The organism is Microbispora rosea (assembly GCF_044460045.1).
Classification (GTDB): Bacteria; Actinomycetota; Actinomycetes; order Streptosporangiales; family Streptosporangiaceae; genus Microbispora; species Microbispora rosea.
This window is the reverse complement of sequence record NZ_JBITJO010000001.1, coordinates 129,301-185,681: the sequence shown is the minus strand read 5'-3', so window position 1 is coordinate 185,681 and position 56,381 is coordinate 129,301. Positions and strand designations below refer to the sequence as shown.

52 protein-coding genes and 1 riboswitch (1 of these 53 running past the window's edge) are annotated in these 56,381 nt (G+C 71.0%); of the genes, 31 read left to right on the top strand and 21 right to left on the bottom strand.

Annotated elements, in window-relative coordinates; genetic code table 11:
- Positions 1 to 1,515: the 3' portion of a lysine--tRNA ligase gene (gene lysS / locus ACIBK1_RS00850; RefSeq protein ID WP_030507971.1), read on the top strand. 171 nt of this gene lie to the left of the window's left edge; the window shows 1,515 of its 1,686 coding nt (coding positions 172-1,686); the start codon falls outside the window, past its left edge; it ends in the stop codon at positions 1,513 to 1,515.
- 81 nt (positions 1,516 to 1,596) lie between these two features.
- Here lysS and ACIBK1_RS00845 read toward each other — a convergent pair whose 3' ends face one another.
- Positions 1,597 to 2,520 (bottom strand): NADP-dependent oxidoreductase, encoded by a 924-nt coding sequence (locus ACIBK1_RS00845; RefSeq protein WP_396731318.1) that lies wholly within the window; start codon positions 2,518 to 2,520, stop codon positions 1,597 to 1,599.
- A 323-nt stretch (positions 2,521 to 2,843) separates the two neighbouring features.
- Here ACIBK1_RS00845 and ACIBK1_RS00840 point away from each other — a divergent pair, with 323 nt between their 5' ends.
- Positions 2,844 to 3,092, top strand: coding sequence for a helix-turn-helix domain-containing protein (locus ACIBK1_RS00840; protein WP_030507973.1), 249 nt, complete (start codon positions 2,844 to 2,846; stop codon positions 3,090 to 3,092).
- 50 nt (positions 3,093 to 3,142) lie between these two features.
- On the opposite strand, the gene ACIBK1_RS00835 is transcribed toward ACIBK1_RS00840, so the two are convergent.
- On the bottom strand, positions 3,143 to 4,186 hold the full coding sequence (locus ACIBK1_RS00835) for a C40 family peptidase (RefSeq protein WP_030507974.1): 1,044 nt from the start codon (positions 4,184 to 4,186) through the stop codon (positions 3,143 to 3,145).
- Between the two features lie 66 nt (positions 4,187 to 4,252).
- A riboswitch (cyclic di-AMP (ydaO/yuaA leader) is annotated at positions 4,253 to 4,405 on the bottom strand.
- A gap of 392 nt (positions 4,406 to 4,797) precedes the next feature.
- On the opposite strand from ACIBK1_RS00835, the gene ACIBK1_RS00830 reads away from it, so the two are divergent.
- The 5 genes from ACIBK1_RS00830 to ACIBK1_RS00810 all read left to right on the top strand — a co-directional run bounded on the left by ACIBK1_RS00830 (position 4,798) and on the right by ACIBK1_RS00810 (position 12,840).
- Positions 4,798 to 5,349: an amino-acid N-acetyltransferase gene (locus tag ACIBK1_RS00830; protein ID WP_051761700.1), complete on the top strand. Its 552-nt coding sequence runs from the start codon at positions 4,798 to 4,800 to the stop codon at positions 5,347 to 5,349.
- A gap of 146 nt (positions 5,350 to 5,495) precedes the next feature.
- A complete protein-coding gene (locus ACIBK1_RS00825) occupies positions 5,496 to 6,911 on the top strand; it encodes an RDD family protein (RefSeq protein ID WP_396731314.1) in 1,416 nt (471 codons plus the stop codon).
- 1,294 nt (positions 6,912 to 8,205) lie between these two features.
- Positions 8,206 to 8,550, top strand: coding sequence for a histone-like nucleoid-structuring protein Lsr2 (locus ACIBK1_RS00820; RefSeq protein WP_030507977.1), 345 nt, complete (start codon positions 8,206 to 8,208; stop codon positions 8,548 to 8,550).
- Between the two features lie 477 nt (positions 8,551 to 9,027).
- Complete coding sequence (locus ACIBK1_RS00815; RefSeq protein ID WP_396731311.1) at positions 9,028 to 11,532, top strand: ATP-dependent Clp protease ATP-binding subunit; 2,505 nt, start codon at positions 9,028 to 9,030, stop codon at positions 11,530 to 11,532.
- Positions 11,533 to 11,904: 372 nt separating this feature from the next.
- On the top strand, positions 11,905 to 12,840 hold the full coding sequence (locus tag ACIBK1_RS00810; RefSeq protein ID WP_030512300.1) for a TIM barrel protein: 936 nt from the start codon (positions 11,905 to 11,907) through the stop codon (positions 12,838 to 12,840).
- A gap of 55 nt (positions 12,841 to 12,895) precedes the next feature.
- Here ACIBK1_RS00810 and ACIBK1_RS00805 read toward each other — a convergent pair whose 3' ends face one another.
- Positions 12,896 to 13,762 (bottom strand): HhH-GPD family protein, encoded by an 867-nt coding sequence (locus ACIBK1_RS00805; protein ID WP_030512301.1) that lies wholly within the window; start codon positions 13,760 to 13,762, stop codon positions 12,896 to 12,898.
- 139 nt (positions 13,763 to 13,901) lie between these two features.
- Between ACIBK1_RS00805 and ACIBK1_RS00800 the strand changes: the two genes are divergently transcribed.
- Both ACIBK1_RS00800 and ACIBK1_RS00795 read left to right on the top strand, forming a co-directional pair.
- Complete coding sequence (locus ACIBK1_RS00800) at positions 13,902 to 14,600, top strand: hypothetical protein (protein ID WP_030512302.1); 699 nt, start codon at positions 13,902 to 13,904, stop codon at positions 14,598 to 14,600.
- Between the two features lie 246 nt (positions 14,601 to 14,846).
- Positions 14,847 to 15,515, top strand: coding sequence for a Type 1 glutamine amidotransferase-like domain-containing protein (locus ACIBK1_RS00795; RefSeq protein WP_030512303.1), 669 nt, complete (start codon positions 14,847 to 14,849; stop codon positions 15,513 to 15,515).
- 103 nt (positions 15,516 to 15,618) lie between these two features.
- On the opposite strand, the gene disA is transcribed toward ACIBK1_RS00795, so the two are convergent.
- The 6 genes from disA to ACIBK1_RS00765 all read right to left on the bottom strand — a co-directional run bounded on the left by disA (position 15,619) and on the right by ACIBK1_RS00765 (position 20,954).
- On the bottom strand, positions 15,619 to 16,707 hold the full coding sequence (gene disA / locus ACIBK1_RS00790; protein ID WP_231514192.1) for a DNA integrity scanning diadenylate cyclase DisA: 1,089 nt from the start codon (positions 16,705 to 16,707) through the stop codon (positions 15,619 to 15,621).
- A gap of 195 nt (positions 16,708 to 16,902) precedes the next feature.
- Positions 16,903 to 18,339 (bottom strand): DNA repair protein RadA, encoded by a 1,437-nt coding sequence (radA, locus tag ACIBK1_RS00785; RefSeq protein WP_396731306.1) that lies wholly within the window; start codon positions 18,337 to 18,339, stop codon positions 16,903 to 16,905.
- Between the two features lie 61 nt (positions 18,340 to 18,400).
- Positions 18,401 to 19,426 carry a metalloregulator ArsR/SmtB family transcription factor gene (locus ACIBK1_RS00780; RefSeq protein ID WP_396731303.1) on the bottom strand — a complete coding sequence of 342 codons (1,026 nt, stop codon included), beginning with the start codon at positions 19,424 to 19,426 and terminating at the stop codon, positions 18,401 to 18,403.
- A gap of 73 nt (positions 19,427 to 19,499) precedes the next feature.
- Complete coding sequence (gene trxA, locus ACIBK1_RS00775) at positions 19,500 to 19,814, bottom strand: thioredoxin (RefSeq protein WP_030512307.1); 315 nt, start codon at positions 19,812 to 19,814, stop codon at positions 19,500 to 19,502.
- Complete coding sequence (locus tag ACIBK1_RS00770; protein ID WP_030512308.1) at positions 19,811 to 20,188, bottom strand: MerR family transcriptional regulator; 378 nt, start codon at positions 20,186 to 20,188, stop codon at positions 19,811 to 19,813. Before ACIBK1_RS00770 ends, trxA begins: the two co-directional genes overlap by 4 nt.
- A 67-nt stretch (positions 20,189 to 20,255) precedes the next feature.
- Complete coding sequence (locus ACIBK1_RS00765) at positions 20,256 to 20,954, bottom strand: class I SAM-dependent methyltransferase (RefSeq protein ID WP_030512309.1); 699 nt, start codon at positions 20,952 to 20,954, stop codon at positions 20,256 to 20,258.
- Positions 20,955 to 21,117: 163 nt separating this feature from the next.
- Between ACIBK1_RS00765 and ACIBK1_RS00760 the strand changes: the two genes are divergently transcribed.
- The 7 genes from ACIBK1_RS00760 (at position 21,118) to ACIBK1_RS00730 (ending at position 28,710) form a co-directional block, all read left to right on the top strand.
- Positions 21,118 to 21,933 (top strand): sugar phosphate isomerase/epimerase family protein, encoded by an 816-nt coding sequence (locus ACIBK1_RS00760; RefSeq protein ID WP_036409336.1) that lies wholly within the window; start codon positions 21,118 to 21,120, stop codon positions 21,931 to 21,933.
- Positions 21,930 to 22,700, top strand: coding sequence for a class I SAM-dependent methyltransferase (locus ACIBK1_RS00755; protein ID WP_030512311.1), 771 nt, complete (start codon positions 21,930 to 21,932; stop codon positions 22,698 to 22,700). Before ACIBK1_RS00760 ends, ACIBK1_RS00755 begins: the two co-directional genes overlap by 4 nt.
- Positions 22,701 to 22,718: 18 nt before the next feature.
- Positions 22,719 to 23,336: a TetR/AcrR family transcriptional regulator gene (locus ACIBK1_RS00750; RefSeq protein WP_030512312.1), complete on the top strand. Its 618-nt coding sequence runs from the start codon at positions 22,719 to 22,721 to the stop codon at positions 23,334 to 23,336.
- A gap of 226 nt (positions 23,337 to 23,562) precedes the next feature.
- Positions 23,563 to 25,665, top strand: coding sequence for a (Fe-S)-binding protein (locus ACIBK1_RS00745; protein WP_396731298.1), 2,103 nt, complete (start codon positions 23,563 to 23,565; stop codon positions 25,663 to 25,665).
- Positions 25,666 to 25,824: 159 nt separating this feature from the next.
- Entirely contained in the window at positions 25,825 to 26,709 is an 885-nt protein-coding gene (locus ACIBK1_RS00740) for a hypothetical protein (RefSeq protein ID WP_363526583.1), read from the top strand.
- Positions 26,706 to 27,785 carry a glycosyltransferase gene (locus ACIBK1_RS00735; RefSeq protein WP_030512315.1) on the top strand — a complete coding sequence of 360 codons (1,080 nt, stop codon included), beginning with the start codon at positions 26,706 to 26,708 and terminating at the stop codon, positions 27,783 to 27,785. Before ACIBK1_RS00740 ends, ACIBK1_RS00735 begins: the two co-directional genes overlap by 4 nt.
- A gap of 223 nt (positions 27,786 to 28,008) precedes the next feature.
- Complete coding sequence (locus ACIBK1_RS00730) at positions 28,009 to 28,710, top strand: hypothetical protein (protein WP_396731295.1); 702 nt, start codon at positions 28,009 to 28,011, stop codon at positions 28,708 to 28,710.
- Between the two features lie 99 nt (positions 28,711 to 28,809).
- Here the strand turns inward: ACIBK1_RS00730 and ACIBK1_RS00725 are convergent, their stop codons facing one another.
- Entirely contained in the window at positions 28,810 to 31,344 is a 2,535-nt protein-coding gene (locus ACIBK1_RS00725) for an ATP-binding protein (RefSeq protein WP_030512317.1), read from the bottom strand.
- Positions 31,345 to 31,409: 65 nt separating this feature from the next.
- Here ACIBK1_RS00725 and ACIBK1_RS00720 point away from each other — a divergent pair, with 65 nt between their 5' ends.
- Both ACIBK1_RS00720 and ACIBK1_RS00715 read left to right on the top strand, forming a co-directional pair.
- Positions 31,410 to 32,507, top strand: coding sequence for a hypothetical protein (locus ACIBK1_RS00720; RefSeq protein WP_396731292.1), 1,098 nt, complete (start codon positions 31,410 to 31,412; stop codon positions 32,505 to 32,507).
- A 145-nt stretch (positions 32,508 to 32,652) separates the two neighbouring features.
- Positions 32,653 to 33,192, top strand: coding sequence for an RICIN domain-containing protein (locus tag ACIBK1_RS00715; protein WP_396731290.1), 540 nt, complete (start codon positions 32,653 to 32,655; stop codon positions 33,190 to 33,192).
- Positions 33,193 to 33,335: 143 nt separating this feature from the next.
- Here the strand turns inward: ACIBK1_RS00715 and ACIBK1_RS00710 are convergent, their stop codons facing one another.
- Both ACIBK1_RS00710 and ACIBK1_RS00705 read right to left on the bottom strand, forming a co-directional pair.
- Positions 33,336 to 33,719: an STAS domain-containing protein gene (locus tag ACIBK1_RS00710; RefSeq protein WP_083744886.1), complete on the bottom strand. Its 384-nt coding sequence runs from the start codon at positions 33,717 to 33,719 to the stop codon at positions 33,336 to 33,338.
- Positions 33,720 to 33,828: 109 nt separating this feature from the next.
- On the bottom strand, positions 33,829 to 34,905 hold the full coding sequence (locus ACIBK1_RS00705) for a PP2C family protein-serine/threonine phosphatase (protein WP_396731285.1): 1,077 nt from the start codon (positions 34,903 to 34,905) through the stop codon (positions 33,829 to 33,831).
- 106 nt (positions 34,906 to 35,011) lie between these two features.
- Here ACIBK1_RS00705 and ACIBK1_RS00700 point away from each other — a divergent pair, with 106 nt between their 5' ends.
- A complete protein-coding gene (locus tag ACIBK1_RS00700) occupies positions 35,012 to 35,293 on the top strand; it encodes a metal-sensitive transcriptional regulator (RefSeq protein ID WP_030512322.1) in 282 nt (93 codons plus the stop codon).
- Positions 35,294 to 35,506: 213 nt separating this feature from the next.
- On the opposite strand, the gene ACIBK1_RS00695 is transcribed toward ACIBK1_RS00700, so the two are convergent.
- Positions 35,507 to 35,668: a hypothetical protein gene (locus ACIBK1_RS00695; protein ID WP_167538777.1), complete on the bottom strand. Its 162-nt coding sequence runs from the start codon at positions 35,666 to 35,668 to the stop codon at positions 35,507 to 35,509.
- A 174-nt stretch (positions 35,669 to 35,842) separates the two neighbouring features.
- Positions 35,843 to 37,291, bottom strand: a complete 1,449-nt coding sequence (locus ACIBK1_RS00690) for a hypothetical protein (RefSeq protein WP_197042971.1) — start codon at positions 37,289 to 37,291, stop codon at positions 35,843 to 35,845.
- 339 nt (positions 37,292 to 37,630) lie between these two features.
- Between ACIBK1_RS00690 and ACIBK1_RS00685 the strand changes: the two genes are divergently transcribed.
- Together ACIBK1_RS00685 and ACIBK1_RS00680 are read left to right on the top strand one after the other, a co-directional pair.
- Positions 37,631 to 38,875 carry a mannosyltransferase family protein gene (locus ACIBK1_RS00685; RefSeq protein ID WP_357314748.1) on the top strand — a complete coding sequence of 415 codons (1,245 nt, stop codon included), beginning with the start codon at positions 37,631 to 37,633 and terminating at the stop codon, positions 38,873 to 38,875.
- Positions 38,876 to 38,961: 86 nt separating this feature from the next.
- Positions 38,962 to 39,879, top strand: a complete 918-nt coding sequence (locus ACIBK1_RS00680; protein WP_396731280.1) for an endonuclease/exonuclease/phosphatase family protein — start codon at positions 38,962 to 38,964, stop codon at positions 39,877 to 39,879.
- Here ACIBK1_RS00680 and ACIBK1_RS00675 read toward each other — a convergent pair.
- Positions 39,785 to 40,315 (bottom strand): gamma carbonic anhydrase family protein, encoded by a 531-nt coding sequence (locus ACIBK1_RS00675; RefSeq protein WP_396731277.1) that lies wholly within the window; start codon positions 40,313 to 40,315, stop codon positions 39,785 to 39,787. The genes ACIBK1_RS00680 and ACIBK1_RS00675 overlap by 95 nt on opposite strands.
- A 152-nt stretch (positions 40,316 to 40,467) precedes the next feature.
- Here ACIBK1_RS00675 and ACIBK1_RS00670 point away from each other — a divergent pair, with 152 nt between their 5' ends.
- Positions 40,468 to 41,589: a hypothetical protein gene (locus tag ACIBK1_RS00670; protein ID WP_396731274.1), complete on the top strand. Its 1,122-nt coding sequence runs from the start codon at positions 40,468 to 40,470 to the stop codon at positions 41,587 to 41,589.
- 191 nt (positions 41,590 to 41,780) lie between these two features.
- On the opposite strand, the gene ACIBK1_RS00665 is transcribed toward ACIBK1_RS00670, so the two are convergent.
- Complete coding sequence (locus tag ACIBK1_RS00665) at positions 41,781 to 42,932, bottom strand: RNA-guided endonuclease InsQ/TnpB family protein (protein ID WP_396731271.1); 1,152 nt, start codon at positions 42,930 to 42,932, stop codon at positions 41,781 to 41,783.
- A gap of 54 nt (positions 42,933 to 42,986) precedes the next feature.
- On the opposite strand from ACIBK1_RS00665, the gene ACIBK1_RS00660 reads away from it, so the two are divergent.
- On the top strand, positions 42,987 to 43,163 hold the full coding sequence (locus ACIBK1_RS00660) for a type II toxin-antitoxin system prevent-host-death family antitoxin (RefSeq protein ID WP_081904072.1): 177 nt from the start codon (positions 42,987 to 42,989) through the stop codon (positions 43,161 to 43,163).
- Between the two features lie 136 nt (positions 43,164 to 43,299).
- Here ACIBK1_RS00660 and ACIBK1_RS00655 read toward each other — a convergent pair whose 3' ends face one another.
- A complete protein-coding gene (locus ACIBK1_RS00655; RefSeq protein WP_030512525.1) occupies positions 43,300 to 43,512 on the bottom strand; it encodes a hypothetical protein in 213 nt (70 codons plus the stop codon).
- Positions 43,513 to 43,627: 115 nt separating this feature from the next.
- On the bottom strand, positions 43,628 to 44,383 hold the full coding sequence (locus ACIBK1_RS00650) for a GntR family transcriptional regulator (RefSeq protein WP_030512526.1): 756 nt from the start codon (positions 44,381 to 44,383) through the stop codon (positions 43,628 to 43,630).
- A gap of 262 nt (positions 44,384 to 44,645) precedes the next feature.
- On the opposite strand from ACIBK1_RS00650, the gene kynU reads away from it, so the two are divergent.
- Entirely contained in the window at positions 44,646 to 45,884 is a 1,239-nt protein-coding gene (kynU, locus tag ACIBK1_RS00645; RefSeq protein ID WP_363526611.1) for a kynureninase, read from the top strand.
- Between the two features lie 6 nt (positions 45,885 to 45,890).
- Here kynU and ACIBK1_RS00640 read toward each other — a convergent pair whose 3' ends face one another.
- Positions 45,891 to 46,310, bottom strand: coding sequence for a ClpX C4-type zinc finger protein (locus ACIBK1_RS00640; RefSeq protein WP_159454903.1), 420 nt, complete (start codon positions 46,308 to 46,310; stop codon positions 45,891 to 45,893).
- A gap of 70 nt (positions 46,311 to 46,380) precedes the next feature.
- On the opposite strand from ACIBK1_RS00640, the gene ACIBK1_RS00635 reads away from it, so the two are divergent.
- Positions 46,381 to 46,809, top strand: a complete 429-nt coding sequence (locus ACIBK1_RS00635; protein WP_396733098.1) for a TIGR03668 family PPOX class F420-dependent oxidoreductase — start codon at positions 46,381 to 46,383, stop codon at positions 46,807 to 46,809.
- 28 nt (positions 46,810 to 46,837) lie between these two features.
- Here the strand turns inward: ACIBK1_RS00635 and ACIBK1_RS00630 are convergent, their stop codons facing one another.
- Positions 46,838 to 47,632: an isocitrate lyase/phosphoenolpyruvate mutase family protein gene (locus tag ACIBK1_RS00630; protein ID WP_396731266.1), complete on the bottom strand. Its 795-nt coding sequence runs from the start codon at positions 47,630 to 47,632 to the stop codon at positions 46,838 to 46,840.
- Positions 47,633 to 47,793: 161 nt separating this feature from the next.
- Here ACIBK1_RS00630 and ACIBK1_RS00625 point away from each other — a divergent pair, with 161 nt between their 5' ends.
- Entirely contained in the window at positions 47,794 to 48,441 is a 648-nt protein-coding gene (locus tag ACIBK1_RS00625; protein WP_357315158.1) for a mycothiol-dependent nitroreductase Rv2466c family protein, read from the top strand.
- 10 nt (positions 48,442 to 48,451) lie between these two features.
- Here the strand turns inward: ACIBK1_RS00625 and ACIBK1_RS00620 are convergent, their stop codons facing one another.
- Entirely contained in the window at positions 48,452 to 49,390 is a 939-nt protein-coding gene (locus tag ACIBK1_RS00620) for a LysR family transcriptional regulator (protein WP_030512532.1), read from the bottom strand.
- Positions 49,391 to 49,489: 99 nt separating this feature from the next.
- Here ACIBK1_RS00620 and ACIBK1_RS00615 point away from each other — a divergent pair, with 99 nt between their 5' ends.
- The 5 genes from ACIBK1_RS00615 to ACIBK1_RS00595 all read left to right on the top strand — a co-directional run.
- Positions 49,490 to 51,568 (top strand): FAD/NAD(P)-binding protein, encoded by a 2,079-nt coding sequence (locus ACIBK1_RS00615; RefSeq protein ID WP_051762906.1) that lies wholly within the window; start codon positions 49,490 to 49,492, stop codon positions 51,566 to 51,568.
- Positions 51,565 to 52,956 carry a 3-carboxy-cis,cis-muconate cycloisomerase gene (pcaB, locus tag ACIBK1_RS00610; protein ID WP_396731262.1) on the top strand — a complete coding sequence of 464 codons (1,392 nt, stop codon included), beginning with the start codon at positions 51,565 to 51,567 and terminating at the stop codon, positions 52,954 to 52,956. Before ACIBK1_RS00615 ends, pcaB begins: the two co-directional genes overlap by 4 nt.
- A 9-nt stretch (positions 52,957 to 52,965) precedes the next feature.
- Positions 52,966 to 54,045 carry a nitronate monooxygenase gene (locus tag ACIBK1_RS00605; protein WP_396731259.1) on the top strand — a complete coding sequence of 360 codons (1,080 nt, stop codon included), beginning with the start codon at positions 52,966 to 52,968 and terminating at the stop codon, positions 54,043 to 54,045.
- A gap of 240 nt (positions 54,046 to 54,285) precedes the next feature.
- Positions 54,286 to 55,470: an ROK family transcriptional regulator gene (locus ACIBK1_RS00600; protein ID WP_030512536.1), complete on the top strand. Its 1,185-nt coding sequence runs from the start codon at positions 54,286 to 54,288 to the stop codon at positions 55,468 to 55,470.
- A 236-nt stretch (positions 55,471 to 55,706) separates the two neighbouring features.
- A partial coding sequence (locus tag ACIBK1_RS00595) for a discoidin domain-containing protein (protein ID WP_396731256.1) occupies positions 55,707 to 56,381 on the top strand: 675 nt, incomplete at its 3' end.

Sequence of the window (56,381 nt, the reverse complement as noted above, 5' to 3'; positions counted from 1 at the left end):
CGGCGCGGCTACGAGTGCGTGCACATCATCTCGTGGGACGACTTCGACCGCTTCCGCAAGGTCCCGGTGGGTATCGACCCCGCCTGGAACGAGCACATCGGCAAGCCGCTGACCGCCGTCCCGGCCCCGCCCGGCAGCGAATACCCCAACTGGGCCGAGCACTTCAAGGCGCCGATGATCGCCGCGCTGGCGGAGCTGGGCGTGGAGTTCCACGGCATCAGCCAGACGGAGATGTACACCTCCGGGGCATACCGGGAGCAGGTGCTGCTCGCCATGCGCGAGCGGCGGCGGATCGACGCGATCCTCGACCAGTACCGCACCAAGAAGGCCAAGACCAAGCAGGTCGCGGACGCCGACGAGGCCGCCGCCCTCGAAGGCTCGGGGGCCGCGAGCGAGGACGACGGCTCCGGAGTGGGGGGCTACTACCCCTACAAGCCCTACTGCTCGGTCTGCGACCGTGACCTGACCACGGTCACGTCGTACGACGACGAGACCACGGCGCTGTCGTACACCTGCGTCTGCGGCCACGGCGAGACGGTCCTGCTGTCCGAGCACACCCGCGGCAAGCTGGTGTGGAAGGTCGACTGGCCGATGCGCTGGGCCTACGAGGGCGTGGTCTTCGAACCGTCGGGGGTGGACCACAGCTCGCCGGGCTCGTCGTTCGTCGTCGGCGGTCAGATCGTCCGCGAGGTCTTCGGCGCCTCGCAGCCGATCGGGCCGATGTACGCCTTCGTCGGCATCAGCGGCATGGCCAAGATGAGCAGCTCCAAGGGCGGCGTGCCGACCCCGGCCGACGCTCTGTCGATCATGGAGCCCGCGCTGCTGCGCTGGCTGTACGCCCGCCGCCGTCCCAACCAGTCGTTCAAGGTCTCCTTCGACCAGGAGATCCAGCGGATGTACGACGAGTGGGACACGCTGACGAAGAAGGTGCAGGACGGCACGGCGCTGCCGGCCGACCAGGCCGCCTACCGCCGGGCGTCGAGCACGGCCGCCCGGGTCCTGCCGGAGACGCCGCGGCGACTGCCCTACCGGACGCTCGCCTCGGTCGTGGACATCACCACCGGGCACGACGAGCAGACGCTGCGCATCCTGCGCGCGTTCGACCCGGAGATCGCCGGGCTGGACGAGCTGCGGCCGCGGCTCGACCGCGCCCAGCACTGGGTGAACACCTACGTGCCGGCGGAGGAGCGCACGCAGGTGCGCGAGACGCCCGACAAGGAACTGCTCGACACGCTCGGCGAGCAGGACCGCGAGTCGCTGCGCCTGCTGGCGGAGGGACTCGACGCGCACTGGTCGCTCGACGGGCTGACCACGCTCGTGTACGGCGTGCCGAAGATGCAGGCCGGGCTCGACATGGACGCAAAGGCGGCCACGCCCGAGCTGAAGGCGGCCCAGCGGGCCTTCTTCGCCCTGCTCTACCGGCTGCTCGTCGGCCGCGACACCGGCCCGCGGCTGCCCACGCTGCTGCTGGCCGTGGGCCGCGACCGGGTGCGCGAGCTGCTCGGTCGCGCCTGATCGCTGTGTGATCTTCTGTACGCGGGCCGGACGGCATGGCCGTCCGGCCCGCGGCGTGCCTGCCCAGGTAAACCGGGAGATTCAGGGCAGCAGGACCAGCCGGCCGCGCAGGCCGCCCTTCCGCAGGCGTTCGTACGCCTCGGCCGCCCGGTCCAGCGGGTAGGTGCCGGCGACCCGCAGGCTCAGCCGCCCCGCCTCGGCCAGCTTCGCGACCTCCCGCAGCTGGGCCGCGTCCGCGCGGATGAACACCGTCGAGACCCGGATGCCGCGCAGCGGGACGGGGGCCTGTCCGGCGGTGACGGCGACGAACGCGCCCCCGTTGCGCACGGCGTCCAGCGCGGGCAGTCCGACGACCGCCGCGTCCACCAGGCCGTGCACGCCGCCGGGAACGACGGCCCTGACGGCCGCCGCCAGGTCGGCGTCCCTGGGGACGAACCACTCCGCGCCGAAGCCCCGCACCAGCGCCTCGTCGCCGGGCGCGGCGACCGCCGCGACCCTGAGCCCCCGCGCCACGGCCAGCTCCACGAGATAGCCGCCGACGCCGCCGGCCGCTCCCGTGACGAGCAGGGTCTCGCCCTCGGCGAGCCCGGCGAGATCGAGCGCCTGAAGGGCGGTGAGCGCGTTCAGCGGCAACGTGGACGCCTCGGGCGCGGCCACTCCCGCGGGCGCGGGAGCCACCGCCGTCTTGTCCAGCACCACCAGGTCCGCCTGGGCCTTGAGCGGGTCCGTCAGCCGGTCCGACAGCCCGATGACCCGCTCGCCCGGACGTACGCCCGTCACGCCCGGCCCGGCCCGGTCGACCACGCCCGCCACGTCCCAGCCGAGCGCGTACGTCTCGTGGTGCGGCATGAGCCGGTTGTCGGCGAGGACGCCCGCGGCCGTGGCCAGGTCGACGGGGTTCACGGCCGCCGCCTCGACCCTGATCCGCACCTGCCCCGGCCCGGGCTCCGGCTCTGCCGCATCGACGATCCGTACGGCTCCGTCCTGTGCTACCAGTGCTCTCATGAGCCTCTTTCTCCTTCCGCTGTGGCAAGGAGCGTAGGAAGATCCGCTCTCTTTCAGTAAGAAGGCACCTGGAAGTGCGTAGGGGAGGAGAAGGGAAGAGGGGTGGCCACTCGGAAGCCGCTGCTCGAAGCGATCAAGCGCTGGGCCGAGATCCACATGGACGACGTCGAGGCGGCCAGGCAGGCGTACGACCGCCGCTCCGGCCCCTAGGAGCGTCCGGCGGCCCCTGTCAGACACTCCCCAACCTTGACGACCTTCACGCGAGGCGTTTACCTTCCCTGAAGGGTGGGCCGACGAATCATCGTCGTGGGGGAGGGCGGACGATGGGTGTTCCCGAGGTCGTCTACCGAGGTGAGAATCTCGCCTCGGACCTTGAGCGTGCCGGTCTCACCGAAGAGGATCTGCTTCTCCTCGCGGAGCTGGCCAAGGGTGTGACCGCAGACCGGGTGGGCCGCAGTCTCGACGTCAGCGGCCGAACCGTGCGGCGCCGGCTGCGGTGCATCTGTGACCGCATCGGCGTGGCGACCGCGATCGAGGCGGTCGCCTGGGCGGCACGCCGCCGCCTCATCTGACCGTGTTCGTTTCATAGAAAGGGACCGACGCCCCTCCGTGGAGGAGGGGCTCAGTCGGCGACGCGCACCGCTCCCGCGAACGGCCGTCCGTCGATCTTCGCGATGTGGACGACGTCTCCGGTGCGCGGCGCGTGGATCATGTAGCCGTTGCCGATGTAGATGCCCACGTGGTGCAGGTCGGAGTAGAAGAACACCAGGTCGCCGGGGCGGAGCTGGTCACGGGGGATGTGGGTGCCCGCCGTCCACTGGTCGCCGGTGTAGTGGGGCAGGCTGATGCCGACGGACTGGTAGGCCGCCATGACCAGGCCGGAGCAGTCGAAGGAGCCGGGCCCCTCGGCGCCCCACACGTACGGCTTGAGCTGCTGCCCGAGGGCCCACCGCGCCGCCTGGGCGGCCTTGCCGTCACCGATGATGGGGAACGCCGTCCTCGCGCGCGTCTCGCGGCCGATCGTCTGGGAGACCTGCCGGTAGAGGTTGCTCTCGGTCTTCTTGATCAGCTTCGTGATCTTGTCGCGCCGCGAGTCGAGGCCGCTGAGGAGCTTCTTGACCTCGGCCTGCCGGGCGGAGGCACTCTCCCTGGCCCGTGCGGCGGCGTCCATGGCCTTGGTGACCTCGGCGACCTCCTGGCTCTGCTGCAGCTCCAGCGCGTACGTCGTGGAGGCCTGGTCCAGGTAGCGGCGGGGGTCGGCGTCGCTGTCGATGAGCACGAGCGCGTTGCCGAGCCCGTTGGTCATGTAGGAGTGCTGCGCGAGGGCGCTCGCCTTCTGCCGGCGGACCTCGAGCTCGGCCTCGCTCTTGGCGAGGTTCTTCTTGGCGAGGTCGGCGGACCGCTCGGCCGCCTTCAAGCGCACCCGCTCGCCGTTGTACTGCTCGCTGAGCGTCTCGATCTCGGTGTAGAGGCTCTCGACCTGCGCCGTGAGCTCCTTGAGGCTCGGCTTCGGGTCGGCGGTGGCGCGGACCACCGGGGCGCCGAACGTGATCGCGGTGATCGCGACGCCGACGAACGCCAGACGGCGGATGGGACCCGGACCGGCCGTGCCGGGTCCGGACCGTCGGCCGCGGGCGTGCCTGCCCGCCGGCCGCTCTCCACGCATGCGCAACCGAGCTCCTCTCCCACGTGTGCCCCGCGGCGGGCCCGTCGTCGAGACGGAGCCGTACGGCGGGGCAGTGCTGAGCGCCTACCGGGTTAGCTGACGGGTTCGGGCCGGAGTAGCCCTACCTGGCGGATTCACCCCTTGACGATCTGAGACCGAACCGATCCTGATCCTGCAGTTGGGTCCCCGGTTCCCCTTCGCACTCGGTGCTTCGAAGATTCGGCGCCCGGTCTCCGTGAGCGCTCACGATGACCGGCATCGTCGCTGGACGATAGTGCACAGCGAGTTCTTGCTCAACCAGAACTCCGAAACCCGTCTACGTTTGACAACCAAACGATCACGGTCGGGTCACGGGTTCGGTAGTGATACGTCCGTGTTCACCTGGGTTTAGAGCGATCCGAGTGTTCGGGTGTGCTGCTCGGGCTGCTGAAAAAACTGGGACGAACCTGGACAACCCCCTCGGAGCGCGACCGCACATCCGTCCGCATCCGAATGGCTACGCAGAGTCATTTCTGATGTCGGGTGGGGCGTTTGGGAATGACCGTTATCCCGGGGCACGCCCGGTGGCCTACCGCAGGGGATCGGCCGCGCTCCGGCTAGGCTGACCGGTCATGGAGCAGGTCGCCGCGCAGACGCCCAGTGAGTCGGGTGCCACGGCCGTGACGGTGCGCCGGGCCAGGACACCGGACGTCCGGGCGATCAGGCGCCTCGTCGACGCGTACTCGGGTGTCGGGCCCCGCCTGCTCAAGAAGAGCACGGTCACGCTGTACGAGGACGTCCAGGAGTTCTGGGTGGCCGAGGCGGACGGGCAGATCGTCGGCTGCGGCGCGCTGCACGTGCTGTGGGAGGACCTGGCCGAGATCAGGACCGTCGCGGTGGACCCCGCGTCACGCGGCGGCGGCGTCGGCCATCGGATCGTCGCCGCGCTCATCGAGACCGCAAGGGACCTCGGCGTGCGGAGGGTCTTCTGCCTCACGTTCGCGGTGGAGTTCTTCGCCAGGCACGGCTTCCGGCCCCTCCAGGGCACTCCGGTCTCCCAGGAGGTCTACGCGGAACTGCTCGCGTCGTACGACGAGGGCGTCGCCGAGTTTCTCGAGCTGGAGCACGTCAAGCCGAACACGCTGGGGAACACCCGGATGTTGCTGCACCTCGACCGCCATTGATCACCATTGATGAGCATTGATCGTCGATCTTGACGCTGCTTGTCGACTGCTGCAAAGGTGACTGTTGATACACCTGTCGCTACTTTTGGCAATATCAGCGTGTGCTACTACGTGCGGCGCATGCGTCTTCGAAACGAGGTGACACGGTGAGCACCGGACAGCCGCCGTACCCCCAGGACGAGTCGGACGGAACGCCACCGCCGCCATCGAACCCCGGGTACAACACGGACAGACAATCCCAGGAATACGACCCCGACGTCACGGTGGTCAGCTATCGCGGGCAGCACACGGGCCCGCAGCAGCCGCCCGGCTACGACCCCGCCCAGGGCGGCTACGGCCAGCAGCAGGGCTATGGCGCCCAGCAGGGCCAGCCGCAGCAGTACGGCCAGCAGGGCTACGGGCAGACCGGCCCGCAGCAGACCCCGCAGCAGCAGGGCTACGGCCAGGAGGCCGCCCAGCAGCAGGGCTACGGAGCTCAGCAGGCCCAGCAGCAGCAGTACGGCCAGCAGGGCTACGGGCAGCAGGGCTACGGCCAGACCGGCCCGCAGCAGGGTTACGCCCAGCAGGGGTATGGCCAGACCGGCCCGCAGCAGGGCTATGGCGCTCAGCAGGCCCAGCAGCAGTACGGCCAGCAGAACCCCCAGCAGAACCCCCAGCAGGGCTACGGCGCCCAGCAGGCCGGGCAGCAGCAGTACGGCCAGCCGTCCCAGGGCGGCTACGGCCAGCAGACCGGTCCCCAGGACTACGGTCACCAGCAGGGCTACGGGCAGCAGGCCCAGCAGCAGCAGTACGGCCAGCAGAACCCCCAGCAGGGCTACGGTCAGCAGCAGGGCTACGGCCAGCAGCCCGGTTACGGGCAGCAGCAGTACCCCCAGCAGGGCTACGGAGCTCAGCAGGGCCAGCAGCAGTACGGCCAGGATCAGTACGGGCAGCAGCAGTACGCCCAGCCGAGCCCCCCGCAGGGCTACGGTCAGCAGCAGTACGGTCAGCAGGGCTACGGTCAGCCCGGCTACGGCCAGCCGTACGCGCCCGAGGGCCCGATCCCGCCCGGCGCTCCGGCTCCGCTGGCGGAGTGGTGGCAGCGTCTCGTCGCCCGCATCATCGACGGCGTGATCGTCGGCATTCCGCTTGCGATCATCACGCTCGTGATCACGGGGATCATCGTCACCAACCCGAGCGTCGACATTACGAGCGGGGTTTACAACCCCGGAAGCGGTTACTTCCTCGCGTCACTGCTCACGGCGATCCTGGGCGGCCTCGTCATGGTCGTCTACGAATTCCTCATGCTGCGGGCGCAGGGGCAGACGCTCGGCAAGAAACTCATGGGCATCAAGGTCGTTCAGGTCGGCGGCACTCTCGACGCGGGAGGGCTTCCCCAGGACGCGGCGCTCAAGCGCGCCGGCGTGCTCTACGCTTTCGAGTTCCTGCAGTGGATTCCCGTTATCACCTACCTCGCGAACCTCGCCTCTCTTCTGAACGTGCTGTGGCTGTTGTGGGACAAGCCGCTGCATCAGGCGCTGCATGACAAGGTCGCCAACACTGTGGTGGTCAAGGTCAAGTAAGGACGACGGACGGGGTCGATGGAACGGACCATCGGCCCCGTTTTTCTATGGCTCGCTATGGCTTCGATCGCACTGCGCGCTCGCCCGGCTGTGACGAAAATCCTTGCGGCCCCTCCCGGGCATGCGATGCTTGGGTTCACCGTCCCGAGAGGTGCCCAATGACCGCGAGACCGCCCCCGGCGCCAATCCTTAAGACTCGCCCCAGCCACCCCCGGGGTCATATCCTCCCACGGGCGGCTTAAGGAACCGTCAGGGGCGCTTAAGGGGCCGTATGGAGCCGCACAGGCTCTTATGGCACTCTCCGGTGCCCACCCGTCCACCCGGCCGCAGGCGGCGTCTGCGGAATGCGGGGATCGTTTGGTCGTGGGAAACTCCGATGCCACGACCGGCCCGGCCGTCCGCGTGATTGTGCCTCCGCTCCTTTTTTCGATCTTCATACCTCCCGTTCGTGATCTTGATGGAACCGGCCGGTCCTCTCTTTTTACGAGGCTTCCAGGCTGCGACGATCTGGTTGCGCGTATATCCCGCAAGGCATGGCGCGCCGTACGAGAAGGGTGCCGGGCTCCTTGTGAAGATCCGGCCGTCGTGACGCCGGCTCCGTGTTTCAGCCGAGCTCTTCAACGGCCGTACGCCCCCGGTCCGGCCCTTTTCCGCAGGGGGTGTTTGCCGCTTCACGCGTGTTCGTCCGCGCCTGTTCGTCCCGATCGGCACGCCGCTCACCTGCGGCTACGGCGTGGGCCGGGCGGAACTCGGGGGTGTGCGTCCCCGCCGCCCGCCGTCGCCGGGGAAGCGCGCAAGCGGCTGAAACGACGGGACGGCCAGGAGCGGTGACCGTCGAGGTCGGCATTCTGGGTACGATTTCGAGTGCATCCGGTAAGGCCGCTGGAGAGACGAGGATTACCTCGGCCCTCCAGGGGCACCCCGGAAGGCGCGTCTGGTCCCTCCCGGCGCTATGGTCGTATCAGGGCGCCCGGCCCGGCAAGAGGCCGGCAGCCTTGCCACGTCCTCGAATTCCCTCGGGTGCACCTAATGACACCCCCGGCACGAGCGAGGCAGAATGACAGAGGTATTGTCCGCCTTGATACCTTCCGTGGTCGTCGCCGGCGCGGTCGTCTACGGCATCGTAAAGTTGGTACGTTCCGACGCGGCCGGCCTCCGCACGGCACGGGAGCCACTCGAGAAGTCACCGGACTCAGAGGTTCCTGAGAATCCGCAATCGTGAATTGTCAGCCAGGGGAAACCGGGTATATGTTTGGCTGACGAATCAAACTATGGGCTGCGAAAGGATTGCCGGATGGCCAAGCACACGCAGGTGATTCTCATCGACGATCTCGATGGCGGCGAGGCCAATGAGACGGTCACCTTCGCGATTGACGGCACGTCATATGAGATTGACCTGAGCGACGGCAACGCGAAGCGGCTTCGCGAGGCTCTGTCGCCTTTCGTCACCGGCGCGCGGCGCGCGGACAGCGGGCAGGCCCGTGGGCGCCGTCGTGGTGCGGGCGGCGGGGGCCAGCGAGCGATGACGCGCGAGAAGAGCGCGGAGATCCGTGCCTGGGCGAAGGCTCACGGACACCCCGTGAGTGAGCGCGGTCGCATTGCCGCCTCGATCGTCCAGGCGTACGAGGACGCGCACTAGGTCGTGTCACGCAGATCTTCTGCCTACTGGGGTCGTCCGGACGGCGCCTCGCGGCGTTGTCGCCCCACTCGCGGGGATTCCGCACAGCTCCGAATCTCCGGAGGGCCGGGAGCGGGCACCAATAGCTGCGCTATTGGCTCCTCCTCCGCCTTGCGATGGATCCGCCTGGACGATCCCGGCTACGGCAAGATCTGCGGGGACACTCCCTAACTCGAGTCTTGATCGCGCGGTTATGACAGTCGTCGGAGGACCTGACGATCGCATAACCGCGCGATTGTGTTTCCGCTCCCTTAAAACCTCGTTCGCTTGCGGCGTATCGGGAACATGTCACCCCCAGCAGGGGGTTGGATAGAGCATGAACGCCCTGCGCTTGGGGAACCCTTCTGCCAAGGAGCGGGTCGCTGGGTCGGGGCTACCATGCGGAACGACGGGCCGGATCTCCCGTGCTCGCCTGACCGCTCTGTGAGGAGCGACGAGATGTTCGAGAGGTTCACCGACCGTGCGCGGCGGGTTGTCGTCCTTGCCCAGGAAGAGGCTCGGATGCTCAACCACAACTACATCGGCACTGAGCACATTCTTCTTGGTTTGATCCATGAGGGTGAGGGTGTGGCGGCCAAGGCTCTGGAGAGTCTTGGGATCAGTCTCGAGGGGGTGCGCCAGCAGGTCGAGGAGATCATCGGTCAGGGGCAGTCGGCGCCGTCGGGACACATTCCCTTCACGCCGCGGGCCAAGAAGGTTCTTGAGCTGTCGCTGCGCGAGGCGTTGCAGCTCGGGCACAACTACATCGGCACCGAGCACATTCTTCTGGGGTTGATCCGGGAGGGTGAGGGTGTCGCGGCGCAGGTGCTGGTGAAGCTGGGCGCTGATCTGAACAGGGTGCGTCAGCAGGTCATTCAGTTGCTGCACGGGTATCAGGGCAAGGAGCCGGCGGCGGCGGGTGGGCCGCAGGAGTCGGCGCCGTCGACGTCGCTTGTGCTGGACCAGTTCGGGCGCAACCTGACCCAGGCCGCGCGGGAGGGCAAGCTCGACCCGGTGATCGGCCGGGACAAGGAGATCGAGCGGGTCATGCAGGTCCTTTCCAGGAGGACCAAGAACAACCCGGTTCTGGTGGGTGAGCCCGGTGTGGGCAAGACCGCCGTGGTGGAGGGGCTGTCGCAGAAGATCGTCAAGGGTGAGGTGCCCGAGACGCTGAAGGACAAGCAGCTCTACACCCTTGACCTGGGTGCGCTGGTGGCCGGTTCCCGTTACCGCGGTGACTTCGAAGAGCGCCTGAAGAAGGTGCTCAAGGAGATCCGTACCCGGGGCGACATCATCTTGTTCATCGACGAGCTGCACACGCTGGTCGGCGCGGGCGCCGCCGAGGGCGCCATCGACGCCGCGAGCATCCTCAAGCCGATGCTGGCCCGCGGTGAGCTGCAGACCATCGGTGCCACCACGCTCGACGAGTACCGCAAGCACCTGGAGAAGGACGCGGCGCTGGAGCGGCGGTTCCAGCCGATTCAGGTGGCCGAGCCGTCGTTGTCGCACACGATCGAGATCCTCAAGGGGCTGCGGGATCGTTACGAGGCGCATCACCGGGTGTCGATCACCGATGGTGCGCTGGTGGCCGCGGCGACGCTGGCCGACCGTTACATCAGTGACCGGTTCCTGCCGGACAAGGCGATCGACCTGATCGACGAGGCGGGCTCGCGGATGCGGATCCGCCGGATGACGGCGCCGCCGGACCTGCGCGAGTACGACGAGAAGATCGCGAACGTGCGGCGGGAGAAGGAGTCCGCGATCGACGCGCAGGACTTCGAGAAGGCCGCGGCGTTGCGGGATCAGGAAAAGCAGCTGCAGCTCAAGCGGGAGCGGCGGGAGAAGGAGTGGAAGGCCGGCGACATGGATGTCGTGGCCGAGGTGACCGAGGAGCTGATCGCCGAGGTTCTGGCCACCGCCACCGGTATCCCGGTGTTCAAGCTGACCGAGGAGGAGTCGCAGCGGCTGCTGCGGATGGAAGACGAGCTGCACAAGCGGATCATCGGTCAGGACGACGCGATCAAGGGGCTGTCGCGGTCGATCCGGCGCACCCGCGCCGGGTTGAAGGACCCGCGCCGTCCGGGTGGGTCGTTCATCTTCGCCGGCCCGTCGGGTGTCGGCAAGACCGAGCTGTCCAAGGCGCTGGCGGAGTTCCTGTTCGGCGACGAAGACGCGCTGATCATGCTTGACATGTCGGAGTTCATGGAGAAGCACACCGTTTCGCGGCTGTTCGGCTCCCCGCCCGGTTATGTCGGGTACGAAGAGGGCGGTCAGCTGACCGAAAAGGTGCGGCGCAAGCCCTTCTCCGTGGTCCTGTTCGACGAGATCGAGAAGGCCCACCCCGACATCTTCAACTCGCTGCTGCAGATCCTGGAGGACGGTCGCCTGACCGACGCCCAGGGCCGGGTGGTCGACTTCAAGAACACCGTCATCATCATGACGACCAACCTCGGCACCCGGGACATCTCCAAGGGCATCGGGGTCGGGTTCGCCCGCGCCAACGACACCGAGTCGAACTACGACCGGATGAAGTCCAAGGTGCAGGAGGAGCTCAAGCAGCACTTCCGGCCCGAGTTCCTCAACCGCGTCGACGACATCGTGGTCTTCCACCAGCTCACGCCCAAGGAGATCATCCAGATCGTGGACCTGATGCTCGCCCAGGTGGCCGAGCGCCTGAAGGACCGCGACATGGGCCTGGAGCTGACCCCGGCCGCCAAGCAGCTGCTGGCCGACCGCGGGTACGACCCGGTGATGGGCGCCCGTCCGCTGCGGCGCACGATCCAGCGCGAGCTGGAGGACACGCTGTCGGAGAAGATCCTCTACGGCGAGCTGCGGCCGGGCCAGGTCGTCAAGATCGACATCGAGGGCGAAGGCGACGCCGCGACGTTCACCTTCATCGGTGAGGCGAAGAGCCCGGCGGTCCCGGACTCGGCGGCCTCCATCGCCGAGGCGGTCCAGCGCTGATCCGCCTGCGATAACCCGTTCCACCCGAGGGGCGCTCCGTCAGGGGCGCCCCTTCGGCTTTTCGCCGTGCCTCGGTCACGGTGCGGTCACCTTCCCGCCGAGAGGGCGAGAACCGGTATCACGCCACCGGACGTAGTACTACACTTTGTAGAGTCCGCTCGCGGTATGTCCGAGCGCGGCCGGACGGAATGTCATCCCTGCGGCGTACCGGACAATCCGCTGCGGGGCGGACGCGGAGGACCGGGCACACGGGGGAAGCTCGGTCCGCCCGGGAGAGATCCCGGCGGTAGGAGGACCGGAGTCCCATGCGGTCGGGACACGCCCTGTGGGCGAATTGGCGGTCCGGAAGTGCACAAGCCTTGGAGGCACCTGATGCGCCTGTTGCACGACGACGGGACGCTGGTTCACCTGGCCTACAACGCGGGCGTACATCCCGCCGAGGATCTGGAGAACCTGATCGCCCACCTCACGCGCTACGCCGTGCCGGTGCGCAGGAAGCTGGGAGTCGACCGGCTGGGCATCGGCCTGTGGCTCGCTCCCGCGGTGGCGGACCACCTCATCGCCGATCGCATCGAGCTCGTACGGCTGCGCCGCTCGCTGGAGGAGCGCGGCCTGGAGTGCGTGAGCCTGAACGGCACCGGCGGGCGCAACCAGGAGGTTCCCGGACCCGACTGGGCCAAGCCCGAGCGCTACCGCTACACCATGGCGCTGGCGAAGATCCTCGCGTTCCTGCTGCCGGACGACGTGCAGTCGGGCGGCATCTCCACGATCCCCATCGGCTGGCGCCGCGACTGGCCGGCCGACCTGCACACCATCGCCTCCCGTCGGCTCGAACGGCTCTCGCGTGAGCTGCGCGGCCTCTACAGCGTCACCGGAAAGATCATCAGGGTCGGTTTCGAGCCCTGGCCCGGTTGCGTGCTGGAGACCACCGAGCAGGCCCTTGAGCGGGTCTGCGACATCGACTCCGATCACCTCGGCGTCTGCCTGGACGCCTGCCACCTGTCCTGCGGCGCCGAGGAGCCCGACGCGGCGCTGCGTGGCCTGGCCCTCGCCGGCGCCCCCGTGGTCAAGCTCAGCCACGTGCACAACCACAGCCAGGAGATCCCCAGCACCCAGCCGGTGATCGCCGACACGCTCACCGCGATCCTGTCCGGGGCGGTGAACGGCACCGCGCACATCGAGGTGGAGGCCCACGACCTCACCTCCTCCAAGGCGAAGGGGCCCGCCGCCCTGGTGGCGAAGCTCGCCGACGAGCTCGACTGGACGCGCCGCAACCTCACCGCGCTCGGCCTCAAGCTCGCCGCCTGACGGGCGCCCGGAGCGCCGACAAGGACGCCGTGCTTCGCCTTCCGGGCGGCCGGGGTCAGGAGGGCAACTGGTAGGTGCCGTCGGGGAGGACCTCGGCCAGGCCGTCGTCCAGGAGGCCGTCCAGTGCGCGCTCGCGCTGCACGTGGTCGGCCCAGACGGCGTCCAGCGCCTCCTTGGGGACCGGCCCGTGCGCCTCGCGGAGCACGGCGAGCAGGCGGCCGCGGCACTGCCGGTCGGTCCCCGCGTACGTCTGGCCCTGCCGAGCCGGGCCGTCGTGGGCCGGACGTCCGGCCAGCCGCCACGCGCACTGCGCGGTGACCGGGCAGCGCTCGCAGCGGGGCGCCCTGGCGGTGCACACCAGCGCGCCCAGCTCCATCACGGCCACCGCCCAGCGGGGCGCGCCCACCGGGGGCACCAGCGACTCCGCGAGCCGCCGCTCGGCCGCCGTGGGCGCCTTCGGCGGATACTCCTCGCCACGCACCGCCCTGGCCAGGACACGCCGCACGTTGGTGTCGAGCACCGCGTGGCTGCCGCCGTACGCGAAGCTGGCCACGGCCGCCGCCGTGTAGTCGCCGATCCCGGGCAGGGCTCGCAGTTCGTCGTACGTGGCCGGCACGCGGCCGTCATGGTCGGCCGTGATGGCCCGCGCGCACGCGTGCAGGTTGAGCGCCCTGCGCGGGTAGCCGAGCCGGCCCCAGTGGCGTACGGCCTCGCCGGGGGACTCCTTCGCGAGCGCCTCGGGGGTGGGCCAGCGCTCCATCCACTCGGTCCAGATCGGCAGCACCCGGGCGACGGGCGTCTGCTGGAGCATGATCTCGCTCACCAGGATGCCCCAGGGGGTCGCGTCGGGACGCCGCCAGGGCAGATCGCGGTTGTGCTCGGCATACCAGTCGAGGATGGGCTCACGCAGGGAGGCGGACACGCCCCGACTGTACCGAGAGCCGCGCCGGCGCGCGTGTGGCGCCCGATTGCGCAAAGACCCGGCGACGCTGTGATCTGGAGAAGGACAAGGTTCAGCGAGCCGTTCCCGGCTGCCCCCCAGGGCTCCCCATACTGTCCGTATGGATCCGGACACTTTCCGTGGTGACGTGGGCGTCGAGGGGGCGGACGTCTACTGGCGCCGCCGGGTGTCGGTGCTCACGGGGATGCTCGTCGTGGTGGCGGTCGTGGCATGGGCGTGCAGCAGCGCCTCCGGACGGCCTGACGAGACCGCCGCCGCCGTCAAGGCGACGCCCTCCGACCGCCTGGTCGTCTCGCTGCCCGCAGGGCTGGCCCCGAAGACGCCCGCCGTCTCCGGCGCCGTCGCGGGGCAGCCGTCGCCGTCCGCCTCCGCGAGCGTCTCGCCCTCGCCCGGCAAGCCGCGACGCCCCGGCGATCCGTGCGACGAGAAGGACCTCGTGCTGGCGCTGCAGACCGGCCAGGACGTGTACGGCAAGGGGGTCACCCCGTCCTTCCTGCTGACGGTGGTGAGCACGAGCAAGGTCGAGTGCACGGTGGACGTCGGGCCGCGCACGCTGGAGATGCGGGTGCTGTCGGGCGGCGATCGCGTGTGGTCGACGGCCGACTGCGTGGCGGGCGACGGCGTGGACAGGCAGTTGCTGGAGCGGGGCATCCCCTACGTCCGCTCGATCAAATGGGACCGCCACCGCTCGGGCAGCACGTGCGCCGGCAAGCGGCCGGCCGCCGACCCCGGCACGTACATCGCGACCGCCCACTCGGGCCGGTTGAAGAGCCCGAAGATCGTCTTTCATCTGCGCTGAGAGAGGGTGCCGGTCGTCCAGCGCCTCGATCGCCGGCTGATCGGGTATCCCGACCGGCGCGCCGGGCGTCGTACGTCAGCCGGCGAATCTGGTGGCACTTCGCAACTGGTCGTGTTAGCGTCACTCTAACCGATTTCATTCTGCAATCAGTTTCGTCGTGGAGGGGATCGCCGGGCCGGTGACCGACGCTTCTGACGCAGGCGTTTCTGACACAGGGCAGCGACAGAGCGCTCAGGAAAGGGCATCATGCGGCTCCTTCTCACATCCGCCGGCATCGCGAACGCGAGCATCCACGACGCGCTGGTCGACCTCCTGGGCAAGCCGATCGCCGAGTCCCACGCCCTCTGCATCCCCACCGCGTCATACGGGCACCCCCAGGGCACTCCTGTCGGCGCATGGCGTTTCATCAGTGGACAGTCCGCCCTACCCATGTGCGAGCTGGGGTGGAAGTCCGTGGGAGTGCTGGAGCTCACCGCGCTGCCCAGCATCGGTGAAGAGCGCTGGGTCCCCTGGGTCCGGGAGGCAGACGTCCTGCTGGTGAACGGCGGCGATGCGCTGTACCTGTGTCACTGGATGCGGCAGTCCGGGCTGGCGGATCTGTTGCCGTCGCTGAGCGAGACGGTCTGGGCGGGACTGAGCGCCGGGAGCATGGTGATGACTCCCCACATCGGGGAGGACTTCGTCCAGTGGAAGCCGCCCTCGGGTGACGACAGCACCCTGGGTGTCGTCGACTTCTCGATCTTCCCGCACCTGGATCACGAACTCCTGCCGGAGAACACCATGGCCGAGGCGGAAAGGTGGGCGGCCGGCATCCCGAATCAGGCGTACGCGATCGACGATGAGACCGCCATCAAAGTGATCGACGGGCATGTGGAGGTCGTCTCCGAGGGGCACTGGAAGCTGTTCACCCCCTAGATCATGAGCGTCGGCGACCTCTCCGTCCTCGTGCTCGCACCGCCGTGACCGAGCGCTCCTCAGCCGCTCCGGCAGGTCATTGAGTCGAACAGCCGCGCATCGATCAGAGGTAGCGCTCCAGGATGGACGACTCGGCGAGCCGGGACAGGCCCTCGCGGACGCTGCGTGCCCGGGTCTCGCCCACGCCGCCGACGGCCTGGAGGTCGTCGGTGCTGGCCGCGAGCAGCTTCTGCAGGCCGCCGAAGTGGCTCACTAGCCGGTCGACGATCGCCCCGGGGAGGCGGGGAACCTTGGTGAGCAGCCGGAAGCCGCGCGGGCTGACCGGCGTGTCGAGCGCGTCGCCGCCGTGGTGGCCCAATATCTGCGCCACCTTCGACAGGTCGAGCAGGTCGCCGGACGACAGTTCGTCCAGCTCCCGCATGGCGTCGGCGTCGCCGTACGGCCGCGCGCCGAGCGCACCGGGCGCGTAGTCGCGGATGATCTGCACGCGGTCGGTCTCCACGCCCGCGAACAGTTCGTCGAGCTGGAGGGACAGCAGCCGCCCGTCGGTGCCGAGCTCGACGACGTATCCCTCGATCTCGCGGGCGATGCGGCGGACCATCTCCAGCCGCTGGACGACGACGGCCACGTCGCGGACCGTGACGAGGTCCTCGATCTCCAGGGCCGACAGGTTGCCGGAGACCTCGTCGAGCCGCTTCTTGTAGCGTTCGAGCGTCGCCAGAGCCTGGTTGGCCTTGGACAGGATCGCGGCCGACTCCTCCAGCACGTAGCGGATGCCGTCGAGGTAGAGCGCGATGATCCGCATCGACTTGCTGATCGCGATGACCGGGAGCGAGGTCTGCCTGGCCACCCGCTGCGCCGTGCGGTGCCGGGTGCCGGACTCGTCGGTGGGGATGGCCGGGTCGGGCACGAGGTGCACGGCGGCCCGCACGATCCTCAGGTGGGCCGTGTCGAGCACGATCGCGCCGTCCATCTTGGCCAGCTCGCGCAGGCGGGTCGCGGAGAACTCGACGTCGAGCGTGAACCCGCCGGTGCAGATGTCCTCGACCGTGCGGTCGTACCCGAGGACGATCAGTCCGCCGGTGTGGCCGCGCAGGATGCGCTCCAGCCCGTCGCGCAGCGCCGTCCCCGGGGCGAGCGCGGCGAGCACGGCCCTTCTGCGGTCGTCGATCGCCTTGTCGTTGTCCAGCACATGCACCCCAGTGGGCTCGCCCGGTCGTTATCCGTCAGATCGTCTTCCTACCGATCCCTTGCCGCGGCGAGATCCGCGAGGCGCTCCGCAGGCGCCCTGTGAAGCCCGCCGGGGGCGCGGGGGCGAGGCCACGACCGACGGGACAGGCAACAGAGTTTACCGGCGTGATGCCGTGCTCACCGGTGTGACGGCCGATCACCCCGCGGATCTCATGAGGTTGAGCGCGTCCCACACGTTCTCCACCTCCGTGACCTCGAAGCCCGGCGCGAACGGCGTCGTACGGCCGGCCGGCGAGCGCAGCGCCACGAGCCGGCCGGGCTTCGCCGCCGCCTCCAGGCGCGGGCCTTCCTCCTCCAGCGAGCCGGTGGGCACCAGCGCCCTGGTGAAGCCGAGCCGGGCCGCCTCGGCCAGCCGCCGCCGGACGTCCCGCACGGGCCGCAGTTCGCCGGCCAGGCCGACCTCGCCCAGCGCGACGAGCCCGGCGGGCAGGGCCTGGTCGCCGGCCGCGCTGACGACCGACAGCATCAGCGCGAGGTCCACGGCGGGGTCGGTCAGGCGGATCCCGCCCACGGTGGCCGTGAAGACGTCGCACTTGCCGATCTTGGCGTGGAGCCGCCGCTCCATGACGGCGAGCACCATCGCCACCCGGTAGGAGTCGAGACCGGAGGACGTGCGGCGGGGCTGGGGGGCCTCGGTCGGGCCGACCAGAGCCTGCAACTCGGCCGGGATCGGCCGGGTGCCCTCGATGGTCACGGTGACGCAGGTGCCCGGCACCGGCTCGGGATGGCGGGAGACGAACAGCCCGCTGGGGTCGGCGATCCCGGTGATGCCGCGCTCGTGCAGGTCGAAGCAGCCCACCTCGTCGATCGGGCCGAACCGGTTCTTCACCGCGCGCACCAGGCGCAGCCGCGAGTTGCGGTCGCCCTCGAAGTGGAGCACGACGTCCACCAGGTGCTCCAGCACGCGGGGGCCGGCGATCGTGCCGTCCTTGGTCACGTGGCCGACGAGCACCGTGGACATGGCCCGCTCCTTGGCCAGGCGGACCAGGTTGCCGGCGACCTCCCTGACCTGGGTCACGCCGCCGGGCACTCCGGTCGCGTCGGCCGAGCCGATCGTCTGGACCGAGTCGACGATGAGCAGGCTCGGCTGCACCTTCTCGACGTGCGCCACCAGGGCCGACAGGTCGGTCTCGGCGGCCAGGTAGAGCCTGTCCTCGATAGCGCCGATGCGGTCGGCGCGCATGCGCACCTGGGCGGCCGACTCCTCGCCGGTCACGTAGAGGACCGTCTCGCCCTGCGCGGTGCGGGCGGCGGCCTCCAGCAGCAGCGTCGACTTGCCGATGCCCGGCTCTCCCGCCAGGAGCACGACCGCGCCGGGGACGAGACCGCCGCCGAGCACGCGGTCGAGCTCGGGGACTCTGGTCGTCCGCGAACTGACGACGTCGGCCTTCACCTGGCCGATCGGGACGGCGGGGGCGGAGACCGCGCCCGGCTTGACCACGTGGACGCCCTGCCGGGCCCCGGCCTCCTCGACCGTGCCCCACGCCTGGCACTCCCCGCACCTGCCGACCCACTTGACCGTGGTCCAGCCGCACTCGCCGCACCGGTACGCCGGTTTCGCTGCCTTGCTCACGTGCGGGAGGTTACCGGCCGCCGCCGACAATCCCTTCAGGAAAGCGGCGGCGGGGTGGGAACTAGGCCTGCGGCTGCTCCGGCGCGTAGAAGGCGGTGGTGCCGGAGACCGCGGCGGTCACCACGTCGTCCGGCGCGCCGGAGGCCCGGTATGCCTCGCCCCACAGGGTGCTGCTGAGCCTCATGAGCTCCCGCGCCTCCTCCGACTGCTCCCACGCGGAGGGGTCGTCGATCATCTCGCCGCGCAGGTGCAGGCCGAGCCCGAGCAGCGCCAGGTCCCAGCCGACGCCCGTGGCGCCCGGCCCGAACCGGTCCCAGAACTCGGGCGGCACCACGGCGACGTGCTCCAGCTCGAACACGGTGTGGCCCTCGCCCTCCGGGCTCAGCCGCACCTCGACCTCGCTGAAGCCGGGGTTCTCGCCGAACAGCCAGCTCACCCGCAGCAGCCGCGGCGGCTCGCACCGCAGGATCTCCCCGCCCGCGTTGCCCTGGAGCTGGTAGTGCCCGCCGAGTTTCAGCTCGCCGCTCACCGGGAGGAACCAGCGGCTGATCCGCTCGGGGTCGGTGCAGGCGTCCCACACGTCCTCGACGCCGGCGTCGTAGGTGCGCCGCAGCAGCACCGTGCGGGCTTCGCCTTCCGGCAGGTCGCGCGTGCCGACCGCGCGGTGGGCTTGGTTGATCATGTCGATGAAGTCGCTCATTGGCCGCTCTTCCTCGTCGGTCCGTCCGTCGTGGGCTGCGTGATGGGCATCGCCGCCGCCGTGCCGCCGCTCCCGTCTGCCCCGTGCCAGTTCGGTGCCGAGCGCGTCGATCCGCTGCTCCAGGAAGCCGCGGAACCGCTCCAGCCAGGCGTCGGCCTCCCGCAGAGGCGCGGGTTCGACGGCGTACAGCCGCCGCGTGCCCTCGGCGCGTACGGACGCCAGTCCGCACTCGCGGAGCACGCGCAGATGCTGGGAGATGGCCGGCTGTGAGATCCCGAACTCGGCACGGATGACCGAGGTGAGCGCGCCCGACGTCTGCTCGCCATGGGAGAGCAGCTCCAGGATCCGGCGTCGCACCGGATCCCCCAGCGCGTCGAATGCGTGCACGCGCCCACTATGCCGAGAGCCACTTATAAAAGTCAACGCTTATATAAGCAGCTCTCGGCAAGACGGGCGTGACCTAGAAGTGGCCCGCGAGGTCGGCGAGCAGCAGCCGCTTGGGCTTGGCGCCCCTGATCTGCTGGACGATCTCGCCGTCGCGGTAGAGGTTCAGCGTGGGGAAGCCCAGGACGTTGTAGCGCTGGGCGATCTCGGGGTGGTCGTCGGCGTTGATCTTCGCCACCGTGAGGCGGTCGCCGTACTCGGCGGCGATCTCCTCCAGGATCGGGGCGATCATCTTGCACGGCGGGCACCAGTCGGTCCAGAAGTCCACCAGCACGGGCTTGTCGCTGTGCAGCACCTGCTCGTCGAAGTTCTCAGCGGTCAGTGTGATCATGACTCTCCTCGTCGTAGGAGACAGCCGGGGCAGGCGTCGGCGAACTGGGCGGCCACCTCCGAGCGGCGGGCCAGCAGGTCGCGGATCTCCCGGTCGATCTCGGCGAGCTTGCGCCGGTAGACGGCCACCGACTCCGGGCAGGAGCCTCCGGACGGGTGTCCGGACCGCAGGCAGTCCACGAACGGGCGGGCGTCCTCCAGCGTGAAGCCGACCGACATCAGCTCGCGGATCTCGGTGACGATCCGGACGTCCGACTCGTCGTACTCGCGATATCCGTTGGCCGAGCGGCGCGACCGGATGAGCCCCCGCTGCTCGTAGTAGCGCAGCGCCCGGGTGCTCACTCCCACGCGCCGGGCCAGCTCGCCGATCCGCATCGGCCCCTCCTCGGCTGTCCTGGCACGACGGTAAAGCTTGACGCCGGTGACAAGGTCAAGCCCGGATTCAGAATTCCCGCCAGCGCAGGACGTTCGGGTAGTCGACGTCCAGGCCCTCGATCTCCCGCAGCGCCTCGCCGGCCACCTCGGGCGTGAACTCGATGCGCAGCACCGCCTCCAGGTCGGCCCTGGTACGGAAAGTCATCCGCAGGTCCAGCTCCTCGCGCCGCCAGCCCTGCCGGGACCAGAAGCGTTCCACCGCCTCGGGGGAGTACGACGGCAGCGACCGGCGGAACCAGCGGCCGAACGCTCCGCGCGAGGCGTCCACGTCGACGACGAAGGCCGCGCCGCCCCGGCGCAGCACCCGCCCCAGCTCGCGCAGGCCGGGCTCGCAGCCGGGCCCGAAGAAGTACGCCCACCGCGCGATCGCCACGTCGGCCGACGCGTCGGGAAGGGGCAGCGCCTGCGCGGTGCCCGTACGCACCGAGACGCCGGGCAGCGACGCGCAGCGGGCGGCGGCCTGCGCGGCCAGGCCGCCGTGCGGCTCGATGCCCACGACCCGCCCGGCGGACGCGGCGAGCAGGGGCAGATGGAAGCCGCTGCCGCAGCCGATCTCGACCACGGTCGCGCCGTCCCAGGGCCGTACGGCCCGCATCGCGGCCTCGGCCGCGCCCGCGGGTCCCACGGCGAGGTTCTCCAGCTCGTAGATCTGGGGAGTGTTCCAGATGTTCGGACTGGGTACGGCCCCGCTCACGATCCGTGCCATGCGCCCCACATTAGTTCCCGACCTTGGGTAGTTGATTGTGGCGAAGCGGCGCACGGCGCGGGTGCGGCTTAGGCTGGATCCGTGAACGGGCGCATGGAGCGAACGGACGGCCACGGCCACGGCACTGGAACGTGCCCGCGGGCCGCCAGGGGAGGCTGGCCTCATGAGTGACATCCGCGTGCCCAGCGGCAAGGTGGCGCTGTCGACGGCGTCGGTGTACCCGGAGCGTACGCCGGACGCCTTCGAGCTTGCCGCCCGGCTCGGGTACGACGGCGTAGAGATCATGGTGGGACAGGACCCGGTCAGCCAGGACATCGAGGTCCTCGAACGACTGCGCGACCACTATGAGATCCCGATCCTGGCCGTGCACGCGCCCTGCCTGCTGGTGACCCAGCGGGTATGGGGCCGCGACCCGTGGCTGAAGCTGCGCAGGGCCCGCGAGGCGGCCGAGCGGCTGGGCGCGCAGACCGTCGTGGTCCACCCGCCCTTCCGCTGGCAGCGCGACTACGCCAGGGAGTTCGAGAAGGGGCTGGCCCGGATGCGCGAGGAGACGGACGTCGTCTTCGCGGTGGAGAACATGTTCCCGCTGCGGGCCAGGGGCAACGAGGTCGTGCCGTACGCGCCGGACTGGAACCCCATCGACTTCGACTTCCCCGACGTGACGCTCGACCTGTCCCATACGGCGGTGTCCGGGTCCGACGCGATGGAGATGGCGACCAAGCTGGGCGAGCGGCTGGCCCACCTGCACCTGGCCGACGGGGTGGGCACCACGAACAAGGACGAGCACCTGGTGCCCGGCCGGGGGACGCAGCCCTGCGGGCCGATCCTGGAACGCCTGGCCGGCAACGGTTACCGGGGCCTCGTCGTCCTGGAGATCAACACCCGCAAGGCCACCAGCCGCAGCGAGCGGATCGAGGACCTGACCGAGGCGCTCGCCTTCGCGAGGCTCCACTTCGCCGCCTCCTCCACGGCCTCATGAACGAGCGGCTCGCGGACAGCCACCGGGTCTTCGACCGGGTCTCCCAGGAGTACGACGCGGCGAGGCCGCACTACCCGGAGGCCCTCTACGTCGCGCTGGAGACCCTGTCGGGAGTCCGGCTCGCGGGGGCGACCGTGATCGACGTCGGAGCGGGCACGGGCATCTCGACCCGAGGGCTGCTCGACCGCGGCGCCCGGGTCGTCGCCGTGGACCGCGGCGAGCGGATGCTGGCCCGCCTGCGCGCCCGCACGGCCTGCCCGGCGCTGCTGGCCGACGGGAACGACCTGCCCTTCCGCGCGGGCGCGGCCGACCTCGTGACGTACGCCCAGTCGTGGCACTGGCTCGACCCGGCGCTGTCGGTGGCCGAGGCCGTACGGGTGATCGTGGGCGGCGGCGCGGTGGCGGGCTGGTGGAACAGCGTGGATCCGGGCAAGGCCGACTGGCTGGCGGCCAACCAGGTGCGGCTCGCGGAGTCGTGCCCCGGCTACATCGGGCCGGTGCTGCCCGGGTGGAGCATGCCGCCGATCGCCGCGGCCATGTCCGACGCCGGCCTCGCCGTGGCCGACACCTGGGTCGGCTGGACCAGGTCGGTGCGGCTGGAGGACTTCCTCGTCGACCTGCGCTCCCACTCGTACATGGCGAGGATGGAGGGTGACGTGGTGGCGGAGCTGCTCGCCAGGGAGCGCGCCGAACTCGGCCGGGTCTTTCCCGACGGGCGGCTGACCGTCCCCATGCGCGTGTATCTTGCGGTGGGCCGCAGGGGCTGAGCTTGAGCGGGGAGCGATGTGACGACGGAGGTGCCGGAGGTCTCGGGCGGCAGGCGGCGGCCGGGGCGCCGGCCCGGCCGGCGTCCGGGCTCGGCGGACACCCGCGGGGAGATTCTCGCCGCGGCGCGCAGGGTCTTCGCGGAGAAGGGGTTCGACAAGGCGACGATCCGCGGCATCGCCCGGGAGGCCGGTGTCGATCCGGCTCTCGTCCACCACTATTTCGACAGCAAGGAGGGCGTGTTCGTCGCGGCCATGCGGCTGCCGGTGGACCCCTCCGCGGTGCTTCCCCTCATCCTGTCGGGGCCGCGTGAGGAGGTCGGCGAGCGCATCGTCCGCTTCATCCTGACGATGACGGCCGACCCCGCGGCCAGGGAGCCGCTGCTGGGGCTGGTGCGGACGGCGATGGTGAACGAGCAGGCCGTCGGCATGGTCAGGGAGTTCTTCGCGACGGCCGTCCTCGGGCGGGTGGCCGAGGCGCTGGACGTTCCGCCGTTGCGGATGGAGGCGGCCTTCGCGCAGTTGTTCGGCGTGGTGATGACGCGGTACATCCTCAGGTTCGAACCGATGGCCTCCGCCGACGTCGAAGAGATCGTCGCGCTGGTGAGCCCCGCCATGCAGCGTTACCTGGCCGGATAGATTTACGGACGCCCCTCTCGTACCCCTTTGTAGAGCTTTGTTCTAGTATCGAGCCGTGGGCGGGAAACGCAGTGACGAGCGCCACTCGCCGAGCGTGACGCAGGATAAGTTACTCGCCGGTACCATTCGGGAAGCGTAGGCGTTATCCACAGGGCGGGACACGACCGCCCACGTGAGGGCGCCGCGCCCCTACGCTGGCCGCCGACGTTCGATATGGGAGGGACTCGTGCTCTGGGTAGCGATTGTGGGCCTCGTCGCGACCGCCGTGGCGGTCGGGCTGGCGGGCCGTCGCGTGCTGTTCCTCTATCGGCTCGCCACCAGCGGCCAGCCGGCCCCGGAGCGGATCGAGTACGCCAAACAGCACGCCGGCGCTGAGATCAAGGCTCAGTTGGTCGAGGTCTTCGGCCAGCGCAAGCTGCTGAAGTGGACGCCGTCGGGCACCGCCCACTTCTTCGTCATGTGGGCGTTCTTCATCTTGTTGACGGTCTACATCGAGGCGTACGGCGCGATCATCCAGGGTGCGATCACCGGACACTCGGACTTCCACATCCCGCTCATCGGGACCTGGCCGGTGCTGGGCTTCCTGCAGGACTTCATCGCGGTCGCCTGTCTGCTCGGGCTGGTCGCGTTCACCGCCATCCGGATCAAGAACTCGCCGAAGAAGCTCGGGCGCGGCTCCCGATTCTCCGGTTCCCATCTGGGCGGGGCCTGGCTGGTCCTGTTCATGATCTTCAACATCATCTGGACGCTGTTCCTGGCCCGGGGCGCCGCGGCCGCCAACGGCAACTTCCCCTATGACTCCGGCGCCTTCGCCTGCCTGGCCATCGGGAAGGTCCTGCCGCACAGCGAGCTGCTGGAGCAGATCGCTCTCCTGCTGCACATCGGCCTCATGCTGGTGTTCCTGGTCATCGTGGTGAACAGCAAGCACCTGCACATCTTCACCGCGCCGCTGAACGTTCTGTTCTCCCGCCGTCCCGACGGGATGGGCCCGGCCCAGCCGATGCGCAGCAACGGCGCGGTGCTCGACTTCGAGGAGGCCGACCCTGACACCGACGTGTTCGGCCGCGGCAAGATCACCGACACGACCTGGAAGGGTTTCCTCGACTTCTACACCTGCACCGAGTGCGGCCGCTGCCAGTCCCAATGCCCGGCCTGGAACACCGACAAGCCGCTGTCGCCCAAGATGCTCATCCTCGACCAGCGTGACCACGCCTTCGCGGTCGCGCCCTACCTGCTGGCCGGGGACAAGGAGAAGGAGAGCTTCTCCGAGGACGTGCTGGCCCTGCTCGACAAGCCGCTCGTCGGTGAGGACGGGGTCATCCACCCCGACGTGTTGTGGTCGTGCACCAACTGCGGCGCCTGCGTCGAGCAGTGCCCGGTCGACATCGAGCACATCGACCACATCCTCGACATGCGCCGCTACCAGGTGATGATCGAGTCGTCGTTCCCGTCCGAGGCGGGCGTGATGCTCAAGAACCTGGAGAACAAGGGCAACCCGTGGGGCATGTCCGAGATGAAGCGCGCCGAGTGGATCGAGGAGCTCGACTTCGAGGTCCCGATCATCGACTCGACGATGCCCGAGGACGTCGAGTACCTGTTCTGGGTCGGCTGCGCCGGGGCGCTGGAGGACCGGGCCAAGAAGACCACCAAGGCCGTGGCGGAACTGCTCCACATCGCCGGGGTCAAGTTCGGCGTGCTCGGCCCGATGGAGGCCTGCACCGGCGACCCGGCCCGCCGCCTGGGCATGGAGTTCCTGTTCAACATGCTCGCCCAGCAGAACATCGAGACGCTCAACGAGGCCGGCGTCAAGAAGATCGTGGCCACCTGCCCGCACTGCTTCAACACCCTCGCCAACGAATACCCGCAGCTCGGCGGCACCTACGAGGTCGTGCACCACACCCAGCTGCTGGCGCATCTGGTGGAGGAGGGCAGGCTCACCCCGATCACCCCGATCGAGGAGAAGATCACCTACCACGACCCGTGCTTCCTGGGCCGGCACAACAAGGTCTACGCCCAGCCGCGCGACATCATGGCCAAGGTGCCCGGCGTTCAGACCCAGGAGATGCACCGCTGCAAGGAACGCGGATTCTGCTGCGGCGCCGGCGGCGCGCGGATGTGGATGGAAGAGCGAATCGGAAAGCGCATCAACACCGAGCGGGTGGACGAGGCGCTGACCACCGATCCCGACACCGTCTCCACCGCCTGCCCGTTCTGCCTCGTGATGCTCGGCGACGCGATCAATGAGAAGAAGAACGCCGGTCAGGCCAAGGAGTCGCTGGAGGTCGTGGACGTCGCCCAGCTCCTCATCAAATCCATCAAGCAGGAGTAAAGCGGCCTTTGCCGTGATCGTGAACTATTTGTGGAAATCCCCGGTCAAGGCGAGGGAATGAACGGTGTTTCACGGAAGAGTGACAAAGGCTTTCTCCACATAACAGGAAAATCACGGTAACCTCAACGTTGGCTCAATCGACGGGGAGGGGGCTGGACGGTGGGTGTGGTCGTCATCGACGCGGAGGTCACCCTGGCGGACGTCCTCTCCCTGCGTCTGTCCATCGCCGAGCCGCTGGCGGACGGCACCCGCCTCGTCCTGCGGCAACGGGGCACGGGTGAGGAACGGCGGGTGACGCTCGGCGCCTCCGGCGGGCGTACGAGGGACGCCGGCGTCGCGGTCTCCCTCGCGCCCCTCGGCCTCGGTCCCGGCCGCTGGGACACCTACCTCGAACAGGACGGCGTCCGCGCCCGCATCGAGAGCGCCGATCCCGGGTTCTCGCTCGACCGTCTCGACGCGTACGCGCTGGGCCGCCGGACGCTGGCCTACCGGGCCTACCGCACCCGCAACGGATTTCTGGCCCTCAAGATAGACCCGGCGGAGCCGGTCGCCGACGTCCGCGCGGTGTGGTTCCGTGAGGGGCGCTTCGAGGTGACCGGGCTGCTGGCCTACACCGGCCTGGACGACGACGACCAGCACCGCCGCGCCACGCTCGCGCTGCGTCACAGCGACTCAGGCCACGGCGACCCGGGTCGCGGCGATCAGGACCACAGCGACCCGAGGCACGGCGACCTGAGGCACGGGGAGCAGGGGCTCGACGACCCGGCCGCGACCGTGCGGTTCGCCGCCACCGTCCAGGGGGTCCGGTTCCACGCCGCGCTCTCGCTGTGCGACGTGCTGGCCGCCACCCCCGACTCCCAAGGCTCCTGGGAGCCCTATCTGGAGGTGGACGGCGTCGACGGCGCGCTGCCGCTGGGCGCCAGGCTCGACGACGTCGAGGGCAAGCGCCGCCGCGTCCACTATCCCCACGCGCTCGTGGACGGCGTGCCGATCCGGCCCAGCTTCACTCCGGGTGACGAGCTGCTGCTGGAGGTGGGAGCGTGAAGATCGCGTTCCTGCTCCCCTCGGCGTACGGCATGCGGGGCGACGTGCGGGCGATGCTCAACCTCGCGGGAGGGCTGGCCTCACGGCACGAGGTGGAGGTGGTGAGCGTCCGGCGCACCAGGGAGACGCCGTTCTTCCCGGTCGACCGCCGGGTGACGCTGCGCTGGCTCGTGGACGCCCGGCCGGGTGTCCATCACCTGCTTCCCCGGGGACAGGTGCGCACCGAGGTGGCGCTCTGGCGCATGCTGCGGGGCCTGCACGCCGACGTCCTGATCACCAGCCGGCCGTCGCTGAGCGTGCAGGCCGCCAGGTATGCCCCGCGGGACGTCGTCCGCATCGCCCGGGAGTGGAGCAGACCGTCGGTGCCCGGCCCGGTGCGCCGGTTCTATCCCCGCCTCGACGCCGTGGTGGCGAGCACGGCCGGCCGGCGGGAGGAGTGGGTGCGGCTGCTCGACGACGATCTGTCGGTCCACGTCATCCCCGACGCCCTGCCTGGGACGCCCTGGCCGCGCTCCCGCATGGACAACCGGATCGTCAGCGCCGGGGGCAGGCTGGTGCCCGGCAAGTCGTACGACCAGCTCGTGCGGGCCTTCGCGATCGTCGCCGACAAGCGGCCCGACTGGCGGCTGCGGTTGTACGGCGGGGGCCCGGAGGAGCGGCGGCTGCGCGCCCTCGTCCGCGACCTCGACCTGCACAACCACGTGTACTTCATGGGCACCACCCCCGACCTGCCCGGCGAGTTCGCCAAGGCGTCCATCGTCGCGGTGCCGGCGCGGCACGAGGTGCTGGGCATGACGGTCATCGAGGCGTTGAGCTGCGGGGTGCCGATCGTGGGCTTCGCCGGAGCCCGCGGGCCCGCCGAGTTCCTCCGGCCGGGCCACGACAGCGTGCTGGTCCAGGAGGGGGAGGGCGGGGACGCCGAGTCGCTCGCCTGTGCGCTGCTCGCCCTCGTCGACGACGAACGCCGCCGCATGAAGCTGGCGGCCGGGGCGCTGGAGACCGCGTCCCCCCACGCCGCGGCGGCCGTCGCGATCCGCTGGGAAGAGCTCATGTACGGCCTGCGCTCCCGCCCCTGACGAGCGTCAGCGGACGGATGCCCCGTGCTGCATCGGTCGTGCACGTGAGCAGTGTTCTTGATCGGTTCACGGCTTGTCGTCTTCAGGTCCGTGCTCCGTAGAGCCGGAATGTGAGTAGGGGGTTACTCATGTACCGGCGGTGAGGTGCGGGACAGGATGCGATCACGGGGGCCGGGAGTGTCCCCGCCCGCGATCCGTTCCTTGCTCTCTCCCGGAGGAAGACATGCTCACACGTTCCGGCAAGTTCGTGGCGATAACCGCATCGGGGTGCCTGGCGATGTCGATGCTCGGGGTCACGGGGGCCGCCGCCGAGACGGCGTTCGCCCCTGACACCTGCGCCAGCGGGTACGTCTGGCGCGGCGCAAGGCCCAGCGACCACGTCTGCGTGGACCCGTCCGTGCGCGACCGTACGCGCTCGGAGAACGCCTCCGGCGTCTGGCAGGCGTGCACGACCGGGTTCGTCTGGCGGGAGGCATACCCCGGTGACTACCGGTGCGTGGTCCCCAGCTCCCGCACCCAGGCGCGGCGCGACAACGACAGTGCGGTCCGCAGGCTGGCCTGGGTCATCATGGTGAAGCGCAACCACGCCGGCAGCAGGCCCTCCTGCGACGGTGGAAGCTGCTCCACCACCAACGAGGGGCCGTACCAGACCGTGGTCGTCCGCGGCTACTACCTGACGCCGGGTATCCAGGTCACCATCCAGGTCAAGCGCGCCTCGGATGACCGGGTGCTGTGGCAGGGCCGTACTACGGCGCAGGCGGGCGGTAAGGGACCGGCGGGCAGTTACTCGGTCGACACTGAGCGGGTGCTGTGCGGTGGCAGCTCGTTCGCGCCGCCGCTCACCGCCTATGTGGTGGTGCGCGGTGACGGCGGGCAGTGGTCGCCACGTGTGCCGATCGCCTGGCGGCCCTGCGGACTCGTGTGATCAGGGGCTTTGGGCGCGCGGACGATGCTCACAACCTTACGGTGGTCGCCGGCTCTTCCTCTGTCAGGGCGGCAATCAGCGACTACGGATGAGCCGGTGCTATCCCTCCGGCCCGCCCAGGAGGGCGGCGAGGGCGGTGCGGTCGTTGACGCCTGTCTTGTCGTAGACGGCGTACAGCGTGTTGGCCACGGTCCGGACGGACACGACGAGCCGCTCGGCGATCTCGCGGTTCGTCAGCCCTTGGGCGGCCAGCACGGCGATCTCGCGCTGCCTCGGCGTCAGACCGGGGACGTCGAGGTCCATCAGCGCGAGCGTACGGGCGCCCTGGCAGCGCTGGGAGAGCCGCCAGGCCCGCGTTTCCGCCGTCCGCATGCCGCGCCACAGCCCGGACTCGCGGTGGCGGGCGGCTGCCTGCGCCGCCGCCTCGGCCGCGTAGAGCAGCAGGCCGAGCCGTTCGAAGCCTTCCGAGACCGCGTAGAGCTCCCCGCCGTCGCGGGCGGCGGCATGCCGCGCGAAAAGGGCGACCAGCGGACTCTCCACGTCGAGCGCGGCGAGCCGTGCGGAAACGAGGTCAGGACGGCCCAGTCTGACGACGTCGTGCAGCGCGAACGGCACGTCGCAAGGCAACGCGCTCTCGGCGGCCTCCAGGCAGATCTCGACAGCCCCGGCGACGTCGCCGCGCCCGGCCAGGGTCCATGCCTTGGCGAAGCGGAGGGGCAGGACGACGTACGGGCCGATCGGCATACCCGTGGCCTCCGCGCGCGCCAGGGCCTCCTCGGCCGCGGCGGCGTCACCGAGCAGCGCGTGCGCGTGCGCGAGCTCGCCCAGGCAGGCTCCGGCCAGCACGCTGCGGGCGGGCAGCCGCACGACGGTGTCGCGGGCCCACGCGAGGGCCTCGGTGAGCCGGCCGCGCAGCCGCAGCACGCGGGCCTTCGCCGCGCCGAACTCCAGGATCGCCCGTGTCCAGCTGCCGAACTGGCCCCCCAGGCCGTATCCCTCGTCGGCGAGCCGCTCGGCGGCGTCCAGGTCACCGAGCAGCAGCGCGGCGCTCGTGGCGTGCCCGGTCAGAGCGGCGGACAGGCTGCGCATGGCGTCGGGTTCCTTCGCGAGCCGGGCGCCGGTCTCCTTCACGCGGGCCAGGCATTCCGTGGCCCGGCCCCGCGCCAGCAGGACGGCCGCCTCGGCCCCGCCGATCATGCGTTCGCCGTGCGGGCTGAGCGGGCCCATGTCCCGCGTGCGCGCCAGCAGGTCCTCGGCGGCGGCGAGGTCGCCGGTGAGGGTGGCCAGGACGGCCTGCATGATGAAGATGCCCTGCCGTCCGTCGACACCGCGGGTCAGCCGGGTGGTCTCTTCCAGGACGGCTCGTGCCCGCGGAACGTCCCCGAGCCCGACGGTCAGGTTCAGCGCGCGCTGCACGCCGAGGTCGATCCGGGCCGTCTCGCTCATCTCCACCGCCCAGGCGGTGGCGTACATCTCCTCGGCCTCGGCGTGCCGGTCGGCGTAGAACAGCACGGTGCCGAGCGCGGCCAGCGCGGGCCTTCCGCCGCCGGCTGCCACGGCCGCGCGTCCAAGCCGTAAGGCCAGCTCCAGGTCGCGGACGACCCTGGCGCGCTCGCAACCGGCCAGCAGTAGCCCGGGATCGCCGGTCATGCCGCCGTCCAGCCGCCAGACCGCCACCCTGAGCACGTCCTCGCGCCGTCGTAGCCCGGCCTCGGTGACCGCCTGAGCCAGCCGGCGTGTCACCGTGCGGGCGCGCAGCACGCCACAACCGTCCCTGATGACCTCGCCGTAGAGGGGGTGCGCGAGCCGTACCTGGAGCCGCCGGCCGTCCCGCTGCACGGTGACGAGCTGCCGGTCCTCCAGGTGTTGGACGGCGTCGAGGGACCCGAGGACGGCTAGCAGGTCGGCGCCGAGCGGCTCGCCGTAGGCCAGGAGCTCCAGTGCCTCCCGCTCATGCGCGGTCAGTTCGCCGATGCGGCCGGCGATGGTCTCGCGCAGCGTTGGCGTGATCGTCAGTGGCCCGCGCCAGCGCCACACGTCCCCATCCTCGGTGAGGATCCCGGACAGTACGAGCTCGTGCAGGTAGAGCGCGTTGCCCTGGCTGGCGCGCCACAGCCTGGCCACGGTCGCGGCCTCCACCCGGCCGCCCATGGCGGCCTCCAGGACGGCCGCGGTCTCCTCCAGGGAGAACGGCTCCAGCTCCAGCCGCGGCACCAGGCCGTCCTTCCACAGTGCGTGCACCGCGTCCGGCGCCGGTGTCCGGCTGCGCAGCGTCACGATCACGCGGGTGCCGCCCCTCGTCACGAGGTGGTGGACGAGCGCGGCCGAGGCCGGGTCGAGCAGGTGGGCGTCGTCCACCACCAGCACCGGCGCACGCAGCGCGGCGGCGGCCCAGCCCAGCGGGTTGCCGGCGGGCGGTGTGGCGGGCAGCAGCGGGGCGAAGGCGCCGAGGGGAAGCTCTCCCGCGGCCGCGGTGGCCCGTGCCCACGCGACCCGTTCGAGATCGTGGACGGCCTGCGCCACCAGGCGGCTCTTGCCCGTCCCCGGCGGGCCGGCGACGACCATGCCGTGCCCGGCCGACCTGATGGCCGCCAGTTGCGCTGCACGCCCGATGAACGGCCAGGAGGCTGCCACGGCGAAAGCGTATTTGAGTAGGCCGTGCTCATACGAGGGCGATTTCCGGGCGGCAGGCTGGGCCCATGATCCTGACACCGGCCACCGGTCTGACGGACCTGGTCCGCGAGAGCCTCGGCGATCCCCTGGCCGAGATCGCGGAGCAGCACGTCGAGCCCTTCCACTTCGGCTCCGGAGCGCTGTCGACGGCCTCGCTCCATCGCGTGAGCGGCACGACGACCAGCGGCGTGAACTGGTCGTTCTTCGTCAAGTCGATCCATGCGATCAAGCACTCGGCCTGGTTCGAGAAAATGCCCGAGGAGATGCGGGCCGACGCGCTGGCGCAGTTCCCCTGGCGGGCCGACGCGGACGCCTATCTCGCCCGTCGCCCGCTTCCCGACGGGCTGCGGCTGCCCCGCATGTACCGGTTGGACGACCTGGGCGACGACCGGCTCGTCATGTGGCTGGAGGACGTACCGGTCGCCCCTGCCACGTGGGATCTGGACCGCTACCGCGCCGCCGCCCGCCTGCTCGGCGATCTGGCCGCCGCACGGCCCGTGGCAGGCCGGTCCTCGACGCCGCGCGAGCCGCTGAACCGTGGACTCCACTGGTTCTGCGCGGGTCCGGTCGCCAACCTGTTCCTGCCGATCCTGCGGGACCCGGCGACGTGGCGCCACCCTCTCGTCGCCCGGCACGCCGACCCCCTGCTCCAGGCCGACCTGCTCGCCCTCACCGACCGGATCGGCCCGCTGCTCGACGCGCTCGACCGCCTCCCGCACACCCTCGTCCACGGCGACGCCGGCCCCATGAACCTGCTGATCCCCTCCGACGGCTCGGCCGAGTTCGTGGCCGTCGACTGGAGCTGGCCGGACCCTGCGGCCGTGGGCTTCGACCTCGGCCAGCTCCTGGTGGGCCGGGCGCACACCGGCGAGCTCGACCCCGCCGACCTGCCCGCCGTCCACGAGGCGATCGAGGCCGCGTACGCCGCCGCGACGGCCGGGATCGCGGACCACTGCGAGGTCTCCTTCGGCTACGTCGCCGCGCTCGTGCTGCGCAGCGCGTGGACCGCGATCCCCCTCGAGCTCCTTGACCATGAGCCCACCCCCGAGCTGCACGACCTGTTCCGCAAACGGGTCGCACTCGCCCGATTCATTGTCGACCTGGGGCGCTCGTTTCGCCTCTGAGACGGATGCCGACCACCGCGGCGGGCTCAGGCCCGAACGGGCCCCGGAGCCGCCAAGAAACCGAGATCCCACAAATGAGTAGGCCCTGCTCATGAGGAATCCGCCCGTCACACCCACTCTGGATCACATGAAAGGGGAAAAAATCATGCCCTTCGCGAAAATCCGCCGTGCCCTTGCCGTCGCCTCGACCGCGATCGCCGGCCTCGCTCTCACCGGAACCGGTGTCGCCCACGCCAAAACCACCTACTACGAGATCGTCGCCGAGCACAGCGGCAGATGCTTGGACGTTCAAGACGCCAGTCGCGCCCATGGCGCCAACGTCCTGCAGGCGTACTGCGTGAATGGATACAACCAGCAGTGGGCTCTCGTGCCTACCGACAGCGGCTACTTCAAGCTCGTCGCCCGGCACAGCGGCAAGTGCCTGGACGTACAGGACGCCAGCCGCTTCCACGGCGCCAACGTCCTGCAGGCGACCTGCTGGTCCCCGGGTTACAACCAGCAGTGGAAGATGCGGACGATGGGGGGACCGAAATGGCGCGGCACCGGCACCCCCTTCGAGCTGATCGCCCGGCACAGCGGCCTGTGCTTGGACGTGCAGGACGCCAGTCGCGCCCACGGCGCCAACGTCCTGCAGGCGATCTGCAAGGGCCGCCCCAACCAGATCTGGCGTCTCCGAACCCCGTAAGCGTCAGTTCTCGGGCCGCCGATACTGTGGCGCCGGTTCCCCATCAGGACAGATCCACAGGCCGCAGGCCTCCGAGAGGCGGTCTCATCGTCACCATGGTGACGCCATGCGGGGCGTGTGCAATGGGCGGGGGCGGGCTGGGGTCAGTCGCCGGGCTTGTTGAGGTACGCGATGGCGGCGACGACGGAGTCGTGGATCGGCAGCTCCGTGTCGAGGCCGGTGATCCTGAGCATCCGGGCGAAACGCCCGTGGGCGCCGCTCAGCGCCAGGCGCCCGCCGGCCGCCCTGACGGCGTTCAGGGCTCCCATGAGGACGCTCAGCCCGGTCGAGTCGCAGAACTTGAGCCCTTCGGCGTCGACCACGATCAGGGGCGGTGTGCACAGCCCGACCGCCTCGGCCAGGCAGGTGCGCAGTGAGGCGGCGGAGCCCAGATCCAGGTCGCCGAACATCCGGATGACGACGACGTCCTCGTCCAGAACGGTGAGCATGGAGAAGATGCCGGGCTGTCCGTGCCTTTCCGGTTCCACTGCGCTCGCCTCTGCTCACCTGGCCCTGCCGTCGGGCCGTCGCCTCACGGCCCGCCGGAGCTGCTGTGCGTCAATGATTGCACATGGCAAAGAATGCCGGGGCCGACCGTCAGGGTCGTTCCCTGCGGACGAGCAGCATGGCGGCGTCGTCCGGGACGGGCCCGCCGACGTGCTCGACCAGGTCGCGTTTCAGCAGGTCGAGAGCGTCCTGCGGATCGCCGGTCCGCAGCAGGGAAGGCGCCCGGTCCTCCAGAGGATAGAAGTCTCCGCCCTGGTCGCGCGCCTCGCACACGCCGTCGGTGTAGAAGAGGATCTCGTCGCCCTCGTGGAACGCGCATCCGTACGGCTCGGGGCCCGCGGGGGCGAGCGCGACCAGGCCGAGCGGCGGCGCCTCCTGGCGCGGTTCGAGCGGCTGGACCCGGCCGTCGCGGCCGAGCAGCAGAGGCGGCGGGTGGCCGTAGTTGAGCAGTGAGATCTCGTGCTCGCGCACCTCCGCGAGCACGGCGGTGACGAACTTCTCCCCGCCCAGCCGCTGCGCGAGGTGGTCCTCCAGACGCCGGCCGACATCGGTGAGCGCCGGTGCGTCGTAGGCGGCCTCCCGGAAGGCGCCGACCACCGATGCCGCCGTCTCCACCGCGTCCAGCCCCTTGCCCTGCACGTCGCCGACGATCAGCCGGACGCCGCCGGGCCCTCTGGCGATGTCGTACAGGTCCCCGCCGATGCGGGCGTCCTGTGTGGCGGAGGTGTAGGACAGGGCGATGCGCAGGTCGCCCGCGCGGTGGGGCACGGGGTGGAGCAGCAGGCGCTGGGCCGCCTCGGCGACCAGGCGGGCGTCCGCCAGCCTGCGCTCGCCCTCGGCCCGGAGCCGGCACGCCAGCATGGCGGCCGCGGTGACCCCGACGATCGCGACCAGTGTCACGGTGATCCGCGGATGGGTGAGCAGGTGGTCGTGGTAGGCCAGTGGCGCGGACAGGAGGAGCGCGACCAGCCCGGCCAGCGCCGTGTGGCGCACTCCGCCCGTCACCGTGGCCAGCGCGGGCCCGAGGGTCAGCAACGGCAGCAGGCCCAGGGACGGCCCGACGAGCAGGTCGAGCACCACCACCGCCGCCATGGCGGCGAACGGCAGCGTACGAAGGACAGCCTGGGTTCCCATCCGCGACTCCGGGGTCGCCTCGAACCGGTTCATGGATGCATTCCCGCGACCGCCCGCCCTACCCCCGTACGCGACCGCCCGGCCTACCCGCCGTATCGGGGCGGCGACGCTCGATACCGGTTCTGGGTATCGTTGAAGGATGCACGGGTACAGCGGGGACAAGCAGGCGTACCTCACCCGGCTGCGCCGGATCGAGGGACAGATCCGGGGGCTGCAGCGGATGGTGGACGAGGATGCCTACTGCATCGACATCCTCACCCAGGTCTCGGCGGCCACCCGCGCACTCCAGGCGGTGGCGCTCGGGCTGCTGGAGGACCACATCGCCCACTGCGTCGCCGATGCCGTCAAGAGCGGAGGCCCGGAGGCGGACGAGAAGGTGAAGGAGGCCTCGGCGGCCATCGCCCGGCTCGTCAGGTCGTGACTCGGGCCTGCCAGGTCCCGCCTGCCAGGTCGTGATCCCGGCTCGTCACCGCCGGTTCGTCACTGCGGCTCGTCACCGTCTGTTCGTGACGATGCGTTCGTCAGGACCTGTTCGCAACGGCCGATCGCCCGTCCCGCCGGCCGCACGGATCATTCCGGTTGAGCAACCGTCCCGGGCCCACCAGATGCCCGGGACGGTCCGTGCTCAATGCCTTCAGCGGCTCGCCGAAGTCCGCAATCCGAGCGCGTTGTCGAGCTCTTCCAAGGTCAGTCGGTTCTCCGTGATGTTCACGGCCTCCAGCACCTCGGCGTAGAGCGCGATTTCGTCCAACGCGACACGGTCGTGGACCCGAGAGTCCAGGTCGTCGTGCCCCACCGCGTCGTCCTTCCTTCCGCAGCCCACACCCATCACGAGGTTACGTCCGGGTACCCTGCCGCGACATGGCCCATCGTGACCATTCCGACCCGCACCCCTCGTCCCTTCGGGACCATTTCCCCGATACCGAGATCACAATTCGATGAAAAAGACGGTGATGGGGGGAAGGTATTGCTAAAGCGGAGGTAACGACGAAATATCCGAATTGGAGGTTTCGAACAGCCAGCCGCCCGACTCGTCCAGGTCGGGCTTGCGCCGCTCCGCCGCCTCCTGCGGACGCGGGTCGTCCCGCTGGTGGATCAGGCACTTCACGACCGCGGAGCATACCGCGAAGCCCTCGGACGGCGCGGGCGTGCCGGTCAGGGCGCACCAGGCGAGTCCGGCCGCGTACGCGGAGCCGAGCAGGGCGGCGGCCGTCTCCCGATCGGGCGGGACCAGCCCCGGCGGCAGCTCGCCGCCGGCCGGCCAGCAGCCTCGGAGCGGATGGGCGGGCTCGGCGAGCGCGAGGTAGAGAGCCTGCCGGAGCTCGTCGTCCATCCACGGATAGAGCGCGGTGACCACCTGCGCGGTGCGCGAGCTGCCCGGCGCGGCCCAGGCGGGCTCCGACACGCCGCACACGCCCGCCACGTCGGCGGCGAGCAGCGCGGCCGCCACGGCTCGCGGATCCATCCCGCGTGCGGCCGTGTAGCCCAGGGCCTCGACCAGGTCGTACAGGGTGTGCCGGAAGTGCTCGCCCGGCGCCCATTCGGGGAGCGTGGCCGGGACGAGGTGCGGCGGGCAGCGCGACAGCCAGGCCTGCCGTACGGCGCCGCCGGGCATGGCGTGCTGGTCCAGCCAGGGGCTGCCGAGCAGCGGCTCGGCCATCGCGATCAGCGCGTCGGCGCGCGGGCGGAACCGGGGGTCGGCGCGCAGCACGGTGGCGGTCTCGGCCATCAGTCCGGCCAGCCGCAGGCCCGCCTCCCGCGCGCCGGAGCGCATCCGCTCGGCGTAGAGGGCCACGAGCGCGTCGAGTGAGCCCATCGGCAGCCAGCGCACCCAGTCGTCCCCGGGCAGCGGCCTGGCCAGGAACTCGCCGAACATCGACAGCATGACCTCGTTGCCGTCGAAGGCGGGCGCGTAGGCGCACCACATGATCGTGCCCCATACGGCGGCCACCGTCGCGGCCACGTCGCGGGCGAAGACCTGCTGGTAGACGCTGCCGGCGAGGGGGAAGTCCTCCCGGCGCAGCCCGCGGTGGGCGAGCAGCAGCGCGCGGAGCCGTTCGGTGATCTCGTGCGGGACGTCCGGGCCGACGAACCCCTGGGTGGACCCGCGGTCGTACGCGAAGTCGGGGCCTGCGGGGATCAGCGCGGGCGGGATCGGCACGCCCGGCGGACTCGGCCGCGCGCCGGAGCGGACGGCCGGATGCAGCGGGGGAGCCGACAGGTGCCAGCGGCCGTCGACGCGGTCGAGGCGATACCAGCGGGCGTGCGCGCCGAACAGCCACCGGGCGCCGTCGGGAGTGACCAGAGCCCGCTGGGCCAGGGTGTGCGCCCGGGTGACCGGGGGAAGCAGCGCCCACCGGGGGTCGCCGACGACGGCGCGCACGTCGCGCTCCATCGTCGTGAACCCGTCCCAGTACACGCGGCAGTGTCCTCCGTCCTCGGAGAGGACGGCTTCTCGCTGATCCCGGATGAGGCAGCCGGAGCAGGCGGCGGCCGGGCCCTCGACCGATGCCCTCCGGGGCACACGATGCCGGGACGAACTCCGGCGGTCCCCTCGCTGGATCCGATGGTAGCTCGCCGGTCCGGGAGGCGGCGGGAGCGCGTGGGGTGGAGGAGCGGTGCGGCGGAGCCCGTCGTGAAAGTTTCAGGCCCCACGATGGGCTGAGCAGCACATTTGCGTATTTCTCCGGGTTGTGGGGTATCTCGGCGAGGTCCGGCCACTTGGCATGGGCTCCCGTGGCGTATTCCATAGGTGCTCGTGACGGAGATCCAGGAGGCCGGAGCCGCCCGTGAGCGGGACGCGGACGAGGCATCGGAGAAGATGGCGCCCGTGGACACCTCTGGCGGCGCGGCGACCGGCGAGCAGACGGGGCCGCATTCGCGCAGGGAACGCTGGGCGGTGTGGTGGCTCAGCCGGTCGTCCGACCGCACGGCTCTGCTCATCTGGTTCTTCTGGCAGGTCGCGTCGTACATCTATCTGATCCTCGCGGCGCCGGGCCGTACGGAGGACGCGATCCTCGACCGGTTCAACCGGTATGACTCCTACAACTTCATGGACATCGCGAAGTACGGCTACGACGGCCGGCCGGAGGACCAGGACTCGCCGCGGCTCGTCGCGTTCTTCCCCGGCCTGCCGCTGCTGCTGCGCGTCGTGCACCTGGTCATCCCGGACCTGCGGCTCGCCCTCGTCCTGATCTCGCTCGTCGCGAGCGCCGTCGTGGCGGTGGCGCTGTCGCGGCTGAGCGAGTCCTACCGGGAGGGCAGCGGCCCCTGGGCTGTGCTGGCGTTCTTCCTCAGCCCGTTCGCGGTGTTCCTGCTCGCCGGTTACACGGAGGGGCTGTTCCTCGCGCTGGCCATCCCCGCGTGGCTGCTGGCCCGGCGGGGCCGGTGGGAGTCCGCCGCCGTGTGCGCCGCCTTCGCGTCGTCCATCCGCATCTCCGGGCTCTTCCTCGCCCTCGGCCTGGTCGTGCAGTTCCTCGTCTCGCGCGACGGCCTGCGTGCCCCGAGGGGATGGCGGAAGGCGCCGTGGCTGGTGCTGCCAGGTGTGCCGGTGCTGGCCTACATGATCTACCTGTGGAACCGCACGGGTGACCTGATGGCCTGGAAGTCGGCGGAGGCACAGTACTGGGGCCGCTATCCCGAGTTGCCCTGGAACGTGTTCATCGACACCTGGCACAGGTCGCTCAACGAGCCCATCCTGGCGACGTCGTACCGCGAGGAGATCCTCTCGGCGATCGTGCTGGTCCTGCTGATCATCGCGCGGCTGGTGCGGCGCAACTGGCCCGACGTCGCCTACCTGGCGCCGCAGGCGGTGGCGCTGCTGGCGATGTCGTCGTTCTACATGTCGGTGGGCCGGGCGTCGCTGCTGTGGTGGCCGCTCTACATCTCGGTCGGCGTCGTCGGCAGCCGAAGGCCCTGGGTCATGATGGCCTACCTCGCGGTGGCCGCGCCCATCTGGGCAATCAATGTCGGAAATTTCACCACAGGCGCCTGGGTGGGTTGATCCACCTCTGACTAGCTTCTCCATGTATGGGGGCATTTGTCGCAGGAGTGGCGGTTGTTGCGGTTGTGGTAGCCGGTCTTCCATCGGTGGCCGACACCTATCGGGTGAACGTCCTCACCTACAACGTCTGCGCGGCGGGCAACAGCGCCGGCACCTGCGTACGCGACCTCACCCCTGAACGCCGCAGGACCTGGGCCGGTCAGGTCTCCGAGCTGATCCGGTCGAGGGACGTGGACGTCGCCTCGTTCACCGAGATGTGCTACGCCCAGGTGGGCCTGCTCCGGCGTGAGCTGCCCGGCTATCGGCTGGTCTGGTACGGCTACGCGAAGGGCGGCGGGCCGGGCCGCGAGGACCGGTGCCGCACGTTGTGGAGCGACCTCACCCCGGACACCGTCCCGCCGGACGGCAAGACCTTCGGGGTGGCGCTCGCGCTGAAGAACGGCGCCGAGGGCCCGCCGCTGCGGCGGCTGCTGCACGCCGACCACGCCCCGGCGACACCGGACGAGAAGATCCACCCCCGCGGCCTGCTGTGCGCCCCCGGCCGGGTCGGCCCGCGCCCCTCGGTCTGCTGCGTGACCCACATCTCCGACACCGAGACCCCGCGACAGGTCACCGGACTGGTGTCGGCGTACGCCGGGAACGCCCCGGTGATCCTCACCGGAGACTTCAACCGCGAGCCCGGCCACGACCAGCTGACCGAGGTGTACGGCATGGGCCTCGGCGAGGGCGGCTACACCGAGGTCGACGCCGAGACCTGCGGGATCGCGCGCCGGGGCGGCGAGCCCACCACGCGCGGCGGCCGGAAGATCGACTACATCTTCGCGACCGAGGCCGACTACCGTCCGGGCGGGGCCGAGATCGTCAGAACGGACCCGGAGCTGTCGGACCACCTGGCGCTGGTCGGGACGCTCATCGGGACCGAACCGAGGCCGCGGCGTGACGGTGGGCCTTGGCGAGGTAGTTGTCCGGCGTACGCGCGAAGGAGGCGCGGTCGTCGTCGGTGAGCTCGCGGACGACCTTCCCCGGCACGCCCGCGACCAGCACGCCCGCCGGGATGCGGCGGCCGGGCGGCACGACGGCCCCGGCCGCGATCAGGGACCCGGCCCCGACGACCGCCCCGCCGAGCACGACCGCCCCGATGCCCACGAGCGCGCCGGTCTCGACGTGCGCGCCGTGCACCATCGCCCGGTGGCCGAGACTCACCCGGTCTTCCAGGACCGCGGGCTCACCGGGGTCGGCGTGCAGGCAGCACAGGTCCTGGATGTTGACCTCGTCGCCGACCTCGATGCGTTCGTCGTCGCCGCGCAGCACCGAGCCGTACCAGACGTTCGCGCCGCGTCCGAGCCGCACCCTCCCGACGACCACCGCCCCCGGGGCCACCCATGCCTCGGGGTGGATGATCGGTGTGGCGTCGTCGTCCAGGTCGGCGATGTACGGCATGGGCCCATGATCCCACGGGCCCCCGCGCCTGGCCCGGCCCGGCATCGCGTTTCGCCGGCCGCTCGGGCGTTCAGGTTGCGATGTGCGACGGATAGCAGGAAAGTCGTGTCCTGGCTGCGTTACCGTCGTTATCTCCAACCCCAGGGTTTCTCATGACGAATCAGACCGACAACTTCCCCGACCTGATGAGTGACGACTCCTTCGAAGTCGTGATGCGTGGCTACAGCCGCAGGCAGGTCCACGACTACATGATCCGGACCCGCAACCAGATCCGGGACCTGGAGGAACGGCTCGCCCGCACGATCGACCAGGCGGAGCAGAGCCGCCTGGAGCTGGCCGAGGCGCGGCGGAGGATGACGGATTCACCGCAGAACCCCGACGAGCTGGGGGAGCGGCTGAGTCAGATACTCAAGCTGGCGCAGGAGGAGGCGGCGGCCAACAAGGAGGCGTCCGAGGCCGAGGCCAGGAGACTGCGCGAGACCTCGGCGGCCGAGGCCGAGCGGCTCGTGACGTCGGCGCGTGAGCAGGCCGACGCGATCAGGGGCGCCGCCCAGGAGGAGGCCGAGCGTCGCGTCGCCGACGCCACCGCCACGTCGGAGCGGCTGCTCGCGCAGGCGGGCGCGGACGCGGAGGAGACGCTGGGCACGGCCCGTGCGGAGGCGGAGGAGACCCTGCGCTCCGCTCGCGCGGAAGGGGAGCGGCAGCTCACCGCCGCCCGCATGGAGGCGGAGCGGCTGCTCGTCGAGGCGCGCGGGCAGGCCGAGGCCATGCTGGCGGCGGCGCAGCAGCGGGTGAACGCGCTGGACGAGCACACCGGCCGCCGGGTGGCCTACCTCACCGACACCCACACGGAGGTCGTGCGCCGGCTCAACGAGATCGGCTCTGTGCTCGGCGACCTGATGCACCGCGAGACCGCGGCCGGCCCGCTGATCGACGAGGCCGCCGTGCTTCCGCCCCCGCCGCAGGTGCACGCCATCGCCGCGGGCGCGTCCGACCAGCGACACGACCAGTCGCACGAGCAGTCGCACCGGCCGGTCGAGGACCCGCGGCAGGCCCTGGAGGCCGGGCCGTCCGGGCAGCAGGCGCATGACGCCGACGATCAGGGGCGGATGGACGGCGACGAGGACGACGCGGTCCTGATCGTGGACGACGGACGCCACGAGGACGGGCATGAGAACGGGCACGACGTGACGTCGTCGCCCGAGGACACCGACGTCAACCTCGGCCGGGTGCGGCGTGCCATGCCGGACGGTCAGTCGGTCGCCGGCAAGTGAGCCGGCATGCGAGCCGGCCAGTGAGCGGGCCTGCGAGCCGGCCAGTGAGCGGGCATGCGAGCCCGTTCCGGCCGGCGCGCGACGCATGTGAGGACTGTTGACGCGCTCCCCAGTCTGAAGGCTGGGGATTCAGCCCGTGCCGCGCGTGCGGCGCCTCTGTGGCTTCCTGTTTCATCGGGTCCTGCCCTCCGCTAAGCGGCGGGTCTTACGGTCCCTCCGCAGGCGTTTAGCCTGTCCGCCCGTCCGGCGGCCAGGATGTTCTTCGCCGCGTTGACGTCCCGGTCGTGGACCGCACCACACGGGCACTCCCACGACCGGACGTTCAGCGGCATCTTCTCTTGCAGCGCCCCGCACTGTGAGCAGAGCTTGGAGGAGGGGAACCACCGGTCGATCCTGGCGAAGTGGCGGCCGTACCGGGCCGCCTTGTACTCCAGCATGCCGACGAAGGATGACCAGCCCGCATCGTGAACGGACTTCGCGAGGCGGGTACGGCCGAGGCCGGAGGCGGCAAGATCCTCCACGTACACCGCTTGGTTATCGCGGATCAACGCGGTGGAGAGCTTGTGTGCCCAGTCACGGCGCGCGTCGGCCACCCTGGCATGTGCCTTGGCGACCTTTACGACGGCCTTCTTGCGGTTGTTCGACCCCGTGGCCTTCCGGCTGAGATCCTGCTGCGCCTTGCGTAGACGCCGCTCGGCACGGCGGAGGAAACGCGGATTGTCCACCTTCCGACCGTCCGACAGCACCGCGAAGTGCGTGAGACCGAGGTCGATCCCGATCTCCGGCGTCACTTTGGGAAACGGCTCGCCTGCCGTCTCGACCACAAAGGATGCGAAGTACCGCCCGGCGGCGTCCTTGACCACCGTGACCGACGACGGTTCGGCGGGCAGGTCCCGTGACCAGCGGACGTTCACGTCCCCGATCTTCGGCAGGCGCAGCTTCCCACCGGGGGTGACGGAGAACCGGGCGTTCTTCGTGAAGCGAATCGCCTGCCGGTTGTCCCTCTTGGATCGGAAACGGGGTGGGGCGACCTTCGGCCCCTTCCGCTTCCCCGCCATTGAGTTGAAGAAGTTCCGGTAGGCGGTGTTCAGATCCGCCAGCGCCTGTTGCAGCACCACGGCGGAGACCTCGCCCAGCCAGGAGCGTTCCGTGGTCCTCTTCGCCTCGGTGATGACCCGCTTGGACAACTCCCCGTCGGAGATGTACGGCATGCCTTGTTCCCGAGCGTCCTGCCGTGCGCGCAGCCCGTCGTTGAACACCACCCGCGCGCACCCGAACGCCCGTGCCAGCGCTTGACGCTGACCCGGCGTCGGGTAGAGGCGGAAGTTGTACCTGAGCTGCACGGATCAAATTGTACGCCCATGTACATACAAGCGCATCCATGTACGCTGCCCCGTATGGAGTCGGAAGAGATGAGCGTCGCCGACGCACGCAGGCTGTTCGCAGACGTCCTCAATGACGCCGCTGTCCGAGGCCGCATCACCTACATCACCAACCGGGGGCGCAGAATCGCCGCCATCGTGCCGGTACCGGTGGCGGAAGCTGCCGAACTCGTGCAGGGCGAACATGGCTGACACTGCGGGTTAGAGCACGCTCGGGCCTTGACGGCCCTCCCGCACGGGCCTTCACCCTCGGCCTGAAGGCCGGAGCACTGGCCCCCATCCTGGTAGCGGAAGCCCCCGCCCCCGATCGGGTCGGGGGCTTCCGCGCTCATGGATCGGCGGCGCGTGCCTCCTGTTCGCGCAGCAGCTCACGCAGTCCGTCGGGCTCGTCAGCGTCGATGGTCATCGCGCATCCCGCCGCCCGCTGCGCCGAGCTGAGCGGGTGGTGCCGGGTCGCCCACCACCGGCCCGCGTCGCTCCGCCAGATCGTCCACTCCGGAAACTCCCGGGCGATCTCGGCGAGGCGTCGGTCCAAGGACATCCGTACACCCTCCCTCGCCGTATGCCCGGGTGCTCTTGACCTGTCCACCTCAAGGTGCGGGACATCTCTAGAGAAATCAATGATCGGGATGGTCAGGTCAACGTTGCCTCTTGACCTAGGCGTCGAAGTCGTATTGGAGTACATACGACGCCGCGTCCAGGATCATCTCGTTGACCTCGACCGGCACGCCCCCTTCCGCGAAGGCGACCCGGGTGACGGAGATCACCGGCGTGCCGGCCGGAAGGCTCAGCGACTCGGCCTCCCCGGGCAGGGGCATCCGGGCCCGCACCTCCTCGCTGAAGTGGACGGGGGCCCGGCCGAGCTCGCCCAGCCGGGCGTACACCCCGCCCGGGCCCGTGTCGGGCAGGACGACCGCCGTGCCCTCCACGAGGTCGGCGGGAAAGCAGGAGGCCGCGAGCTGCACCGGGCGGCCGTCCACCGAGTAGCGGCGGCGGCGCACCCACACCTCGCCGGTGCCGAGCACGCGGGCGACCTGCTCGCTCGCCGGCTCGCGCAGGATGGTCACCTCGTCCACGACGTACGACCGGCCCCGGGTGTCGGAGTCCCAGATGGCCAGGCCCTGGGCCCACTGCTCCCGGGAGAGCCGGCGGGACCCGTGGCGGCGGATGGGGCGGAACAGTCGCACATAGACGCCCGATCCCCGCTTCGGCACGGCGAGTCCTTCGTTGATGAGCACGGCGAGAGCCTGCCGAGCCGTGGCCCGTGCGACGCCGTGCTCCTTCATGAGCGCGTTCTCGCCCGGTAGCCGGTCGCCGTCACCGAGTGCTCCGGACAGGATCTGGTCGCGCAGCCTGTCGGCTATACGGCGATAGATCGGGGACTCGTGATGCACCGACGGGGATTCCGTCACGTTTGATCACCCTCTGTCACCAACGGGGGTTTGGCGTCTCCAGAGAACTTGCCCCGTCTTGTCCACGATCGCACAGAGTCTTGGGTGCGTCTTGTGCTTACTTTTGGCTGATCGTGCCGGTGTGGCGATCTCTGGGGGTTATAGCCGTCCGCATCCGTGGAACGGTCCCTTCCGGTATTGCCGATGCCGGGAACGCTCCGTCATCACGACTACGACAAGATCGGATATTTCGGTACATAATGCGGTGACGAAGGAGTTGCCGATGGTACTCAGCCGGGCCGAATGCCAGGACCTCGACGCCAAGGACCCGCTCCGGGAGTTCCGGGACGAGTTCTCGCTGCCCACCGGGGTCGTCTACCTGCTGGGCAACTCGCTCGGCGCGCTACCGCGGCGTACGCCGGAGCGGGTGGCTCACACGGTCGAGACCGAGTGGGGGGTGCATCTCGGGGCGAGCTGGAACACGGCCGGCTGGTGGGACATGCCCCAGAGCACCGGCGACCGCATCGCGCCCCTCATCGGCGCGCGCCCCGGCGAGGTGCTGGCGGGCGACTCCACCTCGGTGAACATCTTCAAGGTGGTCACGGCCGCCCTCCCACTGCGGCCCGGCCGCCGCGTGATCGTCTCCGACCTCGACAACTTCCCCACCGACCGGTACGTCGTGGAGGGCGCCGCCCGGGCGCTCGGCGCGTACGAGATCCGGGACGTCGGCGAGGCCGGCCCTTCGCTGGAGGACGCCCTCGGCGACGACGTCGCGCTCGTGCTGCTGTCGCACGTGGACTACCGGACCGGTGCGGCCAGGGACATGGCGGCGGTGACGGAGCTGGTCCGGGCGGCCGGCGCGCTCATGGTCTGGGACCTGTGCCACAGTGCCGGGGCGCTGCCCGTACGGGTGGGCGAGGCGGACTTCGCCGTCGGCTGCACCTACAAGTACCTGAACGGCGGGCCCGGCGCCCCCGCCTACCTGTACGTCGCGCCGCGCCACCAGGACGCCGTCCAGAACGTGCTGTCGGGCTGGCACGGCCACGCCGCGCCCTTCGACTTCGAATCTCACTACCGCCCCGCGCCCGGTGTGCGGCGTTTCGCCACGGGCAGCCCGCCGATCCTGTCGTACGCCGCGCTCAACGCGTCCCTCGACATCTGGGAGCGGGTGGACCTGGACGAGGTCAGAGCCAAGAGCGTGGCCCTGACCTCGCTGTTCATCGACCTGCTCGACGAGCTCGGCGGCCCCGGGCTCGGGCTCGTCCTGGCCTCCCCGCGCGACCCGGAGCGGCGGGGAAGCCAGGTCAGCTACCGTCACCCGCACGGCTACCCCGTGGTGCGCGCGCTCGCCGACCGGGGGGTGGTGGGGGACTACCGCGAGCCGGACTTCGTCCGTTTCGGCTTCGCCCCGCTGTATCTGCGCCACGTCGACGTGTACGACGCGGCGACGGCGCTGGCCGAGGTGCTCCGCGAGGAGCTGTGGCGGGACGAGCGCTACGCGCGGCGGCTCACGGTCACCTGAGGCGCGTCAGCGGCCGCGGCGGGCCAGCCCGGCGACGATGTCTCCGGCCAGTGCCACGCAGCGGTCGCAGATGCGCCCGCCCTCGCCGTGGACCATGTGCACGCGCGGACCTGGCGGCCTGCGGCAGAAGGAGCAGGCCGCGTCGCGCTTCATGCGGCGGTTGACCAGGTGCCGGTGGGCGAAGGCGGGCGTGAAGCGCCTGCGCGGGCTTCGCCTGACGTATCCGAACCGCTCACCGATGGCGGTCCAGGACGCGCCGGCCTCACGGGCCCGGCACACCGCGAGGTCGAGCAGGGCGTCCACCTCGCCGCCCGCTTCGCCGGACAGGTCCCGGCACAGGGCGATCGCGGCGGACAGGATTTCCAGAGGGTTTTCGGGGTCGGATGCGCGCGAGCGGGCTCGCTCGAGTAACTCAGATGCCTCCATGGCGGACACCATAGGCCGCCGTACAAAGACGATCAAGCGCGGCCGCGACGCGTAGGCTGGCCTGGTGAGGATGCCCGAGGAGCGGGCCCGGGAGCTGTTCTCGGCGGCCCGCGTGGCCCGCCTCGCGACCGCCGGGGCCGAGGGCGCGCCGCGGCTCGTCCCGGTCACGTTCGCCCTGCTGCGGGACGGTGGGAAAGGCACCGTGGTGACGGCCGTGGACCACAAGCCGAAGGCCACGACCGATCTGCGACGGCTGCGCGACATCCGCGACGATCCCCGCGTCTGCCTGCTGGCCGACCACTACGAGGACGACTGGGAACGGCTGTGGTGGGTGCGCGCCGACGGGCACGCCCGCGTCGTGGAGGGCGGCGACGAGCGCGAGCGGGCCGTGGCGTGGCTGGCGCGCAAGTACGCCCAGTATCGCGAACGGCCCCCGTCCGGGCCCGCGATCCTCGTCCGGGTCGAGCGCTGGTCGGGCTGGTCGTACGGCGAGCCGTAGGCCGGTGGGCGTGGCCCTGCGGATGTGGTCAGGCGGGCGGGAAGGGGTCGTCTCCCCGGGCGATCGCGTCCAGAATGCGGGCTGTGAACGCCTGAGCCGCGCGGTGGATGCCGGGACCGAAGCTGACCCTGGCCACGCCGAGGGCCGCGAGGTCGCGGATGGCCGGCACACCGGGCCGGAACAGCACGTTGATCGGGCCGCCCATCTCCTTGGCGAGCTGGCCGATCACTTCGGGATCGCCCGCGAAGATCGGGTAGACGCAGTCGGCGCCGGCCGCGAGATAGCGGCCGCCCCGGTCGAGCGACTCCGCGAGCCTCTCGCCGGGAGTCCCAGAACCGTGGATGAAGGTGTCCACGCGGGCGTTGATCACGAGGCCGGTCCCGGCCTCGTCCGCCGCCGCCCGCACGGCGGCCACGAAGTCCGCCTGCTCAGCGGGGTCGATCATCGCCCCGGTCGCCGGGTCGGAGTCCTCCAGGTTGCAGCCCACGGCGCCCGCGGCGGCGAGCCGCTCGACGAGTTCGGCGGGCTCCAGGCCGTAGCCGCGCTCCACGTCGGCGGTCACGGGGACCGCGACGGCCTGGGAGATGCGGGCCACGGCCGCGAACATCTCGTCCGCAGGCGTGTCGTGCCCGTCTTCGTAGCCCAGGACGGCGGCGACGGCCGCGCTGCCGGTGGCGACGGCGGAGAACCCGGCCGCCTCGACGGCACGCGCCGACGCGGCGTCCCAGGCGTTGGGCAGCACGACGGGGTCGCCGGGCACGTGGAGCGCCCGCAGGGCCGCCGCCTTCTCGTGGATCGCGGGCTTTTCGTGGAACTCGGTCACGAGGACACCCTAGAGAGCCCTCCGGGGGAGAACGCCAGCGGCTGCCCGGAATTGAGGGGAAACAGGTCCTGATTCAAGGGGTCGAGTGCGGTGTCGTGGCCTTGCTCACATTGGATACGCTCGCGAAACCGGCCCCCGACCCCGTTCGTCAGGAGAGTTTCATGAGCGACATCGACAGCGCCGCCGACCAGGCCGGAGCGGACAGCCGTCCCCGCGTGGACTTCTACTTCGACCCCGTCTGCCCGTTCGCCTGGGTCACGTCCCGGTGGATCCTGGAGGTCGAGAAGCAGCGCGACATCGACCTGCGGTTCCGGGTGATGAGTCTCTCCGTGCTGAACGAGGGCAAGGAGGACCTGTCCGACTTCTATCGCGAGGCGGTGCCCAGGTGGCGGGGTCCGGTCCGGGTGTGCGTCGCAGCCGCCCAGCACCACGGTGAGGGCGTGCTGCGCGACCTGTACACCGCGATGGGCACCCGCATCCACAACCAGGACAACAAGGACTACGGGGTTGTGGCCAAGGAGGCGCTCGCCGAGGTCGGGCTGCCGCTCGAACTGGCCGACGCCGCCGGCACCGACGAGTACGACGAGGCCCTGCGCCGCATGCACCACGAGGGCATGGACCCGGTCGGCGACGAGGTGGGCACGCCCACGATCCACATCGACGGCGTGGCGTTCTTCGGCCCGGTGATGACCCGCATCCCGCGCGGCGAGGAGGCGGTCGGCATCTTCGACGGCGCCGTCGCCATGGCGAAGTTCCCGTACTTCTACGAGATGAAGCGCAGCCGCACCACCGACCCGGAATTCGACTGACCGGCGCCCCTCACCTCGGCGGCTCCTCCTGGGGCCGCCGGGGCGCCGCCTTGCCGGTGTTCCTGAACAGCGAACGCATGGTCGCCAGCGCGGGAGACCTGTCGTCGGACCGCCAGGCCAGGCTGATCGTCCGGTGCAGGCCCGGCGGGGCGAGCCGCCGTACGCTGAGGGGGTTTTCGGCCAGGTCGGCGACGGTTCTCGGCACGAGGGCGAGGCCCATGCCCCCGCTGGCGAGGGCGCAGGACATGCCGTAGTTGCCCGTCTCGTACGCCACGACGGGCGGCGCCAGCCCCTCGCGGCGGAACAACGCCTCAAGGGCCTCCCGGTTGGCCAGCCCGCGCGAGCCGCTGATCAGCGGCCGCCCGGCGAGCTCAGGCCACGGCAGCGGCTCGGCCGGATCGGTGAGCGCGTGCCCGGGGGCGGCCACCAGCACCAGCTCCTCCACCAGCAGCGCCTCGACGGCGACCCCGGAGGGCAGCGCCGGGGCGGGCTGATGTTCGTAGGTGTGCGTGAGCACGAGATCCGCCTCGCCGGAGGCCACCGCGGGCAGCCCTGACGGCGGTTCGTACTCCCTCACATTCACCTCCACGGCGGGGTGAGCCCGCCGGAACGCGGCGAGGACCGGCGGTAACAGGTGGATGCCGGCGGTTGTGAACGTGCCGACCGTGATGTGCCCGCCGGACAGGCCGGCGAGCGCGGCCAGGCCGTGCCGGGCCCGTTCCAGCTCGTCGAGCACCCGCCGGGCGTGTTCCACCAGCAGTTCGCCCGCCGCCGTGAGCGTGGCTCCGCGGCGGTGCCGGATCACGAGTGCGGCGCCCGCCTCCCGCTCCAGCTTGGCGATCTGCTGCGACAGCGCGGGCGGCGTGTAGCCGAGGCGGGCGGCCGCCCGGGTGATCGAACCGGCCTCGGCGACTGCCACCAGCGCCGCCAGGCGTGTCACGTCGTGCATGAAGCAATGCTTAACACCGCCTCGCCAAATGTGACATACCTCACGAAGGCTCCGCTCCCGCATCCTCATCTCACGACCCGAAGGGAACTGGAGGAGCGGATGAGTACAACGCGATCGACCCGGCCGTTCGAGGTGTGCGTGATCGGAGCGGGGCCGCGCGGTATGTCGGTGATCGAGCGGCTGTGCGCCAACGCGCGTCGGCTGCCGCCGCGGGCACGCGTCCTGCTGCACGTGGTGGATCCGTACCCGCCGGGAGCCGGACAGGTGTGGCGCACCGACCAGCCGGGTCAGCTGCTCATGAACACCGTCGCCTCGCAGGTCACGCTCTTCACCGACCCCAGCGTCGACATCCGGGGGCCGCTGGAGACGGGCCCCAGCCTGTACGAGTGGGCGCGGCACCTGGTGCTCTTCGCGGACGGCGTGCTCTCCCCTGACGGCGAGCTCTCTCCGGACGGCGCGCTGCTCCCGGACGGCGTCTCCGAGGACATGCTCGCCGAGGCGCGGCGGCTCGGGCCCGACACCTATCCCACCCGCGCCTTCTACGGCCGCTACCTGCGCTGGGTGTTCGAGCGGGTGGTCGCGCGGGCGCCCCGGCAGGTGGAGGTGCGGGTGCACGCCGGCCGGGCGACCGCGCTCGACGACGTGCCCGGCACCGGCGCGCAGCGGGTGGTGCTGGAGGACGGCACCGTGCTCGGCTCGCTCGACGCGGTGGTCCTGGCGCAGGGGCACCTGCCGGTCGAGCCCACGGACGCCGAGCGGGAGGCCGCCGCGTACGCCGCCGCACACGGCCTGGTCCACGTGCCGCCCGCCAACCCCGCCGACGCCGACCTGAGCACCGACATGAGCAGGGTGCGGCCGGGGGAGGCGGTGCTGCTGCGCGGCCTCGGGCTCAACTTCTTCGACCACATGGCCCTGCTGACGCTCGGGCGCGGCGGCCGGTTCGAACGGGGTGAGGCGGGCCGCCTCGTCTACCGGCCCTCCGGCCGGGAGCCCCGCCTGTACGCGGGATCGCGCCGGGGCATCCCCTACCAGTCCAGGGGCGAGAACGAGAAGGGGGTCGAGGGCAGGCACGAGCCGCTGCTGCTCACGCCGGGCAGGATCGCGTCGCTGGCCGCGCGCTCGGCCGCCCGCGGCGGGCTCGACTTCCGCGCCGACCTGTGGCCGCTGATCGCCAAGGAGGTGGAGACCGTCTACTACGCCACGCTGCTGGCGCAGCGGGAGTGCGAGTGCGTCGCCGGCCGCTTCCGCGCCGCCTACCTCGCCCATCCTTGGGGCGATTCCGGGGAGGCCCTGGTGCTCGACGCCTTCGGCATCGGCCCGGCGGTGCGGTGGGACTGGGAGCGCGCGGCCGAGCCCTACCGGGGGATCGGCTTCGCCGGCCCTGACGACTGGCGCGAGTGGCTCACCGCCTACCTGCGCACCGACCTGGCGCAGGCCCGCGCGGGCAACGTCAGCGGGCCGATGAAGGCCGCCCTCGACGTGCTGCGCGACCTGCGCAACGAGGTCAGGCAGGTGGTCGACCACGGCGGGCTCACCGGGCGCTCGCACCGCGACGACCTCGACCGGTGGTACACGCCGCTCAACGCGTTCCTGTCCATCGGGCCGCCGGCCGAGCGGGTGGAGCAGATGATCGCGCTCATCGAGGCGGGTGTGCTCACCGTCATCGGCCCCGGCATGCGGGTGCACGCCCGCGACGGCGCCTTCGAGGCCGAGTCGGCCGCCGTGCCGGGCTCCGCCGTACGGGCCAGGGTGCTCGTCGAGGCCCGGCTGCCCGAGATCGACCTGCGGCGCACGGCCGACCCGCTGCTGCGCCACCTGCTCAGGACCGGCCAGTGCCGGGCGTACGTGATCGGCGGGCGGCGTGGCGACGCCGGCCACGAGACGGGCGGTCTCGCGGTGACCCGCCGGCCCTACCGGCTGCTGGACGCGGACGGCCGGGCCCACCCGCGGCGGTTCGCCTACGGCGTGCCCACCGAGTCGGTCCACTGGGTGACGGCCGCAGGGGTGCGGCCGGGGGTGAACTCCGTGATCCTGGGCGACTCCGACGCCATCGCCCGCAGCGTGCTCGCGCTGACGCCCGCGCGGGCCCTCGCGAGCCGCCGCCGTGTCGTTCGCGTGGTCGCCGGGCCCCGTACGGCTCTCGCCGCCTCCGGCGCGACCGGGGCGGGTGTGCGATGAACGACCTGGGCGGTGACCTCGATCTGGGCCTGCTGTCCCCGGTCCGGGTGGGTTCGGCGGCGGAGCGGGCGACCGGCGACGGCGCGTGGCTGCGCGCGATGCTCGACGCGGAGGCCGCTCTGGTCCGCGCGCAGGCCCGGCTGGGGGTCGTCCCCATGGAGGCCGCGGAGACGATCGGCAAGGTGGCGGAGGCGGGCGGCCTCGACCTGGCGGCCCTGGCCCTGCGTGCCCGGGAGGCGGCCAACCCCGTCGTGGCGCTGGTTGAGGACCTGACGGCCGCCGTGGCGGTGGTGGACCCGGCAGCCGCCGAATACGTGCACCGCGGCTCGACGAGCCAGGACATCATGGACACGGCCGCCATGCTGGTGGCCGTCAGGGCCCTCGATCTGATCACCGCCGACCTGGACCGGGCCGCGACCGCGATCGCGGGGCTCGCGGCGCGGCACCGCGACACGCTGATGCCGGGCCGCACGCTGACCCAGCAGGCGGTGCCCACCACGTTCGGCCTGAAGGCGGCCGGGTGGCTGCACGCCGTACGCGAGGCCGCGGTCCGGCTGCGCCGGGTGCGCGCGGAGCTGCCCGCCGAGCTCGGCGGCGCGGCCGGCACGCTGGCGGGCTACGTGGAGTACGCGCGGATCGCGGGGGTACCCGACCCGGAGTCGTACCCGGAGCGGCTGATCGCCGCGTTCGCCGCGGAGGTGGGCCTGTCCGAGCCGGTGGCGCCCTGGCACGTCCTGCGGATTCCGATCGCCGACCTCGCCGGGGCGCTGGCCCTCACCTCGGGGGTGCTCGGGAAGATCGCGGTGGACGTGCAGTCGCTGTCGCGCACCGAGGTGGCCGAGGTGGTGGAGCCGGCCGCCCCCGGCCGGGGCGTGTCGTCGGCGATGCCCCACAAGCGCAACCCGGTCCTCGCGACCCTCGTCCGGTCGGCGGCGATCCAGGTGCCCGCGCTCGCCGCGAGTCTCCACCAGTGCCTGCTCGCCGAGGACGAACGGCCCGCGGGCGCCTGGCACGCCGAGTGGCAGCCGCTGCGCGAGTGCCTGCGGCTGGTCGGCGGGGCCGCCGCCGTGACGGCCGAACTGGCCGAGGGACTGGTCGCGTTCCCCGAGCGCATGCGGGCCAACCTGGCGCTCACCGGCAGCCTGACCGTCACGGAACGGGCGGCGGCCGTGCTCGCGCCGGTCCTGGGGAAGGGGGCCGCCAAGCGGCTGCTCGGGGAGGCGTCCGCGGCCGCCGCGGCGTCCGGGCGCCCTGTGGCCGAGGTGCTGGAGGAACTCCTGCCCGTGCCCGAAGGGCTGGACCTGGCCCGGCTGTTCGACCCCGCCGATTACACGGGGGCCGCGGGTGCGCTCGTCGACCGCGTTCTACGCTGCTGTTCAGACGAGTGAGGAGGTCCCGTGACCGGTCGCGTCCTTCCCTTCGGGCCGTCGAGTCCGATCATCCAGGCGCCCATGGCGGGCGGCGGATCCACTCCGGCTCTGGCGGCGGCGGTGTCCGGGGCCGGCGGCCTCGGGTTCCTCGCCGCGGGTTATCGCACGGCGGAGGACGTGCGCCGGGAGATCGCCGCGGTGCGCGAGCGGACGGACCGGCCGTTCGGAGTGAACGTCTTCGTCCCCGATTTCGCGGCCGCACGGCGGGAGCCGGGTGACGACGCGGCACTGGCCCGCTATCGCGACGAGCTCGTCCCCGAGGCCGAGCGGTACGGCGTGACGCTGCCGGAGGCCCCCGCGTGGGACGACGACGGGTGGGACGCCAAGATCGACATGCTGGTGGACGAACGGGTGCCGGTGGCCGGGTTCACCTTCGGCTGCCCGCCGGCCGAGGTGACGGCCCGACTCCACGACGCCGGAACCGTGATCGTGGTCATGGTGAACACCCCGTGGGAGGCGGTCGCGGCGGAAGAGGCCGGCGCCGACGCGGTGGTGGTCCAAGGCACAGGAGCGGGCGGGCACCAAACGGCCTTCCTGGCCCCGCCGCCGGCCTGGCCGAGCTCCTGGAAGGCGCCCGACGACCTGCCGGAACTCGTGGGCCTCGTGCGGGAGGCGACCGACGTGCCGCTCGTCGCAGCCGGGGGAATCATGGACGGCGCGGACGTCGCCGCCGTCCTCGCCGCGGGCGCGGTCGCCGCGCAACTGGGCACGGCGTTCCTGCGCACCCCGGAGAGCGGCGTGCACCCCGTGCACAAGGCCGCCCTCGCCGATCCCCGCTTCAGCCGCACCGCGTTCACCCGGGCCTTCTCGGGACGTACGGCGCGCGGCCTGGCCAACCGGTTCATGGCGGAGCACGAGGCGTCGGCGCCCGCGTACTACCCCCAGGTGCACCACCTGACGAAGGGGCTGCGCCGGGCGGCGGCGGAGCACGGCGACCCCGAGGCGATGGCCCTGTGGTGCGGCCGCGGCTACCGCCGCTGCCGCGACCTGCCCGCCGCCGCTCTCGTCGACACCCTCATGAAGGAACTCGCGACCGCCCGCGTCTGACCACGACGCCGCTTCAGCGAGAAACGACCCGCGCCTGCACCCCCGGCAGGTCGTCGAAGGCCGCGGACGACTCCATCGTGGGCCGAGGTTGGTTCAGGACCTGGAAGAAGGGTGGGGACGACACCGCGTCGTAATGGACGGGTAACCGGAAGATGGCACGGTGAAGAGGCCGGAGGAGGGCGGAGGTGCTTGTTTTCGCCTCTGAACTAAGATGACCCTGTCGCGACGGGGAGGGTGGTCATGGCGAGGCCTCAGCGCAGGACGGTTCGGGACATCCGCAGAGGCAACCGGGCCGTGTTGCTGCGCGCGCTCTACTTCTCCGGCCCGACCAGCCGCAACGACCTCACCGCGCGCACCGGTCTGAGCGCCGCCACGGTCAGCACGATGACCGCCGACCTGCTGGGCGAGAACATCGTCGTCGAGGCGGGCCAGGTGGAGTCCGACGGCGGGCGGCCCCGCGTGCTGCTGCGCGTCAACCCCGAGTACGGCTTCGCGGTCGGCGTCGACGTGGCGGAGACGCACGTCAGGGTCGGGTTGTTCGATCTGGAGATGACCGAGCGGGCCAAGGTGGACTACATGCTGCGGCCGGCCCGCCACGACCCCGAGCTGATCGCCCGGCACATCCTCGCGGGGGTCGAGGTCGTGCTGTCGGACGCCGGGGTGTCCCCCGAGCAGGTGCTCGGCATCGGCGTGGGGGTGCCCGGCATCGTCGAACCGGGGGCCGACGGCGTCATCCACGCCACGACCTTCGGCTGGGACGGCGTTCCGCTTGGAGCGCTCCTGCGCCGCGGGACTTCGCTCCCGCTGTACGTGGACAACGGCGCCAAGACGATGGGCCAGGCCGAGCTGTGGTTCGGCTCGGGCCGGGGCGCCTCGGAGGCGGTCATCGTGCTGCTTGGCGTGGGGGTGGGCGCGACCATCGTGGCCGACGGCACCACGTTCCGCGGGGTCAGCAGCAGCGCCGGGGAGTGGGGCCACACGAAGATCGTGGCGAACGGGCGGCCCTGCCGCTGCGGCGGACGCGGCTGCCTGGAGGCGTACATCGGGATCGAGGCCATCCTCGACCGGGCGGGCGTCACCTCGCGGGGCGACTGGGAGGAGGACCTCGCGGGCGTGCTGGCCTCGAAGTCCCCGGTGGTCGAGGAGACCGTCACCTACCTGGGCGTGGGCCTGGCCAACCTGGTCAACCTGGTGAATCCCGAGAAGATCGTGATCGGCGGCTGGGTGGGGGTCCAGCTCGGCGAGAGTCTGCTGCCCGACATCCGCCGTGCCACCGCGGCCAACTCGCTGGCCGAGCCGTACGCCGCGACGTCGATCGTCCTGGGCCGTCTCGGTCCCGACGCGGTCGCGCTGGGGGCCGCCACGCTCGTCCTGGAGGAGTTCCTGAACGCGCCGCAGGTGGCGAGGATCACCGCCGCCGGCTGATCGCCGAGGGAGATCCCGGCGGGCGGCGGATCGGTGGGCCCCCGCGGAGTGGTGAATCCATCGATAGGAGAGCGCTCTCCCGGAGACTAACATCCATCGGGGCGCCGCAGTCAAGACATAATTCTGATCGTGAAATAAGCCTTGACATAAGCGGACCGGGGGCGCACGCTCATGCCGCTGGACCTCTCTCATCCCCCGAACCCTCGCCCGAGGGGCTCCGCACCGAGGAGACGTACATGCCTCCATCCTCCCCGCCTCACCCCGCGTACGGACGACCGCGCGGACGGCGCAGACGCTCCGGCGTGGTCGCCGCCGCGCTCGTCGCGCTGTCGACCTTCGCGGCCGTGGCCGGCGTCGTCCCCACCACCTACAGCGCCGCGGCGGCGGCCTGCGGCACCGCCAATGTCGCGCAGGGCAGGCCGTCGTCGGCCTCCTCGGCGGAGAACGCCGCGTCTCCGGCGTCGGCGGCCTTCGACGGCAACACCGGCACGCGGTGGTCGAGCGCGTTCAGCGACCCGCAGTGGATCCAGGTGGATCTGGGCAGCTCGCAGCAGGTCTGCAAGGTGGTCCTGAACTGGGAGACCGCTCGCGCGCAGACCTTCAAGATCCAGGTGTCGCCGGACGGGTCGTCGTGGTCGGACGCGACCGCCACGGTGACCGGCGTGGCCGGGACGCAGTCGCTCGACGTGTCGGCGACCGGCCGCTATGTCCGGATGTACGGACTGACCAGGGCCACGGCGTACGGCTACTCGCTCTGGGAGTTCGCCGTCAACACGGCGTCGGGTGGCGGCGGGACCACCTGCGGCTCCGCGAACGTCGCGCAGGGCAGGCCGTCGTCGGCCTCCTCGGCGGAGAACGCCGCGTCTCCGGCGTCGGCGGCCTTCGACGGCAACACCGGCACGCGGTGGTCG

Bases quoted from the DNA above. Each gene is read 5' to 3' on its own strand.
- ACIBK1_RS00845 (WP_396731318.1), bottom strand. From the start codon at position 2,520: ATGAGAGCACTGGTAGCACAGGACGGAGCCGTACGGATCGTCGATGCG.
- ACIBK1_RS00840 (WP_030507973.1), top strand. From the start codon at position 2,844: ATGGGTGTTCCCGAGGTCGTCTACCGAGGTGAGAATCTCGCCTCGGAC.
- ACIBK1_RS00835 (WP_030507974.1), bottom strand. From the start codon at position 4,186: ATGCGTGGAGAGCGGCCGGCGGGCAGGCACGCCCGCGGCCGACGGTCC.
- ACIBK1_RS00830 (WP_051761700.1), top strand. From the start codon at position 4,798: ATGGAGCAGGTCGCCGCGCAGACGCCCAGTGAGTCGGGTGCCACGGCC.
- ACIBK1_RS00820 (WP_030507977.1), top strand. From the start codon at position 8,206: ATGGCCAAGCACACGCAGGTGATTCTCATCGACGATCTCGATGGCGGC.
- ACIBK1_RS00815 (WP_396731311.1), top strand. From the start codon at position 9,028: ATGTTCGAGAGGTTCACCGACCGTGCGCGGCGGGTTGTCGTCCTTGCC.
- ACIBK1_RS00810 (WP_030512300.1), top strand. From the start codon at position 11,905: ATGCGCCTGTTGCACGACGACGGGACGCTGGTTCACCTGGCCTACAAC.
- ACIBK1_RS00800 (WP_030512302.1), top strand. From the start codon at position 13,902: ATGGATCCGGACACTTTCCGTGGTGACGTGGGCGTCGAGGGGGCGGAC.
- ACIBK1_RS00795 (WP_030512303.1), top strand. From the start codon at position 14,847: ATGCGGCTCCTTCTCACATCCGCCGGCATCGCGAACGCGAGCATCCAC.
- trxA (WP_030512307.1), bottom strand. From the start codon at position 19,814: ATGATCACACTGACCGCTGAGAACTTCGACGAGCAGGTGCTGCACAGC.
- ACIBK1_RS00770 (WP_030512308.1), bottom strand. From the start codon at position 20,188: ATGCGGATCGGCGAGCTGGCCCGGCGCGTGGGAGTGAGCACCCGGGCG.
- ACIBK1_RS00765 (WP_030512309.1), bottom strand. From the start codon at position 20,954: ATGGCACGGATCGTGAGCGGGGCCGTACCCAGTCCGAACATCTGGAAC.
- ACIBK1_RS00760 (WP_036409336.1), top strand. From the start codon at position 21,118: ATGAGTGACATCCGCGTGCCCAGCGGCAAGGTGGCGCTGTCGACGGCG.
- ACIBK1_RS00755 (WP_030512311.1), top strand. From the start codon at position 21,930: ATGAACGAGCGGCTCGCGGACAGCCACCGGGTCTTCGACCGGGTCTCC.
- ACIBK1_RS00730 (WP_396731295.1), top strand. From the start codon at position 28,009: ATGCTCACACGTTCCGGCAAGTTCGTGGCGATAACCGCATCGGGGTGC.
- ACIBK1_RS00720 (WP_396731292.1), top strand. From the start codon at position 31,410: ATGATCCTGACACCGGCCACCGGTCTGACGGACCTGGTCCGCGAGAGC.
- ACIBK1_RS00715 (WP_396731290.1), top strand. From the start codon at position 32,653: ATGCCCTTCGCGAAAATCCGCCGTGCCCTTGCCGTCGCCTCGACCGCG.
- ACIBK1_RS00705 (WP_396731285.1), bottom strand. From the start codon at position 34,905: ATGAACCGGTTCGAGGCGACCCCGGAGTCGCGGATGGGAACCCAGGCT.
- ACIBK1_RS00700 (WP_030512322.1), top strand. From the start codon at position 35,012: ATGCACGGGTACAGCGGGGACAAGCAGGCGTACCTCACCCGGCTGCGC.
- ACIBK1_RS00675 (WP_396731277.1), bottom strand. From the start codon at position 40,315: ATGCCGTACATCGCCGACCTGGACGACGACGCCACACCGATCATCCAC.
- ACIBK1_RS00670 (WP_396731274.1), top strand. From the start codon at position 40,468: ATGACGAATCAGACCGACAACTTCCCCGACCTGATGAGTGACGACTCC.
- ACIBK1_RS00660 (WP_081904072.1), top strand. From the start codon at position 42,987: ATGGAGTCGGAAGAGATGAGCGTCGCCGACGCACGCAGGCTGTTCGCA.
- ACIBK1_RS00655 (WP_030512525.1), bottom strand. From the start codon at position 43,512: ATGTCCTTGGACCGACGCCTCGCCGAGATCGCCCGGGAGTTTCCGGAG.
- kynU (WP_363526611.1), top strand. From the start codon at position 44,646: ATGGTACTCAGCCGGGCCGAATGCCAGGACCTCGACGCCAAGGACCCG.
- ACIBK1_RS00640 (WP_159454903.1), bottom strand. From the start codon at position 46,310: ATGGAGGCATCTGAGTTACTCGAGCGAGCCCGCTCGCGCGCATCCGAC.
- ACIBK1_RS00635 (WP_396733098.1), top strand. From the start codon at position 46,381: ATGCCCGAGGAGCGGGCCCGGGAGCTGTTCTCGGCGGCCCGCGTGGCC.
- ACIBK1_RS00625 (WP_357315158.1), top strand. From the start codon at position 47,794: ATGAGCGACATCGACAGCGCCGCCGACCAGGCCGGAGCGGACAGCCGT.
- ACIBK1_RS00620 (WP_030512532.1), bottom strand. From the start codon at position 49,390: ATGCACGACGTGACACGCCTGGCGGCGCTGGTGGCAGTCGCCGAGGCC.
- ACIBK1_RS00615 (WP_051762906.1), top strand. From the start codon at position 49,490: ATGAGTACAACGCGATCGACCCGGCCGTTCGAGGTGTGCGTGATCGGA.
- pcaB (WP_396731262.1), top strand. From the start codon at position 51,565: ATGAACGACCTGGGCGGTGACCTCGATCTGGGCCTGCTGTCCCCGGTC.
- ACIBK1_RS00600 (WP_030512536.1), top strand. From the start codon at position 54,286: ATGGCGAGGCCTCAGCGCAGGACGGTTCGGGACATCCGCAGAGGCAAC.